This window comes from Tautonia rosea, from assembly GCF_012958305.1.
Lineage (GTDB): Bacteria > Planctomycetota > Planctomycetia > Isosphaerales > Isosphaeraceae > Tautonia > Tautonia rosea.
On the sequence record NZ_JABBYO010000021.1, the window covers coordinates 1 to 57,671 of the forward strand.

At 64.8% G+C, this 57,671-nt stretch carries 45 protein-coding genes; 26 read left to right on the forward strand and 19 right to left on the reverse strand.

Annotation, left to right across the window (positions count from 1 at the left end; all coding sequences use genetic code 11):
• A partial coding sequence (locus tag HG800_RS27055; RefSeq protein WP_206352442.1) for a hypothetical protein occupies nucleotides 1-329 on the reverse strand: 329 nt, incomplete at its 3' end.
• A 440-nt stretch (nucleotides 330-769) separates the two neighbouring features.
• Here HG800_RS27055 and HG800_RS24595 point away from each other — a divergent pair.
• The 4 genes from HG800_RS24595 to ygfZ all read left to right on the forward strand — a co-directional run bounded on the left by HG800_RS24595 (nucleotide 770) and on the right by ygfZ (nucleotide 5,408).
• Nucleotides 770-1,516: a sigma-70 family RNA polymerase sigma factor gene (locus HG800_RS24595; protein WP_235963943.1), complete on the forward strand. Its 747-nt coding sequence runs from the start codon at nucleotides 770-772 to the stop codon at nucleotides 1,514-1,516.
• Between the two features lie 137 nt (nucleotides 1,517-1,653).
• Nucleotides 1,654-2,748, forward strand: coding sequence for an anti-sigma factor family protein (locus HG800_RS24600; RefSeq protein ID WP_169980606.1), 1,095 nt, complete (start codon nucleotides 1,654-1,656; stop codon nucleotides 2,746-2,748).
• A gap of 250 nt (nucleotides 2,749-2,998) precedes the next feature.
• Entirely contained in the window at nucleotides 2,999-4,195 is a 1,197-nt protein-coding gene (locus tag HG800_RS24605) for a lactate racemase domain-containing protein (protein ID WP_169980608.1), read from the forward strand.
• Nucleotides 4,196-4,403: 208 nt separating this feature from the next.
• Nucleotides 4,404-5,408: a CAF17-like 4Fe-4S cluster assembly/insertion protein YgfZ gene (gene ygfZ / locus HG800_RS24610; RefSeq protein WP_169980610.1), complete on the forward strand. Its 1,005-nt coding sequence runs from the start codon at nucleotides 4,404-4,406 to the stop codon at nucleotides 5,406-5,408.
• Nucleotides 5,409-5,652: 244 nt separating this feature from the next.
• Here the strand turns inward: ygfZ and HG800_RS24615 are convergent, their stop codons facing one another.
• On the reverse strand, nucleotides 5,653-5,922 hold the full coding sequence (locus tag HG800_RS24615) for a hypothetical protein (RefSeq protein ID WP_169980612.1): 270 nt from the start codon (nucleotides 5,920-5,922) through the stop codon (nucleotides 5,653-5,655).
• Nucleotides 5,923-6,308: 386 nt separating this feature from the next.
• On the opposite strand from HG800_RS24615, the gene HG800_RS24620 reads away from it, so the two are divergent.
• The 8 genes from HG800_RS24620 to HG800_RS24655 all read left to right on the forward strand — a co-directional run bounded on the left by HG800_RS24620 (nucleotide 6,309) and on the right by HG800_RS24655 (nucleotide 15,320).
• Nucleotides 6,309-7,031, forward strand: coding sequence for a glycosyltransferase family 2 protein (locus HG800_RS24620; RefSeq protein ID WP_169980614.1), 723 nt, complete (start codon nucleotides 6,309-6,311; stop codon nucleotides 7,029-7,031).
• Nucleotides 7,028-8,659 (forward strand): hypothetical protein, encoded by a 1,632-nt coding sequence (locus HG800_RS24625; RefSeq protein WP_169980616.1) that lies wholly within the window; start codon nucleotides 7,028-7,030, stop codon nucleotides 8,657-8,659. The genes HG800_RS24620 and HG800_RS24625 overlap by 4 nt, the downstream gene beginning before the upstream one ends.
• 175 nt (nucleotides 8,660-8,834) lie before the next feature.
• Nucleotides 8,835-10,109 carry a GNAT family N-acetyltransferase gene (locus HG800_RS24630; RefSeq protein WP_169980618.1) on the forward strand — a complete coding sequence of 425 codons (1,275 nt, stop codon included), beginning with the start codon at nucleotides 8,835-8,837 and terminating at the stop codon, nucleotides 10,107-10,109.
• A 28-nt stretch (nucleotides 10,110-10,137) separates the two neighbouring features.
• Complete coding sequence (locus tag HG800_RS24635) at nucleotides 10,138-10,860, forward strand: hypothetical protein (RefSeq protein ID WP_169980620.1); 723 nt, start codon at nucleotides 10,138-10,140, stop codon at nucleotides 10,858-10,860.
• 194 nt (nucleotides 10,861-11,054) lie between these two features.
• Nucleotides 11,055-12,689, forward strand: coding sequence for a CTP synthase (locus HG800_RS24640; RefSeq protein WP_169980622.1), 1,635 nt, complete (start codon nucleotides 11,055-11,057; stop codon nucleotides 12,687-12,689).
• A gap of 54 nt (nucleotides 12,690-12,743) precedes the next feature.
• Nucleotides 12,744-13,334 (forward strand): Uma2 family endonuclease, encoded by a 591-nt coding sequence (locus tag HG800_RS24645; protein ID WP_169980624.1) that lies wholly within the window; start codon nucleotides 12,744-12,746, stop codon nucleotides 13,332-13,334.
• A 117-nt stretch (nucleotides 13,335-13,451) separates the two neighbouring features.
• Nucleotides 13,452-14,777 carry a sulfatase family protein gene (locus HG800_RS24650; RefSeq protein ID WP_206352443.1) on the forward strand — a complete coding sequence of 442 codons (1,326 nt, stop codon included), beginning with the start codon at nucleotides 13,452-13,454 and terminating at the stop codon, nucleotides 14,775-14,777.
• A 117-nt stretch (nucleotides 14,778-14,894) separates the two neighbouring features.
• Nucleotides 14,895-15,320: an FKBP-type peptidyl-prolyl cis-trans isomerase gene (locus HG800_RS24655; protein ID WP_169980626.1), complete on the forward strand. Its 426-nt coding sequence runs from the start codon at nucleotides 14,895-14,897 to the stop codon at nucleotides 15,318-15,320.
• 86 nt (nucleotides 15,321-15,406) lie between these two features.
• Here the strand turns inward: HG800_RS24655 and HG800_RS24660 are convergent, their stop codons facing one another.
• The 6 genes from HG800_RS24660 to HG800_RS24685 form a co-directional block, all read right to left on the reverse strand.
• A complete protein-coding gene (locus HG800_RS24660) occupies nucleotides 15,407-15,946 on the reverse strand; it encodes a YkgJ family cysteine cluster protein (RefSeq protein ID WP_169980628.1) in 540 nt (179 codons plus the stop codon).
• Between the two features lie 38 nt (nucleotides 15,947-15,984).
• Nucleotides 15,985-16,689 carry a metalloprotease gene (locus HG800_RS24665; protein ID WP_169980630.1) on the reverse strand — a complete coding sequence of 235 codons (705 nt, stop codon included), beginning with the start codon at nucleotides 16,687-16,689 and terminating at the stop codon, nucleotides 15,985-15,987.
• A gap of 38 nt (nucleotides 16,690-16,727) precedes the next feature.
• Complete coding sequence (locus HG800_RS24670; RefSeq protein ID WP_169980632.1) at nucleotides 16,728-17,912, reverse strand: N-acetylglucosamine-6-phosphate deacetylase; 1,185 nt, start codon at nucleotides 17,910-17,912, stop codon at nucleotides 16,728-16,730.
• A complete protein-coding gene (locus tag HG800_RS24675; protein ID WP_169980634.1) occupies nucleotides 17,912-18,610 on the reverse strand; it encodes a hypothetical protein in 699 nt (232 codons plus the stop codon). The genes HG800_RS24670 and HG800_RS24675 overlap by 1 nt, the downstream gene beginning before the upstream one ends.
• Nucleotides 18,611-19,129: 519 nt before the next feature.
• Nucleotides 19,130-20,479, reverse strand: coding sequence for a hypothetical protein (locus HG800_RS24680; protein WP_169980636.1), 1,350 nt, complete (start codon nucleotides 20,477-20,479; stop codon nucleotides 19,130-19,132).
• 292 nt (nucleotides 20,480-20,771) lie between these two features.
• Nucleotides 20,772-22,277, reverse strand: a complete 1,506-nt coding sequence (locus HG800_RS24685) for a type IV pilus twitching motility protein PilT (protein ID WP_169980638.1) — start codon at nucleotides 22,275-22,277, stop codon at nucleotides 20,772-20,774.
• Nucleotides 22,278-22,561: 284 nt separating this feature from the next.
• Here HG800_RS24685 and HG800_RS24690 point away from each other — a divergent pair, with 284 nt between their 5' ends.
• The 5 genes from HG800_RS24690 (at nucleotide 22,562) to HG800_RS24710 (ending at nucleotide 33,151) form a co-directional block, all read left to right on the forward strand.
• The gene (locus tag HG800_RS24690) at nucleotides 22,562-23,632 is read left to right on the forward strand and encodes an MBL fold metallo-hydrolase (protein ID WP_169980640.1); all 1,071 of its coding nucleotides are present in this window, start codon (nucleotides 22,562-22,564) and stop codon (nucleotides 23,630-23,632) included.
• 146 nt (nucleotides 23,633-23,778) lie between these two features.
• Entirely contained in the window at nucleotides 23,779-25,125 is a 1,347-nt protein-coding gene (locus HG800_RS24695; RefSeq protein ID WP_169980642.1) for a pentapeptide repeat-containing protein, read from the forward strand.
• A gap of 560 nt (nucleotides 25,126-25,685) precedes the next feature.
• Nucleotides 25,686-27,116, forward strand: coding sequence for an MATE family efflux transporter (locus HG800_RS24700; RefSeq protein ID WP_169980644.1), 1,431 nt, complete (start codon nucleotides 25,686-25,688; stop codon nucleotides 27,114-27,116).
• Nucleotides 27,117-27,745: 629 nt separating this feature from the next.
• Entirely contained in the window at nucleotides 27,746-29,293 is a 1,548-nt protein-coding gene (locus HG800_RS24705; RefSeq protein WP_169980646.1) for a hypothetical protein, read from the forward strand.
• 156 nt (nucleotides 29,294-29,449) lie between these two features.
• The gene (locus HG800_RS24710; RefSeq protein WP_169980648.1) at nucleotides 29,450-33,151 is read left to right on the forward strand and encodes a hypothetical protein; all 3,702 of its coding nucleotides are present in this window, start codon (nucleotides 29,450-29,452) and stop codon (nucleotides 33,149-33,151) included.
• 10 nt (nucleotides 33,152-33,161) lie between these two features.
• Here HG800_RS24710 and HG800_RS24715 read toward each other — a convergent pair whose 3' ends face one another.
• The 5 genes from HG800_RS24715 to HG800_RS24735 form a co-directional block, all read right to left on the reverse strand.
• Nucleotides 33,162-33,524, reverse strand: coding sequence for a DUF7670 domain-containing protein (locus HG800_RS24715; protein ID WP_169980650.1), 363 nt, complete (start codon nucleotides 33,522-33,524; stop codon nucleotides 33,162-33,164).
• A gap of 210 nt (nucleotides 33,525-33,734) precedes the next feature.
• Entirely contained in the window at nucleotides 33,735-35,162 is a 1,428-nt protein-coding gene (locus HG800_RS24720; RefSeq protein WP_169980652.1) for an arylsulfatase, read from the reverse strand.
• A 140-nt stretch (nucleotides 35,163-35,302) separates the two neighbouring features.
• Nucleotides 35,303-36,223, reverse strand: a complete 921-nt coding sequence (locus tag HG800_RS24725; protein ID WP_169980654.1) for a carbon-nitrogen hydrolase family protein — start codon at nucleotides 36,221-36,223, stop codon at nucleotides 35,303-35,305.
• A 64-nt stretch (nucleotides 36,224-36,287) separates the two neighbouring features.
• Nucleotides 36,288-37,496, reverse strand: coding sequence for a potassium channel family protein (locus tag HG800_RS24730; protein WP_315852102.1), 1,209 nt, complete (start codon nucleotides 37,494-37,496; stop codon nucleotides 36,288-36,290).
• The gene (locus HG800_RS24735) at nucleotides 37,493-37,948 is read right to left on the reverse strand and encodes a hypothetical protein (protein ID WP_169980656.1); all 456 of its coding nucleotides are present in this window, start codon (nucleotides 37,946-37,948) and stop codon (nucleotides 37,493-37,495) included. The genes HG800_RS24730 and HG800_RS24735 overlap by 4 nt, the downstream gene beginning before the upstream one ends.
• Nucleotides 37,949-38,094: 146 nt before the next feature.
• Between HG800_RS24735 and HG800_RS24740 the strand changes: the two genes are divergently transcribed.
• From HG800_RS24740 to HG800_RS24755, 4 genes are all read left to right on the forward strand, one after another.
• Complete coding sequence (locus HG800_RS24740) at nucleotides 38,095-39,078, forward strand: SGNH/GDSL hydrolase family protein (RefSeq protein ID WP_169980658.1); 984 nt, start codon at nucleotides 38,095-38,097, stop codon at nucleotides 39,076-39,078.
• Nucleotides 39,075-42,506, forward strand: coding sequence for a PVC-type heme-binding CxxCH protein (locus HG800_RS24745; RefSeq protein WP_169980660.1), 3,432 nt, complete (start codon nucleotides 39,075-39,077; stop codon nucleotides 42,504-42,506). The genes HG800_RS24740 and HG800_RS24745 overlap by 4 nt, the downstream gene beginning before the upstream one ends.
• Before the next feature lie 190 nt (nucleotides 42,507-42,696).
• Nucleotides 42,697-43,599 carry a glycosyltransferase family 2 protein gene (locus tag HG800_RS24750; RefSeq protein ID WP_169980662.1) on the forward strand — a complete coding sequence of 301 codons (903 nt, stop codon included), beginning with the start codon at nucleotides 42,697-42,699 and terminating at the stop codon, nucleotides 43,597-43,599.
• 3 nt (nucleotides 43,600-43,602) lie between these two features.
• Nucleotides 43,603-44,025 (forward strand): lipid-A-disaccharide synthase N-terminal domain-containing protein, encoded by a 423-nt coding sequence (locus HG800_RS24755; RefSeq protein ID WP_169980664.1) that lies wholly within the window; start codon nucleotides 43,603-43,605, stop codon nucleotides 44,023-44,025.
• Nucleotides 44,026-44,144: 119 nt separating this feature from the next.
• On the opposite strand, the gene msrB is transcribed toward HG800_RS24755, so the two are convergent.
• From msrB to HG800_RS24780, 5 genes are all read right to left on the reverse strand, one after another.
• Nucleotides 44,145-44,819: a peptide-methionine (R)-S-oxide reductase MsrB gene (gene msrB, locus HG800_RS24760; protein ID WP_235963944.1), complete on the reverse strand. Its 675-nt coding sequence runs from the start codon at nucleotides 44,817-44,819 to the stop codon at nucleotides 44,145-44,147.
• A 195-nt stretch (nucleotides 44,820-45,014) separates the two neighbouring features.
• Nucleotides 45,015-46,172: a WD40 repeat domain-containing protein gene (locus tag HG800_RS24765; RefSeq protein WP_169980666.1), complete on the reverse strand. Its 1,158-nt coding sequence runs from the start codon at nucleotides 46,170-46,172 to the stop codon at nucleotides 45,015-45,017.
• A gap of 144 nt (nucleotides 46,173-46,316) precedes the next feature.
• Nucleotides 46,317-46,643, reverse strand: coding sequence for a hypothetical protein (locus tag HG800_RS24770; RefSeq protein ID WP_169980668.1), 327 nt, complete (start codon nucleotides 46,641-46,643; stop codon nucleotides 46,317-46,319).
• Nucleotides 46,644-46,946: 303 nt separating this feature from the next.
• Nucleotides 46,947-49,688, reverse strand: a complete 2,742-nt coding sequence (locus HG800_RS24775) for a serine/threonine-protein kinase (protein ID WP_169980670.1) — start codon at nucleotides 49,686-49,688, stop codon at nucleotides 46,947-46,949.
• Nucleotides 49,689-49,759: 71 nt separating this feature from the next.
• Entirely contained in the window at nucleotides 49,760-50,356 is a 597-nt protein-coding gene (locus HG800_RS24780) for an ECF-type sigma factor (RefSeq protein WP_169980672.1), read from the reverse strand.
• Nucleotides 50,357-50,617: 261 nt separating this feature from the next.
• On the opposite strand from HG800_RS24780, the gene asnS reads away from it, so the two are divergent.
• Together asnS and HG800_RS24790 are read left to right on the forward strand one after the other, a co-directional pair.
• Nucleotides 50,618-52,033 (forward strand): asparagine--tRNA ligase, encoded by a 1,416-nt coding sequence (asnS, locus tag HG800_RS24785; RefSeq protein WP_169980701.1) that lies wholly within the window; start codon nucleotides 50,618-50,620, stop codon nucleotides 52,031-52,033.
• Nucleotides 52,034-52,090: 57 nt separating this feature from the next.
• Complete coding sequence (locus tag HG800_RS24790) at nucleotides 52,091-53,098, forward strand: Gfo/Idh/MocA family protein (protein ID WP_169980674.1); 1,008 nt, start codon at nucleotides 52,091-52,093, stop codon at nucleotides 53,096-53,098.
• 153 nt (nucleotides 53,099-53,251) lie between these two features.
• Here the strand turns inward: HG800_RS24790 and HG800_RS24795 are convergent, their stop codons facing one another.
• Entirely contained in the window at nucleotides 53,252-53,683 is a 432-nt protein-coding gene (locus HG800_RS24795) for a hypothetical protein (RefSeq protein ID WP_169980676.1), read from the reverse strand.
• 331 nt (nucleotides 53,684-54,014) lie between these two features.
• Here HG800_RS24795 and HG800_RS24800 point away from each other — a divergent pair, with 331 nt between their 5' ends.
• From HG800_RS24800 to HG800_RS24810, 3 genes are all read left to right on the forward strand, one after another.
• Nucleotides 54,015-55,289: a hypothetical protein gene (locus HG800_RS24800; protein WP_206352444.1), complete on the forward strand. Its 1,275-nt coding sequence runs from the start codon at nucleotides 54,015-54,017 to the stop codon at nucleotides 55,287-55,289.
• 672 nt (nucleotides 55,290-55,961) lie between these two features.
• Nucleotides 55,962-56,150, forward strand: a complete 189-nt coding sequence (locus HG800_RS24805; RefSeq protein ID WP_169980678.1) for a hypothetical protein — start codon at nucleotides 55,962-55,964, stop codon at nucleotides 56,148-56,150.
• A 260-nt stretch (nucleotides 56,151-56,410) separates the two neighbouring features.
• The gene (locus HG800_RS24810; protein ID WP_169980680.1) at nucleotides 56,411-57,481 is read left to right on the forward strand and encodes a DUF1559 family PulG-like putative transporter; all 1,071 of its coding nucleotides are present in this window, start codon (nucleotides 56,411-56,413) and stop codon (nucleotides 57,479-57,481) included.
• Nucleotides 57,482-57,671: the final 190 nt, after the last annotated feature.

A 57,671-nucleotide genomic window follows, 5' to 3' on the forward strand; every position in this document is an offset into this window, starting at 1 on the left:
GAGTCTCTTCTCGGAATAAACCCTCGAACACGCTCAGCATCTTTTCTTGGTCCATCATTGGAGTGAGGTATTTCGACCTCCACGAGACGCTCTGCACCACCGGGCTCGTCGTCCCGAAGGACAGATACATCCTCGTACCAGGTGAGGATCGAACTCCTTGGATCCTGCGATTCGATGGGAGAGATGCCATCGCTCGCGGTGAGCTGAACGGTGCGTTGGCCGTCGCTCGGCATCACTTGAACGCGCTGGCCGGAGATGAAGCGGCTGTCGTTTCGCTCGGGGGAACATCCGACAATGGCCAAGGCGGAGAGCAAAAGGAGCCGGCGCATGAAGATTGCTCCGCAGGAGGGTATCACCTTGGACGCCTGTCCTGAGCGTAGGACCGAGCGAACACGGGGAGAGGTGTCCTGACCGAATGGGGGCCATTTCCCCTTTCTGACACGGGCAACGATCGAGTGGACATCGTAAGGCCGAGGCTCTTTGCCGGAAATAGGGACAGGCACCTCGAAGACTCGGAGCCAGTCCCTATTTCCTGACACGCAACAAGGAAGAGGGAACCGCTCAAACACGCCGCTGCCGGAAATGGGGGACAGGCACCTCGAAGACTCGGAGCCAGTCCCCATTTCCTGACGTGCCAGTCGCGAGGGAGAACTGCTTCAAGAGTCATGGAACGGGGAGGGAAACCCTTCCATGAAATCCCGGGAATTCACGATCCGGTGGGCGTCGATGGCGCGGGCCTCGAATTCTGTCGCGAAGGACTGGCTGCACGATGAGGCGTCTGGGAGACGCGGGGTATCGGGAGGGGGCGGGATTGAGGATCATGGAGGGGGAGGGTTGGCAGGTCGGTCGATTGGGGGGGAGGGTTGGCGGGAACCTTTGGGGGGTGGGGGGCGTCGAAGGGGATACGATGACCGGGTTCGAGGATGACCAGGAGCTGGTCGAGGCGAGTCGGGCGGGTTCGGCGGAGGCCTTCGGGGAGCTGGTCAGGAGGCATCAGGATCGGCTCTATCCGACCCTGGTGAGATTGACCGGGTCGGCGGAGGACGCCCAGGACCTGCTGCAAGAGTCGTTTCTGCGCGCCTACCGGAAACTGGGGAGGTTTCGGGGGGGTAGCTCCTTTTATACGTGGCTGTACCGCCTGGCCGTGAACCTGGCGTTGAGTCATCGGAGGCGTCGGAAGGGGCCGGCGAGGCTCTCGGAGCTGTGGGTCGATCGGGAGACCGAGCTTGACCCGGCGGACCTTTCCGAGCGATCCGACCCCACCTTGCCGGCCGAACGGGCCGAGCGAGACGCGATGATCCAGGCCGCCCTGGACGCGCTGGCACCCGACCACCGGGCCGTGGTGGTCCTGAAGGAGTTCGACGGCCTGCGGTACGAGGAGATCGCCGCGATCCTGGACATTCCCGTCGGCACCGTCCGGAGCCGATTGCACCGGGCCCGCAAAGAGCTTCGCGATCAGCTTTCGGACTTCCTGGATGAATCGCCGGTTCGCCAGGGGCCGCTCGACTCGGACTGAACGACATGCTGTGGCGGAGGGATCGTTCCGTTTTCGAATTTTTTTCTGGTCCGACTCCGTTGCCGTCGTCGCCTTCAGTCATCTTCGTTTGCCTGAGCGTTTGCGTCTTCCTTATTCTTCCTTCCCCATCGTTCTCCATGCCCACAATTGACGACACCCTGATTCACGCCTACGTCGATGGCGAGCTTGACCCCGAGTCGCGCTTGCTCGTCGAACAGGCGGCTCAGGCCGATCCTCGGGTGGCTCGCGAACTTGGCGAGCTGGCCCGATTGCACGGCCTGATGAGTAATGTTCACCGACCGCCCGACCTGCCGGACGTTTCCGGAGAGGTGGTGGCGCATATCCAGCGGGCCGACGCTCGGCGACGGGCCTTGCAGCCGATTGCCTCGTCGACCATTTTGGCGCTGGCGGCCCTGTTGATGGTCACCCTGTTCTGGAACCGGCCGGTTCCGTGGGGGGGTCAGGGGCAACATGTGGTGGTGATGGTCCCGGCCAATGAACAGGGCGAAGCCGTGGACCCCGGCGCGATCGCGCCGGCCGAGCAGGAGGCCGCGCTCGTGGCGGAGTCCAACGGCGCGGCTTCGGAGCCGAGCGAGACCGAGGTGCCTTCCGAGGCCCCTGAGGTCGTGGTGGCCGAGGCTACCGAGGCGATCCCCGACGACCAGGCGGCGTTTCTGCTGGATCTGGTCGATCTGGACCGGTCGCGGACCATCGTCATCGAGCCGGTGGCCGGGGTTTCGGCTGAGGAGGTGGCCGAGGAGCTGAACCTGCTGCTCCGCGACACGCTCCGAACCGACCCCCGCTATGGTCATCTGACGGAGTCGGGTGACGCCCCGGCCGACCTGTTCCTGCTGGTCGCCAACCCGACCGAGCAAACCAATTTGATCAACCGGCTTGAGGAATCGCTGGGCGACCGCTGCCGGGTGGTCGAGCCGGCGGAGGCCGATGCGTCGCCGTCGCTGCTGTTCGGGGATGCCGGGAGGCTGGTCCTCAAGAGCGTGGAAGAGGCGGCCCCGTTGCGATCGAGTCAGGAGCGTCTTCTGGCCAATCGGGGGCACGATCATGATCCTGAGGCAACCGTGAGCGATCCGAGGGTGATGGTCCCTCCGCAACGCCACGGGGTGCCGAGTCTTCCGCCGATGCCGGGACGATCGCCCGAGGTCGTTCAGGAATCGGAAGGCGACGATGGACCTCCCGGGGTGATGGTGTTCTGGGTCCGGCCGTCGCGTTGAGCAAGGAGTGACCGACCGGGCAAGGCGGTTGGTGTTGCGTTTGTGTTCCGGGGTGCCGTCGTCTTTTGCCGCAACCGGCGAGGCGACGGCACTCTTTTTTTATCCAGGCGCGTTCGAGGGCAACGGACGAGGAGAGGCGTCGGTGATGGCCTTGCTTGAAGCGGGGATCGGCGGGGCCTAGGATGAGGGGGGCCGGGCGTGATTGGATCACGGCTCGGGAGGGCAGGGCACGGATTGAGGGATGATTCCGATGCGGGTTGCGGTCGCGTTTCAGGACGAGCAGGTGGCCTTTGATGTGAGCGACGATCGCCTTGTCGCCGCCTGGAACGGCCCAGAGGGGATGTCGCGTGATGCCTTGCGCGACCACTTCCGCCGCGACCTGGAGGAGCCGAGGGGCTACCCACCGCTGAGGCAGAATGTCGTGCCCGGCGACCGGGTCGCGCTGGCGATCGACCCGGACGTGCCGGACGTGGCCCGGCTGGTCGCGATTGTGAGCGAGGTGCTGACCGAGGCGGGGGTGGAGTCGATTGAAGCGGTGAGCCTGGGGCCGATTCCGCCTTCGCAGCGCGACGATTGGCCGGCCTCGATCCGGCTGGAAACGCACGCGCCCGCCTCCGAGAACACGCAAACGATGGCCTATCTGGCCAGCACCCAGGCCGGGCGTCGGATCTATTTGAACCGGACTCTGACCGAGGCCGACGTGGTGGTGCCGATCGGAGGGCTCGGGTTCGACGAGGTGCTTGGCTATCGCGGCCCCTGGAGCACGATTTTCCCGGGGCTGAGCAACGCCGAAACCCAGCAGAGTGAACGGGATGCGCCCGCCGGGGTCGGCCACCGAGGGCCGGTTCTGGAGGAGTCGGGCGAGGTGTCGTGGCTGCTCGGGAGCCTCTTTCATGTGGGGGTCTTGCCCGGTCGATCGGGAGCCGCCGGGTTGTTCGTCGGCGAGGCCGGCGAGGTGCGCGAGGCGGGCATTCAGGCCGTGGACGACGCCTGGACCTTCCGCCCCGAAAGCCGGGCCGAGCTGGTGATCGCCGGGATTGGCGCTCCCGGTCGGCCGACGAGCCTCGACGACCTGGCCAAGGGGCTGGCCACGGCCATGACGCTCGTTCATCGAGGGGGCAAGATCGCCGTGCTCTCGCGTGTTGCAGGAACACCCGGCCCGGCGTTGCAACGTCTGATGGCGCTGGATGACCCCTCTCGGGGGGGCGTCAAGGCGCTTCGGGAGGCCCGGAAGGAGCCCGATGCGCTGACCGCGCTGGCCATTGCCGAGGCATTGGCCTGGGCCGATCTGTATTTGCTCAGCGCGCTCGACGATCAGCTTGTGGACGACCTGGGGATGATTGCGCTCGGCTCGGCCGACGAGGCGCGCCGCCTGGCCGGGGGAGCGTCGTCGTGCGTGGTGCTCAGCCAGGCCGACCGGACCCGGGCGCAGGCGGTCGAGGATTAGCGCGGGCTGCGATGGGACCGGATCGTTCCGATCGACTGGAACGGGGAGACAGGTACCTCGGGAACGCCGAGCCAGTGCCCATTTCCTCACGCGACAGGCTCAAGCGTTGGGACGGCTGGGGTGTGGCGACCCTGGGTGTCTCCACCTGGAAAACGTGACAATTCCCCCACCTGGCAATTTTTGACGATCCAAGAACGAGACTCGACCGATGCCCAACTCTCCTACTCCTGCCGCGGTTGCCCTGGAGTCGAAGGTGGTGATGGCCGACTGGCCAGGACGGGCCAGAGTGCGGGTCGTCGGGCCCGATCGGGCGAAGTTCCTGCATAACCTGACGACCAACGACATCAACCGGAAAACCTCGGGATCGGGGTGCGAGGCGTTCGTGACGAGTCCGCAGGGGAAGACGCTGGGGTTCATCACGCTGGTGATCCTCGACGAGGAAATTCTGCTGCGGACCGAGGCTGAGGGGCTGCCGCCGATCTTGCCTCATTTGAGGAAGTACGGGGTGCTGGAAGAGGTCGAACTGGAGGAGGCGACCGCCTCGACCTTCGAACTGCATCTGGCCGGGCCGCTCGTGGGGGAGGTGATGGCGGCGGTCGGGGTCGCAACCTTGCCGGAAGGGGAGCTGGACCACCTCACGGCCGAAATTGCCGGGCGTCCGGTGCGGGTGGTCCGGGAACGGCCGATCGGGGCCGACGGGGTGACGGTGATCGGCGCGATCGAGGATGTCGAGGCGGTGCGATCGGCCCTGATCGCGGCAGGCGAGCCGATCGGCCTGGTGACGCTCTCGGCCGAGGCGTTCGATGCGTTTCGAATCGAGGCGGGAACGCCGGCCTCAGGCCGGGATGTGACCGAGAAGAACCTGCCGCAGGAACTCGACCGGAATGAGCGGGCGATCAGCTTCGTGAAGGGATGCTATCTTGGGCAGGAGACGGTGGCCCGACTCGATGCGCTCGGGCACGTCAACCGGTTGATTCGAGGGCTGGAGATCGACGCCGAGACGCCCCCGCCGGGCGGATCGAAGTTGTTCGCCGGAGAGAAAGAGGTGGGCTGGATCGGCTCGTCGGCGGTTTCGGAACGCTCGGGACGGCCGATTGCGCTGGCTTATGTGCGGACGTCTCATGTGAAGCCCGGCAGCGCGGTGAGCGTTCGGGAGGAGTCGGGGAATGAGGCCCCGGCGACGGTGCGGGGAGAAGTAGGCGGTAGGCAGTAGGCAGTAGGCAGTGGGGATCTTGCTCGTGGAACACGCGGAAGAGAGGGTCGCTAGCCGGGATGACACGCCTGGCGATCTGACGGAGAGCCCCCTCACCCGGCCTTGCGGCCATCCTCTCCCCCGAGGGGGGAGAGGGGTCTTCGTCCGGCTCGCAAGGCTTGGTGTTCTTCGGATCGGCCCCCCTACGCAGCCTTGCGGCTACTCTCGCCCCCGAGGGCGGAGGAGAGGGTGGGGAGATCAGGGATCAGTCGGGGTCGGTCAGGTCGTGGAGGTCGTGCGAGCGGAGCCGGTCGAGTTCGACGACGGTTTGAGAGGCTCGGCCACGGTGGAGGTCTTCGAGGACGAGGGCGCCTTGGGGAGCGATCGGGGCGGAGCGGTGCTCGGGATCGCTGTCGGACCGGGCGAGGCGGCCCTTAACGACCTGGCCGCCGCAGTCGATCCGAATCTTCGGGAAGCGGGTTCCCTGGCCGCGTCGGATCTGGACCAGCCGCTCGTGGCACTCGTCGAAGGTCATCGGAACTCCTTTTCCGTGACGACCGAGGGGTCGAATGAGCCGATTGCGGCAACCTGAGCGGTTGCCGAAGCTTTATCGAATGACGTCTTGGGTTCCCCATCGGCGCGGGAGGCGCGGCGAGTTGAGCAAAACCAAGGAGGAATCGGGCGAGAACCGCGACCGATCCTGGAGCACGCTCGGGTATGCGGGAATCCCCCGACGAGGCGGCCTTCCCTGGCCGGGATCATCGGGCGGGGGATGATGGCACGAGTTGTGCGGTCGGTCAAGTCGAGCCGAACGATCGGCTGCGTTGACTTCGGAGTCGCCCGGCCTAGAATGCGGGAATTGCGTGATTTCCAGAAGACGCCAGAGCGACGCACCCCGACCGGCCCCGAGTACCTACCGCCATGCGCCTGCTCACGGCCATTCCTGTTTATAATGAAGAAGCCCACCTGGAACCGGTTTTGGCCGAGGTTTTGCGGCACGCGCCGGGTCAGGTGCTGGTCGTCGATGACGGCTCGACCGACGGCACGCCGGAGCGACTGGCCCGGTTTCCGGAGGTACAGGTGATCCGCCACGAGCGGAACCAGGGTTATGGCGCCGGGCTTCGAAGCGCCTTCGAGGCGACCCTGGCCGGGGGTTACGACGGCCTGGTGACGCTCGACTGCGACGGTCAGCACGAGCCGGCCTTGATTCCTGAGATTGCCCGTCATCTGGACGAGGCTGATCTGGTTTCGGGCAGTCGGTATCTGAAGATCTTCGACCCGAGCCAGGTTCCTCCGGAACAGCGACGGAAGATCAATGTCGAGGTGACCCGGTGGCTGAACGAGTGCCTCGGGTTTGAGCTGACGGATGCGTTTTGCGGCTTCAAGGCGTATCGGGCCAGTGCGTTACGGCAATTTCGGATCACCGACGACGGCTACGCCATGCCGCTTCAGGTGTGGGTGCAGGCGGCCAAGCACGGAATGACGGTGGTTGAGGTGCCGGTGCCGTTGATCTACCTCGACGAATCGCGGGCCTTCGGCGGGGCGCTCGACGACGCCGAGTATCGCCTGAATCATTACCGATCGGTCTTTCAGGAGGCGCTCCGCGAGGCTCGCCTGGAAGTGGCCGGGGGGTGTTGCGGATGACGATGACCCCTCGTCGCCTTCGGGCTCCGGCGGTGGACGGCGGCGTTCTGGCCGACCCTCCGCTGGCCGAGGCTCCCGGTCTTTTCGACGCCAACCGAGCGCGGCTTGCCTCGTGGGATCATGACTTCCAGGGGCGTCGGGCCGGGCGTCTCCGGGCGATGGCACGGCATGAGATTCTGGAACAATCGCGACGGTTCCTGCGCCGCTTCGGGCTCGACGACCTGGACGGTTTGCCGGAGCCGGGGCGTGATCCGAATGTGCCGTTGATCGTGACCGGGCATCAGCCCGAGCTGTCGCATCCGGGGGTCTGGGTCAAGAACTTCGCCACGGCATCGATTGCCGGGGCGGTTGGGGGCTTGGGCCTGAACCTGATCGTCGATAACGACATTCCGAAGGCGGTGGCCGTTCGCGTGCCGTTTCGGGAAAACGGCCGGTTGCTCTCGCGTTATGTGGCGTTCGATGAGTGGTCGGGGGAGTTCCCGTACGAGGAGCTGCCCGTCAGGGACGAAGGTGCCTTTGCGAGCTTCGCCGATCGGACGCTCGCCCTGATGGGGGGCGTGATCGACGATCCGTTGCTTCGGCACGACTGGCCGAGGGCGATCGAGGCCGCCGGGACGACCGACCGCCTGGGGCTTCGCCTGGCCGCGATGCGGCGGGCGAGGGAAGCGGCATGGGGGGTGAGGAACGCTGAGATTCCGCTGAGTCGCGTTTGCGAGTCGGAGGCGTTTCTCTGGTTCACCTGCCATCTGCTGGCCCATTTGCCCCGATTTCGACGCGTGCACAACGCGGCGCTGGGGCGGTATCGCAAGGCGCACGGGATTCGGAGCCGGAACCATCCGGTGCCCGAGCTGACCCAGGACGGGGACTGGTACGAGGCTCCGTTCTGGATCTGGCGGCGCGAATCGCCTCGGCGTCATCCGTTGCTGGCCCGACAGGTCGATTCGACCCGGATGGAGCTTCGGATCGCCGGAGAGGATGAGCCGTTCTGCGAGCTGCCACTCGGTCCCGATCGGGATGCTTGTTGCGCGGTCGAACGGCTTCGGGAGCTGCCGGCCCAGGGCGTCCGCTTGCGGACTCGGGCTTTGACGACCACGATGTTCGCCCGGGCCTTGCTGGGGGACCTGTTCCTGCACGGGATTGGGGGGGCGAAGTACGACGAGCTGGGAGACGAGGTCTTCCGGGGCGTCTTCGGGATCGAGCCCCCCGGATTCCTGACCCTGTCGCTGACCCTCTGGCCGGGATTGCCCGATGATCCGGCCTCGGCCGAGGAGCTTCGGAGGGTCGAGGCCCAGATTCGTGATTTGACGTTCAATCCCGACCGCCACCTGACCGATCCGATGCCCGAGGCGGCCCGGTCGGCGGTTCTGGCGAAGCAATCGGCGGTGGACGGCCCGACCGGGTCGAGGCGTGATCGGATCGCGCGGTACTTCGCGATTCGAGAGGCCAACCGGGCACTTGAGCCGTTTGTGTCGGCCGAGCGGGGCGACCTGCAACGGCAGGCCGAGCGATTGCGGACGGGCCTGGCACGCAATGCGCTGGCCCGGAGTCGGGAGTATGCGGCGGTTCTCCACCCCTCGGATCGGCTCCGATCGGCCTTGAAAGGGGCCTCTCGGGTGGCTTCGACGTAAGGTCCGGCAGAATTGCCGGAAATTTTCGCCGCTCGCCCGAGGCGGAGGGCCGGTTGGTCCCCTACAATAGGGCATTCGGTCGTGCCGCGGCCTGCCGGATGATCGGCTCGGGCCGCGGGTCCGGACTGTTCAGCCCGAGCCGCCGCGAGCCGGCGGCCTTCTGGTGCGTTCGCTGATGAAAGAGTCCCCGTCCAGCTCGCGATTGCCCGTCCGTCGCGGCCCCGTGGAATTCTGCCAGGGGAGCGAGGCCGATCACGAGGCCATCTATCAAACCCTGTTGCATGTCTTTCACGGGCCGGACCGCGAGGCGTTCCTCGGCTCGCTCAGCGATCCGTCTTACAAGCCCGAGCAGCGCTTGCTGGCTCGGGTGGATGGGAAGGTGGCGAGTCATGCGCACCTGACCGAGCGGATTGTCCGCTACGGATCGGTCGCGCTGGCCATGAATGGCGTGATGTGGGTCGGCACCTTGCCGGAATACCGGGGGCAGGGCTACGCCCAGGAACTGCTCCGGCTGGCCGATACCCGCGCCAAAGCCTCGGGGGCGGTCTTGATGGCCCTGACGACGGCGATGCCCCGCTTCTACCGGCCGATCGGCTGGGGACTGTGCGGTAAGCAGACCCTGGCCAAGGCCCCCAGCCGGACCTTGCCGATCGGCGGGGACGCCGCGGCCGAAGGCCAGCCTGGTCCGTGGCACGTCCGGCCCTGGAGGCAGGTCGAGCTGGGGGACCTGATGGAGCTTTACGACCGCAACTACGGCCAGACGACGGGCTCGATCGTCCGGACCGAGGAATACTGGCGCTGGATCATCGGCCGAAAGTACGCCCATGTGATCTGGGTGGCCTGCCTCGGCGAGAAGGTTCACGGCTACGCCTTTGTAAAGGATCACAAGATTCTGGAGCTGGCCGTCGATCCCGATCGGCCGGAGGCGCTTCCGGCCTTGCTTGGGCGGGTTCGATCGGAGGCCCTGGAACGGGCCTATCCGGAGGTGGTGGTGCATGCGCCGCTGAACCATCCGGTCATCAGCACCTTCCGCCAGATCAAGGGGACGATCCTTGATGTGGACGAGCTGGAAGGGAACGCCTCGATGTACCACATTCCCGATCCCGAGCGCTTTCTGAGGACGATCTTGCCCGAACTGTCGAAGCGGGTGGCCGCCTCGAACGCCTCGCCGGTCGAGCTGGGCCTGACGGTCGACGACCGCCGCTACCTGCTGCACATTGAGCCGGCCAAATCGCGCACCTCAATCGATCCCGACCGCCTCGGCCGCCGCCACCTGACCCTGACCGGCGACGCCTTCGTGCGGCTGGTCATGGGCCACACCGATCCCGACAGCTTGCTCGCCGAAGACCCCGGCATGCAGGCCTCGACCGCCACGGCGCTCGACTCGGCCCGCATTCTGTTTCCTCGTCAGCCGATCTGGCGGAGCCCGCTGGATGCGGCGTCGGCGTGAAAAATCGGCCAAGGGAGGCAGAGCATACATGGGTCGTTGGCTAATCCAGCTTGTAGGAGAGCATAGGGATCTCGAGGAATTTCCTTATTGGTTCCCAGAAGGGGAAATTTACGCGTTCGAAGAAGATGACAAGGTTTTCCTTACAGGATCGAGGTTAGAACGTTGTAGCGAAGCGATTGAGGTACAGGAAACCGCGTTGCAAATCGTCGATGAATATTCAGCCGTCATTTCTCTGTTATGGCCTGCGCATAAACGGCCAGAAATCGTGGCAATCATTCGAGAAACGGACGACGGCAAACGAAATCAATTTATCTTCACTCCATTCATTGAAAGCCGAGCCAAATTACACCACTTGGCGGTTCGAGGGGTTGGTCAAGCCGAGGAAACGCTTACACAGACCAGGGGTCAACAACTTATCAATGCTGCCAGTTCGAACCATCATCTAAGAACTGGTCTGCATCTTTGGGGTGACCAGATACGAACTTGGCCAAGGCTCTATCGAATCCTTGAGGAACTTGAGACTTATCTGGGACAGAAGATGGACCATATCGGATTTTGTTCAAAACAAGAGCGATCTCGATTTACTCACTCTGCAAATTGCGCCGAGACCGCAGGTAAAGACGCTCGCCATGCTGGGGGTAAGTTCGATCCTCCTGAGAAACCGATGGCTCTTGGAGAGGCAACCGAATTCATTCGGGCTCTCTTGGAGCAAACGCTCTCAAATGCCGCATCGACGGATCGAATAGACTGATTGCGATTCCTAGGAGGATTCGCGAGTCTTCCGCAGTCTACGAGAAAGGCCGACACCAAGACGGTGCAATGGTCTTGCAAAACGTTCCGTGCCGTGCGGTCGAGGATCGGGCGGGGATGGTATACTGTTGGTTTTGAAGGCGTCAGGGGGCCATCGGGGCGCCGGGGAAGGCTCGGCGGGGAACGGGAAACGGAATGGCAAAGCATATTTTCGTGACGGGCGGCGTGGTGAGCTCGCTGGGCAAGGGGTTGACGTGCGCGTCGATCGGGATGCTGCTGGAGCATCGGGGGCTGAGGGTTCGGTTGCAGAAGTTCGACCCGTACATCAATGTCGATCCGGGGACGATGAGCCCGTATCAGCACGGCGAGGTGTATGTGCTCGACGACGGGTCGGAGTGCGACCTGGACCTGGGGCATTATGAGCGGTTTACCGATGCGCCGTTGACCAAGGATTGCAACTACACGACGGGGAAGATTTATCTGTCGGTGATCCAGAAGGAGCGCGAGGGGAAGCACTACGAGGGGAACACTGTGCAGGTGATCCCGCACATCACCGACGAGATCAAGGCGGCGGTGCTGAGGCTGGCGGATGACGACGTGGACGTGGTGATCACGGAGATCGGCGGCACGGTGGGCGACATCGAGGGGTTGCCGTTTTTGGAGGCGATCCGGCAGTTTCCGCTGGACGTGGGGAAGGAAAATTGCCTGTTCATTCATTTGACGCTTGTGCCGTATTTGAAGGCCGCCGGAGAGCTGAAGACGAAGCCGACGCAGCACTCGGTGACGGCATTGCGGCAGATCGGCATTCAGCCGGACGTGCTCATTTGCAGAACCGAGCATTCGATGAGCGAGGACATGAAGCAGAAGATCGCGCTCTTCTGCAACGTCGAGCCGAAGGCGGTGATCGAGGAGCGCGACCGGGAGTTCAGCATCTATGAGGTGCCGTTGAGCCTGGTGGGCAACGGGCTGGACGACCTGATCGTCAAGAAGCTGAACCTGAAGGCGAATCCGCTGGAAATCGATGACTGGCGCGACCTGGTTGAGCGGATCAAGCACCCGGACGCCGAGGTGACGATCGCGGTGGTAGGGAAGTACATCAAGCATCGGGATTCATACAAGTCGGTGTATGAATCGCTCGATCATGCGGGGATCGCGCATCGGGCGCGGGTGGTGGTGCGTCGGATCGAGTCGGAGGAACTGAGCCAGGGGGACCCGGGGGCCTTGCTGGCGGGGGTTGATGGGATTCTGATTCCGGGCGGGTTCGGGATGAGAGGAGTGGAAGGGAAGGTTGAGGCGATCAAGTACGCAAGGAGCAAGAAGATTCCGTTTTTTGGGATTTGCCTGGGGATGCAGTGCGCGACGATCGAGTTTGCCCGCAACGTGCTGGGCCTGGAAGGGGCCAACAGCACCGAGTTCGACAAGATGACCCCGCATCCGGTGATTGCCCTGATGGAAGGTCAGCGCGTGGTGCGCGAGCGGGGCGGCACGATGCGGCTCGGGACGCAGAAATGCGTCTTGCGACCGGGGAGCATTGCCCATCGAGCCTACGGCACGGATGAGGTCTGGGAGCGGCACCGGCACCGCTACGAGTTCAACAACGGTTATCGGATGCACATGGAAGACACCGGGTTGATTCCGACCGGGACCAGCCCGGACGGGTCGCTGGTGGAGATCATCGAGATTCCGGACCACCCGTGGTTCCTCGCCGTGCAGTTCCACCCCGAGTTCCGCTCGAAGCCGACGCGATCGCACCCGTTGTTCCACGACTTCATCGCCGCGGCGCTGGCCAGGCGGGAATCAGGACGGGCGGAGGTGGAGGCGAGGACCTGATCGGTCCGGGAGCAACCGTTCCACCCGTTTTTTTTCTCTTTGGAGGGACGAGCAATGGCGAGCATTACCCACGACGCGCCCACGATTCTCTCCGATGAGGAACTGCACACCCCGGAGATGACGCTGCCGGACCTGTTTGAGGTCATTGACGGAGTGGTGGTGGAGGTTCCGCCGATGGGTCTCGACGAAGGATTGCTTGCAAACGAGCTCAAGCGATTTCTTGATGCGTTCCTCGCTCAGCATCAGGTGGGTCGAGCACTCACGGAAATCCTCTTTGATCTGAGTCCGGCGGTGAATCGGAGTCGTCGGCCTGATGCGGCCTTCATCAGTTTTGATCGATGGCCGAGGGGCAAGCGACTCGGACGAGGGATCGCGATGCCTGCGACCCCCGAAATCGCCGCCGAGGTCGTCAGCCCCGGAGACGGGGCGGCCGATCTGATGGACAAGCTCCACGAGTACTTCGCCGCCGGGGCGCAGCTCGTCTGGATCGTGTATCCGAGCGTGGAACAGATTTACGTTTACGATTCGGTCTCATCTGTTCGGATTCTCGGCCGCGCCGACCGGCTGGACGGGGGCGCGGTCTTGCCAGGGTTTGTGCTGCCGTTGGCCGAGCTGTTCGGCCCAGCGGCCGAGCCGGGAGCCTGAGGCACCTCGGACGGGACGGTCTTCGGCTTCGGTGGGCTCTTGGGATTGGCGGAGGGGACCGTTAAGGTAAAGGCCACGCATCGCGTCGTGCCACTTCGTTCGAGAGAGGTCCCTCTGATGATGGTTGCGAAACTTCGAAGGCTCATCGTTCCTGGTGCGCTCATGGCGGCAGCCCTGACGCTGGGCCTCGGCCCGGCTCAGGCCGACGAACCGAACGCGAAGCCGCCGAATGTGGTGATGATTATCTCGGATGATCATGCCTGGACCGATTACGGCTTCATGGGGCACCCGTACGTGCGGACCCCCAACCTGGATCGGCTGGCGGGCGAGAGCCTGACCTTCAGCCGGGGGTATGTGCCGTCGAGCCTCTGCTGCCCGAGCCTGGCGAGCATCATCACCGGCCTCTTTCCCCATCAGAACAAGATCACGAGCAACGATCCGCCGGTGCCGGAAGGGATGACCAACGCCCAGTTCTACCGATCGTCCTTCTTCAATGAGGGTCGCGAGGTGATGAACCGGCACATGGAAGCCGTTCCCACACTGCCGAGGATGCTGGCCGAGCGGGATTACCTGAGCCTTCAAACGGGCAAGTGGTGGCAAGGGCATTACTCTCGGGGGGGATTCACCCACGGCATGACCCAGGGGCAGCGGCACGGGGATGACGGGCTGGTGATCGGCCGGGAAACGATGGAGCCGATCGAGTCGTTCCTCGCCGAGGCGAAGGAACAGGACCGCCCCTTTTTCGTCTGGTACGCCCCATTTTTGCCTCACTCGCCGCACAACCCGCCCGAGCGGTTCCTGCAGCGCTACACGAACATCGCCCCGAGTCCCTCAATCGCCCGCTACTGGGCCATGATTGAATGGTTTGATGAGACGTGCGGCACGCTGCTCGACCTAATCGACGAGGAAGGGCTGGCCGAGGATACGATTGTGCTCTACGTCACGGACAACGGCTGGACCCAGGACCCTGAGGGGCCCGGCTTTATTCGGTCGAAGCGGTCGCCGTACGACACCGGCCTGCGTACGCCGATCATGGTCCGATGGCCGGGCCGGGTCGAACCGCGATGCTCGCACGAGCTGGCCAGCTCGGTGGACCTGGCCCCGACGATTCTCAAGGCCGTCGGCCTGGAGCCGACCGAGGCGATGCCGGGGATCAACCTGCTCGATTCGGAGGCCGTTGGCCGTCGTCAGACGATTTTTGGCTCGAACTATGAACACAATGCCATCGACCTGGAGGAGCCGGCCGCGAACCTGCGCGAGCGGTGGGTGATCGACGGCTCGTGGAAGCTGATCGTCCCGACCGATCTGAGCGATCTTGACGGTCCCGAGCTGTATCAACTCGACGCCGATCCGGCCGAACTGCGGAACCTGGCCGACGGGCAAACCGACCGTGTCGGGCAGATGATGGAGACGCTCAACGGGTGGTGGACCCCCCAGCCGTGACGGCCGATCGGGGCAATTGGGGTTTGCAGCGGGGGTCGCAATCCGTTATCGGTGGAGGTTCGGCTCTGCGTCCCGAGGCGCAGGGTACTCCGCGACTCGAACCACGGGAGCTTTGTCATGGCCCAGGCCCAAACCGGCAACACGGTCCGCATCCACTACACCGGCCGGCTGGCCGATGGCACCGTTTTTGACAGCTCGGACGGCCGGCAGCCGCTCGAATTCACGATCGGCGAAAGCCAGGTGATTCCCGGCTTCGAGGAGGCCGTCACCGGCATGGAGCCAGGGCAGGAGACCACGGTGACGATCCCCTCCGATCGGGCCTACGGCGCCCATCGGGAGGAGCTGGTCTTTGACGTTCCCCGCACCCAGTTCCCAGACGACCTCGACCCGCAGATCGGCCAGCAATTGCAAATGACCAACGGCAGCCAGACGGCCGTCGTCACCGTGTCGAGCCTCTCGGACGGCTCGGTCACGCTCGACGCCAACCACCCGCTTGCGGGCAAGGATTTGACGTTCGACATCGCCCTGGTTGAGATCTGCTGAGAATTCGGGCGGTTCGCGTTTGCCTGTCGCGGCCCCCTCTCCCGAGCCGGGGGAGAGGGTGGCCGATCACGGTTGCGCGTGCGCGCTCAGCCGGCCGACGAACGGGCGAACAGGTCTCGGAGGCGGATGCGGACGCGGGCGGAAACCTCGCCGTGGGTTTGGTGCTGAAGGTGAGCGAGCTGCTCCTCGAACGGGCCGAGGGTCCAGCAGGCATCGGCAGGAAGGTCCTCGATGGGGGGGCCGGTGTCGTCGTTCAGGGGGCAGATGTCGCGGAGCTCGATGAGGGAATCGCCGTCGTCGGCCTCGTCGAGCCAGCGGAGGGGGTAGCCCTGGGTCCGGCAGACGTAGGGGCGATGGTCGTAGATGCGGCACGCCCCCTGATCGTCGAGGAAGGCGCAGGCCCCTTCGGGATGGGGGGCCTCGGTCGCGAGCAAGCGGGCATGATGCCGACGGATCCGATCGGCCTCGACCGGGAAGACGGTCAGGTCGTCGACGCAGCACGAGGCACAGCCGAGGCGGCATTGGAGCCGGTCGCGGTGCAGGGCGTCGAGCGGGGCCGTGGCGCGATCGACGGCGCGGTGCAGAGCGGCGATCGGGTCGTCGGCGTCGTCGGTCGGATCGGGCACGCCAGGGGGCTCCGGGGGATTCCCTCGAAGGGGATGGATTATCCTTCGCGTTCGGCCATGATCATGCGGTGATGATGGGAGAGCAGGACATAGTTCGTGAACGCGAGATAGCCGAGCAGGAGGGTGAGGATGAGCCACTGCGCCCAGATGGCCGCGAGGGCCGCGCCGGTGCCCGCGGCGAGGAACGAGACGATGTGCGCCCGGCGGGCTCCGTTGCGAGGACTGACGCGATCGAAGAGCGTCATCATGAGCTGCCCACCGTCGAGCGGCCAGATGGGAATCAGGTTGAAGACGCTGTAAAGGATGTTCAACAGTAACAGGGTGGAAAGCGCCAGCTCGGCCTCGGGGCCGAGGGAGACGCCGGAGGTGACGAGGATCGCCCAGAGGATGACGGCCGCGATGGCGAGGAGGAACCCGGCGACCGGCCCCATCAAGGTGACAAGCAGGCGGGCGCCAAAGCCGCGTTGCTCACGATCTGAGGCGCAGACACCGCCGAAGCCGTGCAAGACGATCCAGGGTTGCTCGCCGCCAAGCTTCGCTGTCAGGCCGTGGCCGAGTTCGTGGACCAGGACCGAGAGGAAGACGCAGGCGGCGATGATCAGGGTGTTTTCGGGAGCGGTTTCCCCGCCGAATCGCATGCCGATGATGGCCGCAATGAGCCAGAAGAACGGCGAGACGCGGATCGGGATGCCGAAGAGCCGGAAGTTCAGGTCGAATCGGGTCGGGCTCGGGATGCCGAACATGAAGGGTTCCCTTTGTCGCCGAGGAGGAGCCGATCCGGTCAGCCCCGGGCGTGATGGTCGTCGGTCGGGCAGGTTTCTGGAGCAGCCGGCGAGGACTGGCCGGCCACGAGGGTTTCGATCAACCGGAATCGGCCGCCGGGCAAGGTGAAGCGGATGAGATCGGCCGGGGCGCCGGGGGCGAGGACCGGTTCGGGATGGCCGATCAACCGGGCCGGTCGAGTCGAGGCGCAGGCGATCGCCTCGATCGCCGAGAGGCCGGCGGCCTGCATCAGGCGGTCGATGCCGATGGGTAAGGGTCGATTCGCTCCGGCCAGGTACGGTGTTCCGGCCACGACGACCCGGCCCGACGCCTCGACGGCCCAGCGGCCGTAGGTGCCCGGCGGCAGGCCGGCCAGGGGGCTGGCGTCGCTGACCAGGATGATCCGCTCGGGAGTCTTGGCGCGAACGAGGACGCGGATCACGTCGTCGTCGAGGTGGTGGCCGTCGGCGATGAGCGAGGCGCAGAGGCGGTCCTCGGCGGCCTGGGTCCAGATCGGGTTCGGATGCCTCGGGAGCTGGGCGACGATGCCGTTGCCCAGGTGGGTGCTGAGGCGAGCCCCGGCATCGGCGGCGCGGCGGATTGTTTCGGGATCGGCGGCGGAGTGGCCGAGGGCCACCGTGACTCCCGAATCGGCGACCCGTTTGATCAGGTCAAGCGCGCCCGGCCGCTCCGGGGCGAGGGTGAGGAGGGTGACGCGGCCGCCGCTGGCCTCCTGGAGCTGCTGGAACAGGGGCCAATCGGGGTCGCGGATGGCCTCGATCGGGTGGGCGCCGCGGTAGCCGTCGTCGGGGGAGAGGAAGGGGCCTTCGAGGTGGATGCCGGCGACGCGGTGGGCGACCTGGGGGTCGGCCTCGCAGGCTTCGGCGATGGTGGCGACGCCGTGCCGCATGTCGTCGGCGGGGGCCGTGATGAGGGTCGGGCAGATGCGGGATGAGCCGTCGGCATCCTGCGCGAGGACGATCTCGTGGACCTGCGCGACGGTCAGGGTCGGGTCGGAGAACGAGACGCCGAGGCGGCCGTTGGTCTGAATATCCCAGAGGGCGGGGGCGATCCAGGGGTCGTCGGGGCCGATCGCCTCGGGACCGTCAGCGGCTTCGACCGAGGCGATCTTCGGGCCGTCGCAGGTCAGACGAACCCATTGGCCATCGTTGAGGTGACGAGCAACGATTGCAGGCACGGTCATTACTTCCCGTTCTCGATCAAGACGACGTTGTCGACGCGGCAGACGACATCCTGAAAGTCGTCGTTGGTCGAGTATTCCCAGCCGATCAGATAGCTGTTGGGGACCTTTTCGCCGGTCTCGGGATCGACGTAGGGGTAGATCATGGCCTTGTACGGTTGCTCGGCCAGGCGATCGTTGATGGCGCGGACCTCGGCGGGCTGGGTAAAGACACCGCCGTCGTTAAGTCCGTCGTTGGAGAGCCAGAAGCCGAAGACGCGGTCGCCGGGGTCGATCGAAACGGTTGAGCCGTCGAGGAGGGGAGGGGGGATGTTCTCCCAGCGTTCCAGGTCGCGGCCTTCGTGCTTGTACTCGTAGGCCCAGAGTTCCCGCTTGGTCGGCTGGCCGGGCTCGGCGCCGGGAACGTAGATGCCGCCTCGGTTGACGGTGACGAGACCGAGGGCAAGGATCGGCGTGTAGGAAACCGGGCCGTCGCCGGCCTTGCGGAAGAGACCGGGGGTGGCGTCGGGGGTCGTCTCGACGGGGTTGAGCAGGTCGTCGAACATATCGAGCCCGTAGATCCCCTTGAGAATCGCGACCCAGTCCGGCTCGTTCGGGCCGGGGGTGATCCGCGGCTGGTTGGGCGTCTGGGCGGCAGCCGAGGTGGCCAGGGCAAGGAGGACGATCAGGGCGGGGAAGGATCGACAGTGTGGGAGAAGCATCGCGGTCCCTCGACTCGATGGGGCGGCTCGTCAGGTTGGACCTGGATTCCGAGAGAGCCTCATCGTAGCACGTCGAAGCGATGTCGGGAACGGGCGCGAGGCGATCGGCTGCGGGGGATGGGGCAGGACGGAGGACCTTCGCCCCGAGTTCGTCAGGCGATTTCGGGGATCGTTCATGGAATGACGAGGAGGCCCTCACCCCGACCCTCTCCCCGCCGGGCGGGGAGAGGGAGGAAGATCGTGAGCCCTCGACCCCGCGAGCGGGGAAGCCGGTGGCCGAAGGCCGGGTGAGGGGGAGGGCGGAGCGATCGCAAAGCTCGGAGAAAACGCGCCGGACCCCTCACCCCGGCCCTCTCCCCGCCGGGCGGGGAGAGGGAGTCGAACAGTCTTGAGCACCACGGGGAGTCGATGTAGGGTCCGAGGTGCAGGGTCCGAGGTACAGGCCTTCGGATTCGGCGAGGGTCAGCTCGGCGAATCCTGCATCGACGGCAGTGGGGCATGGCCGAGGGGAGACGTGGGTCAACCGTTCAGGAACGCGGCCCGAGGGAGCATGCGGGCGGGCAGTTGCGGGAAGACCGGGAGCCGCTCGGGCCGGGTGAACTCGCCTTGGGCCGGGAAGGCGGGGCGAGGCCGCTGCATGGCGAAGAGATTCGGCCGGGGGGTATTCAGCGCGGCGGGCCGCTGCCAGGCCGAGGCCAACCGGGTCGGCCGTTCGACGTTGGTCATGGCCACCGGGTTGATGGGCATTGGCAGGGGTCGGGCCCGCCGGTGCGACTGGTGAATGTAAATGGTGAGGGGGTCGGAGACGGCAAATTCATTGACGTCGAGCCGGATCGTTCCGGTGGTCGGAGCGATGATCGCCTCGCCGGTCTGGGTGAAGGTGCCGGTGGTGGGGAGGATCTGGCCGACGCCGTTGGAGAAGGTGCCGGTCCGGCTGCTTTCGTCGCCCGTGCCATTGGAGAAGGTGCCGGTCCGGCTGCTTTCGTCGCCCGTGCCGTTGGAGAGCGATCCGGTGCGGCTGCTCTCGTCGGCCGTGCCGTTGGAGAGCGATCCGGAGAGATCGGACGTTGAGACGGTGCCGGTTACCTCGGTTTCGAAGACGTTGAACTCGACCGGTCCGTCCGACTCGAACTCACCGGCACCGACGCCGACCACATCAATGTCGATTTCGAGGGTGCCGAAAATCTCGTCGGTAATCCCTTCGGTTTCGGCCACGGTGCCGTCGAGGTCGGACTCGAACCCGTTGATGGACACATCGCCTTGCAGGTTGGAGATGGTGCCGGCATTGATGCTCAGATCACCCTGAAGGTTGGAGATGGTGCCGGGGTTGATGCTCAGATCACCCTGCAGATTGGAGATGGTGCCGGGGTTGATGCTCAGGTCGCCTTGCAGATTCTCAAGGGTGGTGCCGTTGATCGCGAGGTCGCCGGTCAGGCCGGTCAAGGTGGTGGCGTCGATCGTCTGGGTTCCGTCGAGGAACCCGGTCGCCTGCTGACGGACGATGATCGAGTTCATGTCGGCGCGCATGGTCGACGGCAACTCGAAGGTGGCGCGATAGCGGCCGAGGATGTTGGTTGTGGTGGAGGTCAACGGCTGGCCGTTATTCAGGATATTCCCCTGGGCATCGAGGCCGAAGACTTCGACGACGGTGTCGAAGTTGCTCGAAGAGGGCTGCGCGGTGCCGACGACCGTGATCGGTGTCGGTTGCGTGATGACGACCCGCCCATGACCGACCCGGACGAAGGGGGAATCGGCCACGACCTCGACGGTGGGCTTGGCGTTGATCAGAACACTCATCAAGGCCCGCGTTTCAAGGAATTCCGGCAACCCTGACTCAAAGCGGCGAGACTGGCGCGATCGGCGCGGCATCGTGCAATCACTCCCTGACGTCAAAAGCAGTACGCCAACCTCCTCTGGCGTTGGTCAAGCGGAGTCTTCACCGAGAAAGACTTCGCGTCCTGATCGATCACAGCGTTGTATCGGAGTATCGGATCGAGTTCTGGACGCGATCGATCCCAAAAGGAATCCGAGCGTGGAATTCCCATTGACTGATCCGACCAGGACGCACAATCGGTCGGCCAGTCGGTAATGATGAGGCGATTGCTCCCGGAATCCAAGGGCCGAGACCAGAGTCCGGCCCTTGGATTCCGGGGGGGCCCAGTCAGCGGTGAAGCATGGAATCGAGGGAGGGGATGACGTAGGTTCCCAGCTTCATCTGATCGAAGATGGCGGGCTCGGAAGCGTAATCGCGGGCCGTTTCGAGGGAGATCAAATCCTTCTTGTAGAGGTCGAAGAGGTACTTCTCAAAGATGAACGAGGCCGAGGCATCTTGTTGCATGCCGATCTTAATGCCGATGGTGTTGCCTTCGAGGATGGCGTCGGTCACGGCCTTGGTGTCGTTGAAGAGGAATTCGAGCGCCGGGAGGCGTCCGCCGCCGGTTTTTGGTACGAGACGCTGGCAGATGACGCACTTCAGGGCGTCACGGAGTTGGAGCTTGACCAGGTCACGCTCGACCGGATCGAAGAAGCTGACGATCCGGTTGACGACCTCGTAGGCGGTTCCGGAGTGGAGGGTGCTGATGACGAGGTGGCCGGTGGCGGCGGCGTTGATGGCCGAGCGGATGGTGTCGGGATCGCGCATCTCGCCGATGACGATCACATCGGGGTCGTGGCGCAAGGCGCCGCGAACCGCGTCGTGGAAGGAGCCGATGTCTTCTCCGACGTCGCGCTGAGAGACGACCGACTTCTTGCTTTTGTGAACGTACTCGACGGGCTCCTCGATACAGAGGATATGCAAGGATTTGTTTGAATTGATCCAGTCGACGAGCGAGGCGACGCTGGTCGACTTGCCGCTCCCTGTCATTCCGGTCACGAGGACGAGGCCGAAGTGAAGGGCACCGAGGCGTTCCATGGCCGATCGGGGGATGTTCAAGTCCTCGAACGAAGGGATCGTCTCGGGCAGGAAGCGCATGGTGCAGTGGGGCACGCTGGCCTTAACGAAGGCGGAGACGCGAGCGTAGCCCAGCCCGACCTGGTGATAGATGAAGCTGCACTGCTGCCGCTCCAGAAATTCTCGGGCGTGCTTTTCGGGGGCGATGTCGTTGATGAAGGAATGGATCTGTTCGGAGGAGAGGGTGTCGAACGCCTGGACGCGTCGGAGGATGTTGTCGACGCGGAAGACGGGTGGTGCCCCCGGGTAAAGGTGTACGTCGCTGGACTTGAACTTGATCATCGCCTTGAAGATGTTTTCAGGGCTTAGCGGCGTGGTGCGGTACTCCTCGCCGTGAACGCGCCAGACCTCGGGCAGGGGGAAGGCGCGTGAGAGCAGGTCGCAGGCATCGTGCAGTTGCTGAACCTTCTCGTCGGAGGAGGCTGAGCAGTGGAGGATCAGGGCTTCTTCGAGCTCTGACAGCTCGCAGGCGACGGAGCACTCGCTGGCGAACCCGGCGAGTGCTCGTTTCAGATCAGCGCCGGGCTCGGGGAACCGGACGGTGAAGTCGTGGAAGTCACCTTCGAAGTTCGGCCTCCAGGCCGCGATCTCGACGCCTCGGGCGCGGACGACCATCCGCCTGGGGGGGCCGTGGATTGCCCGTAATTGCTCGTCGGCCATCTGGACGATCGACCAGAAACTTTTTTGATGGCCAATACCGAGCACAACCTCTTTCATGGCTGCACTCCTGAATACGTTGACGCGGTGGAGAGCGATTCCGAACCGGAAGGTAGCTCGCGAGGAGGTAGCCAGACGGCCCGGTCGTCATAAGCAAGCTGACGCCGACGTGTCATTCAAGGATACACGACGCGCGAGGCGGACGATATGGTTGGCCCGAACACCTCTGGAATTCAGAGGGGGTGTGCGTCGGGGTGTTGGGGCGGGGAGCGGGTTCGGATACGGTGGAGGGCTCGACCGAGCGACGAGCGAGCACTCGCCCCGAGGCCCCAGGACCCGCCGCCATGTCTCATGCTGCCCGCCGGACCGCAACCGAGATGCAACTGGTGAACGGCTCGACCGGCGACCCGCTGCTGTTCGTCGATTATCCGGGTCGTGACGACGCCTTGCTGTTCGATGCCGGAGAAAACGGCAACCTGAGCGCCGGGAGACTGACCGACCTGGCCGCCGTGTTTCTCAGTCATCATCACGTCGATCACCTGGTCGGGTTCGATCGGATCGTTCGGGCGAACCTTGACCGGGACAAGGATTTGCATGTGGTTGGGCCGGAGGGAACGATTGATCGGATCTCGGCGCGGGTGCGGACGTATGACTATCCGTTTTTTCCCTTCCAGAAACTCCGCCTACATCTGACCGAGGTGCGGGCCGATCAGTTGCGATCGGCGGTGCTGGAGTGGGGGGAGAAGTTGCCCGAGCCGATCGTTACGGAACGCGCGATTTCCCCGAAGGACCACACGCCCACGGTCTTTGAGAACGGGGTGCTGCGGGTCGAAGCCGCGCGGGTCGATCACACGGCGCCGTGCCTGGCCTTTGCGATTGTGGAGACGCCGGGCTTCCACGTTGATGGCCAGGCGCTCCGGGAGGGGCCGTTACGTCCGGGAGCCTGGGTGAGTCGGGCGATGGAGATGCTCCGGGAGGGGCAGGCCGAGGAGACTCCGGTGGAGATCGACGGGGGCCTGTTTCCGCTGGGAAGGCTGCGCGATCGGTATTTTCACAAGAGCCGAGGGGCCCGGATCGCCTACGTGGTCGATACGCTCTGGAGCGAGACGAGCCGCCCGACTCTGCTGGAACTATGCCGCCGCGCAACCCGGTTGTATTGCGATTCCTTCTACGCTCAGGCCGATCTGAAAAAGGCGAAAACGCACAAGCACATGACCGCGACTCAGGCGGCGGAACTGGCCCGAGACGCCCACGTTGAGGAGCTGACGCTCATTCATTTTTCGAATCGTTATGTTGGACGATATCATGATCTGGTTGCCGAGGCTGCCGCGATCTACCCCAATGTTTCGGCCGAGCTGAACGATTCGGCGAGCCAGCCCGCTCCCAACCCGGGCAGGAGGCGCCGCCGCGGTTGATCGCGCGAGCTTCGAGCCAACCGTCGGTGTCTTCAACGATTGCCGGGCGCTTTTCCGCAAGATCGGCCCCGCGAGGGCGAATGCTTCTCTCGACAGACAGGAATTGAATTGGATTGAATCGAAGGCGTGAACCCGAAGGAACTGTGATGGACGGCACCGAACCGATCGAACGCGAGGGGTCGAGCTTGAGTTCGTCCGAACCGGACGAGCCGATCGCCTATGACCGTGTCGCTCACGACGAACACCCCCGCAACGACGCTCGGCAGCAATTGCGCGCCGAGGAGGCCGAGCAGAAGATTCGGGACGGCGTGGCGATCAGCAATGCCGTCATCGTGGGTCGGCTTCGGCTGCGAGGAACGTTCGAGAAGGCGGTAAGGTTGCAGAATGTCGAGATCCCAAACCTGATCATTGACGGTGCGATCTTCGCCGACGAGGTCGTCTTCCGAAGCTGCCGCCTGAACCGGCCGATCATCCAGCGGAAGACACGGTTCGAGGGCGGGCTGTCGATGCAGGGGAGCGAGATCTCCCGGGCGAAGTTCGACGACGTGAAGATTCAGGGGAAGGCGAATTTCCAGAGCGTCCGATTCCGGAGCAAGCTGGATATTCTCCGCGTGCGATTCTTCGAGTCGGCGAACTTCTGGGAGGCACGGTTCGACGGCTGGGTCGATTTCAAGATGTGCCGGTTTGACGGGGTGGCCGACTTCCGGAGCATTTGCGCCGACGAGGGCTTCACCTTCCGGATCTGCGACTTCGCCGGCGACTTCCTTTTCCGGGGGGCCAGCGTGGCGAAGAAGTGCGAGTTCAACGAGTCCAAGTTCCAGGGGATGATCGACTTCTCGAAAGCGAAGCTGCACGACTATGTGTATCTGGAATTGATCACGCTGGGCGAGGGTGCGCGGTTCGCCTTCTGGAACGCCGTGGCCGAGCGGGTGCAGGTGCGCCCCGATCAACTGCAAGGGCGGATCGCCAGCGAGTGCGAGAAGGATCACGCGAAGGCCATGTGCGAATATGGCCTGTTGAAGCGAAACTTCGAGGCCTTGCATCGTCATGAAGAGGAAGACTGGGCCTTCTATCACTTCAAGGTGAACGAGCGGCGATCGAAGCCGAGGACCTGGGCTCGCCCGTGGTCGAAGATGAGCCAGGCGTTTGAGTGGCTGGTGCTCGACCTGGGTTGCCGATACGGCACCAGCCCGTTTCGGACGGTGGCCGCCGCGGCGGTGATGATCATTGCGTTCAGTCTTGTGTACATGATGGGAGTTACGTTGCTGCCGCTCGAAGCGGGGAAGGTTCCCTTCGACGGCGAGCCGACGACGCTGGCCAACCGGGTCGTGATCGGGCTGGTGACGAGTGTTTCGGCCTTCACCGACGGACTGGGGAGCCTCCGAGAGACGGCAAAGGGGTGGATGAACCTGTTCCTGGTGGCCGAATCGCTGCTGGGGACGCTCGTCTGGGGCCTGTTCATCGTGGCCTTCAGCCGGAAGGTGATTCGCTGAGCCAGGAGAGTCGGGAGGATGGGACGATCCTCCCGCTCTCGGCAGTTCGCTCGGATGAGGATAGAATCCGACGTGTCTCGATCTGCCATCGTTGGGGGAGCCTCATGGCCCCGATCACCTACCCCCACCTCATTAGAAACTCCCGAAGGAACTCCAATCATTGAGGGGACGCGCATCTAGGTCCTGTTCATCGCCCGCGAACGGTTCGCCGGGAAGGATACCGACACCATCCAGCGTCTCCTTCCCGACCTGACGCTGGGTCAAATTCATTCGGCCCTGGTGTATGATGACGACCATCAAACGGTGATGGACGAGGAGATTGCGCGGCGAGATCGGATGTTCGAGCAGCGGAAGGCCGAGGCGACCGAGTCTCCTCTGAAGCGGAAGCTCAAGGACCGAGGATTGATTCCGTGAACCTCCGGCTGTAGCTCGATCATCATGTCCCGTCTGCCGAGGCCGGGTTGATCAGGAACCTCCGAACCCGAGAACCGGGCGGTGTGTCTGGAGCGGATTGACGAATCGGCGAGCAAACGGGATCGGGGCAACGAGGAGGCAGGAAGATGGATCGGCTCGGGTCGAGGCGGGGAAGGACCCGAGGGGCCTTCGTTCAGAAGGTGCGCGACGGGCTGGCGGTGGAGCTGCCGCCGATGATCCGGCTGGCCGGGCCGGTGGTGCTGGCCGAGCTGGGATGGATGGGCATGGGACTGGTCGACACGATGTTCGTCGGCCGGCTCAGCGCCGAGGCGATCGGGGCGGTCGGCATCGGCCACGCGGTCTTCTTCGTGACGACGATCGCGGGCATGGGGTTGTTGCTCGGGCTTGATACCTTGATCTCGCACGCCTTCGGCGCGGGGCGGCTCGACGAGTGCCGGAAGTGGCTTCGGCACGGGATTTATCTGGCCCTGATCCTTTGTCCGCCCTTGATGCTGGTTTGCTGGCTCGCGGGGGGGCAACTGGAGCGGATCGGGATTGAAGCGGCCGTCCGTCCCGAGGCGGAAACGTACGTCCGGTTGGTGACGCTTAGCCTGCCGCCCTTGCTGCTCTACACGGCCTTTCGGCGGTACTTGCAGGCGCAGAACCGGACGGGGGCGATCGTCTTTGCGCTGGTGTCGGCCAATCTGGTGAATCTGGTCGTCAACTGGCTCCTGATCTTCGGCAACCTCGGCTTCCCGAAGCTCGGCGTGGCCGGGGCGGCCTGGGCAACGGTGATCTCGCGAGGGTGGATGGCCCTGGTCCTGCTGCTGGAAATCGTTCGGATCGATCGGAAGCTTGGCCCGGAGGCCTGGCGAGGCGGCTGGAGGCCCGAGCGGCGTCGGTTCCGGTCGCTGGTGACGCTCGGCTTGCCGGTGGCCGGTCAGTTGATCCTGGAGATGGGGGCGTTTGCGACGGCGACGTTCCTGATCGGCCGGCTTGATCCGGCGTCGCTGGCGGCGCATCAGATTGCCCTGAACGTGGCGAGCCTGACGTTCATGGTGCCGCTCGGGATCAGCTCGGCCGCAGCGGTGCGGGTGGGTCAGGCGATCGGCCGAAAAGACCCGCGCGGAGCGGGCCGCGCGGGGTGGTCGGCATTGGCGCTGGGGACGGCGTTCATGACGGTTGCGGCGGTCACGTTCGTGCTGGTGCCGAGGGGGATTCTCTCGATCTTCACCGATCAAGCCGGGGTGATCGCCGTTGGGGTGGTCCTGCTCTGGGTCGCGGCGGTGTTCCAGTTGTTCGACGGGGTGCAGGTGATCGCGACCGGAGCGCTCCGCGGCTCGGGAGACACCCGCACGCCGATGCTCGCCAACCTCGCCGCGCACTGGGCGATCGGCCTGCCGATCGGGGTCGGGCTGTGCTTCGGCCTGCGGGTGGGAGTGATCGGCATGTGGATTGGGCTGTCGGTCGGCCTGATCGTGGCGGGGGTGCTGTTGCTCTGGGCCTGGTCGCGGAGGGTGGCGGGAATGCTGCCCGAGTGTTCCGAGGTCCAGGAATCGCTGACGGTGGAAGTGTGAGCAGAAGGGGAAGGCGTCCATTCCGAATCGCTTCAGACGATTCCGAGACGGTGGCGAGATGGTCGTGTCACGGTTCAACTCCGTCCGGCTCATCGCGTCGCGACCGAACCGTGCCGCCATCGCTTGCCGCGGGCGTTCCAGGTTCTGGAGATCCGACTCAAGGGCCCGGATCGTCACCCGAGATGCTGGCACGCAACCGCAAAACCCTCGCGTGCCAATCTTTCAATAACACGAATGCCAACAAATAGAAAACTCGATCCTATTTTCGCATTTGATAACGGCATCGACCCTGTGAGGTCGTTTGCGGTTGAGGCCAATTGCCAGCGTCATGCTGAGATCGTCCTGGGCGTTGTCCCTCCTGCTCGACTCCGCACCGGGGAGGGTTCGGGCGGTTAGACGCGGGATCCAGGTCGCGGCACGGGGTATCATAGGAATCAATCGGACCAAGATCTCTACGTTAAGCGAATCGCACGATGTTCGTGCAAGCGCAAGAGGTCACGCGCTCGATCTTCACCGACGAAGCCGACTCGATTCCGCTACCCCCCCCGACGGAGGAACTCCTGGTCTGACCCATCCCCACCCCCGGCTGCACCGGAATTCCGTCGTCGAGTTACGATCGGAGGTGCGACGTGAGCACGCACGATCAGCAATCCATGGTGGCCCTCCGGCCTGGGCTGCTCGCAGACGCCGGAGGGATCTGTGACGCATCTGACGCCCTCCAGGAGTTGGTTGACTCGACCGCCCCGTATGGGACAGTGGAACTCCCCCCGGGGGTATATCTGCTGGGCCGGCCGCTTGTCATTTCCAGGCCCCTCACCCTGACGACCCGAGGCCGGGCCGATTCCAATGAGCCCATCGCCTCGGCCTTCTCTGCATCGTACAACCCGAGACACTTCGCCACCCTAAAGGCCGCCCCGACGCTGCTCTTTCGCGATCCCCGGCGGCTCCGCGACCAGCACGAGGGGCTGCTTTGCATCCGACCGTCGGAGCATGAAGACCTGCTTGCCGATGTCCAGATTCACCACCTGATCTTCGACGGTAATGCTCGGGCTCGGCGGGAGGCAGCGGGGGATTGTCGTACCTGCGACCAGTTCAACTGCGCCAACGTCAACGCCCAGCGCTGCCGGAACCTCGAGTTTCGTCATAACGTCTCGATCGACGGTTGTACGGGGGGCAACGATCCCTACGCGAACCTCTTCATCGATACTCCGGGCCTGTGGCTCTACGGCAACCTCTTTTCCAGGCATGGAGACGTGCCCATCGGCTGGCAGGCTCCGAGCTACCTGAGCAGCACCACGGTCCACCAGTTGGCGACCAACAGTCTGGAAATCCAGGCCAACTCCGGCGATGTCCCCGACCTCTGGATCGCCGACAACCTGGTGTTCGATCCTTCGAACCTCGGCATCGTGCTTCGACCGGGCACTGACAGAACAATCACCGGAGAGGTCACTCGCAACGAGATCAAACAACAGCGCAACATGAACTGGGGGGCGGCCCTCTTGCTCTACGGCCAAGGCTCGTTCGGCGACGGGACCCGTCAGGATTCGCGAAACACCTTGCTCGTCCACCACAATCGGATCGACGGCAACTCCGCCGGCGCGACGATCCCGGGGACGCGCACACGACTCCGCATGGCACCGTTCGGGATCCAGATCGGCACCCGTCCGTACGGCCCGGCCCCCGACGTCCTGGCATGGCGGGTGGAGGGGGGGCGGATCTTCGCGAATTTCATCGACAATACTCAGGTTGGCATTAATGTCGATGGCGCGGGAACGGTCAGTGCCCCGGTGGTCGTCGTTGATAATGAGACTGGCCCGGGGGTCGGGTTGGCCTTCAACAAGGCTCCCAGGCTCGACGGCCCGTGCTCCGGCAATGTGGTGCTCGCGAACGAATCGCTCGAGACCGAAGCGGGGTTCACCCGGCAAACCGGCCCGCTGGTCCTCTCTGCCGATGAGGATCGGCAGCTAGAAGGCTGGGGATCGGTCCCCACACACGAGCAATGCGCCTGGGGATGTTGTCCGGCCCTGATTGCAGTCGCTCCCAAACCGATCGGCCCCGTCGTCGCTGATCTCGGCGTCTTCGGATCAATGGCCATCGTCCGCAGACGACCCCTCGGACGGCTCTTCTCGCGGGGACGCAGGGCACTTCGGGCGCTGCTGCGTCGAGATCGCCGATGACCGGACGCCCGACCGCCGGAGCACAGGCCGGCTATCCCGGAATGTCCAATCCCGATCGATGGGAGGAGATGGGTCATCTGGTCAGGCCCGCCCAGCCGCGATAGCATGAAACCCTCGCGTCGTCAGGAGACGGCGGGCGGCAGGGGTGAGGAGACGATGGAGAGCAGGGCGGGCGGTGGTCGGGGGATGTCGCTGGACGAGCTGAAGCAGGCGATGCGGGCGGCCGACCCGAACGCCTTGCTCGTGCCCCCGCGCATTCTGAGACGGGTCATCAAGCACGATCGGAAGATGGCCTCGCTCGGGTTGCAGGTCCCGCACCGAAAGACGTACGTGCTCGACGCCAACACGGCCACCAGCATCCTGGAACGGGATGAGTTGGGGCTTGATGTCGAGGCCGAGGCCGCCCTGACCGGATCGGTGATCCTGCTGGCCGAGCCCCCTCCGGAACGCCTGGCGACCATGACGCGCGGCCAGGTCTTGCTGCGCTACTGGCGGATGCTCTTTCACGCCCGGATCGACGAGGAACTGGAGCACCAGCGCCGTTCGGGCTCCCTCTCCGACGCGGTCTTGCGGAGCCGGGTCGATCGGATCGGCCAGACCATCTTCGACGAGGCCCGGATGGTCCTCCGGCTCGAAGACTATCTGCTGCCACCGCGCGACCTGTGGGAAGTGTATCGAGAATTCGCGGCGGTTTACCTGGAGCTGCGCCACTTCGCGCCGCGATTGCTCGGCTCGTACTTCCCGGCGATCGAGGATCGTGAGGCGGTCGACGCCGTGCTGGCCGAGGATGTCAACGCACCGGCCTTGTTTGATCGGACCCGGCCTCCGGGAGCCCCCGAACCGGCTGCGCTGGGGGCCTTGATCGAGGCGGCGGCCGACGAGCCACCGCCGCCGGACGAGGCGGTCGGCACCTGTCCGCTGCCTGCCACGAAGCCGGCCCGGAGGCTGGCCGAGCAGCTTGTTCGGCGGTCGGAACGGTCGGAACGACGCGGGAATGTGGTGCGAGCAGCCATTCAGCTTGCCCGATCGTCGAAGTTCATCGACCCGCTTGGCCCCCCCTCGGCCTCTGATCCGTGGACCAGGGCCCGAGCCGCCCTGGGTGTGCTGGGAGAGCGACTGGTCGAGGCGTTGGGACTCGATCCGAACGAGGCCGACGACTGGCGGCGTGCCTTGCCTGCCCTGCTGGCTCCGGCGTCGGAGGGGATCTGGGCGGTCGAGGCTCGGCTCTTGTTCGACCTGCAAAAGCTTTGTGTCGATTATGAACGGCCGATCTACACGGTGGATCTGGTCGAGTGGTTTTTGACGTTTGGGCGTCGGCCGATCAAGCGATTGTTGCCGCATCAGCGCGAGCTGCTGGCGGTCAAGCACTTGCGGTCGGCTCACCGTCGCCTGCGGCACGCTCGAATTTCCGATCCCGACCGTCGACGGCTGGCTCACCTGATCTCGGGGGCCTTGCACCGCGCCGAGGTCACGCTGCGCGACCAGTGCCGCGAGCCCCTGGCCGACTCGCTCCGCCAGACCGGCTTGCACCCTCGGTCGGTGGCCGAACAGGTTTCGTTTGACAAGTCGGTGGAGGAGCTGCTCGACAAGGTGGTGGAGCAAGGGTTCTTGACCATGAGCGACCTGCGCGACGCGGTCGCGAGGAATCACGTCAAGCTGCCTGACCTGTCGGGAGCCCAGGAATTTTTCAAAGGGGACCGCCTCTTAAAAGCCAATCGCCGGATGGCCGTCTCGCTCGACGGGATTTACCGCCGGGGAGAGGTTTACCTGAGGTGGTTGCAGCGGTTCAGCTCGCTGGCGTTTGGCACGCCGGTCGGCCGGTTTCTGATGAATTACGTCGTCCTGCCCTTTGGCGGGGCGTTCGTGGTGCTGTTCTTCGTGGACCACCTGTTTGCGGTCGTGACCAAGCAGCTCGGGTACGGCGAGGACCCGGAGAAGGCGGCCGAGGCGGCCGAGCTGTTGGTAGCCGGGGCAGGGGGGCTGATCGAAGCGATTGAGACGACCGCTGCGACGGCCATGACCGGATCGGGCGCGGGCCTGGGAGCGGCTGTCGCACGGTTCAGTGAGACTGCCGCTGAGGAGACCTCGGTCTTCGCCGCCGAGGAGCTTCTGAGCCTTCGCCGAGAGGCCGAAGCCGCCGGCACGCTCGACGTGGGGGACCACTCCGGCGGCTTGCACCTGATTCCGCACGACCTGGAAGCCTGGGTCTGGGTGACGCTCGTCTCGGGCGCCTTCCTGATGGGCCTGATCCACTTGCCCTGGTTCCGCCGCCAGGTGGTCCGGCTCTTGCGAGCCTTTTACGAGGTGGCCAGGGGGGTGCTCTTTGATTTCCCCCGCTGGATCTTCCGCCAGCATTACATTCGGCTCTTGATCAGCACGAGGAGCTTTCAACTGCTCTGGCGGATGCTGGTCAAGCCGATCGGCCCGGCGTTGCTGCTCTGGCTGGTCCTGGGGCTGATCGGCGTGAACCCCGAACAGGCCCGCACGATGACCATTGGCATGTTCATCGCGTTCGGCCTGGTCTTGAATCTGAGGGTGGGGCGGGACATGGAGGAAATCACCTCCGATTACCTCGTCCGGACCTGGCGGGTGATTCGGGTGAACATTTTCGGCGACCTGTTCCGCTTCATCATGGACTTCTTCGCCAGGGTCCTCGAATACGTCGACCGCCTGCTCTACACGGTGGACGAGTGGCTCAGGTTCCGAGGGGGAGAGAGCCGTGTCTCGGCCGTGATCAAGGCGATTCTGGGGGTCTTCTGGTTCTGCATGACCTATGCCGTGCGGTTCATCATCAACCTGCTGGTCGAGCCGCAGGTGAACCCGATCAAGCACTTTCCGGTGGTGACCGTCTCGCATAAGATCATGGCCCCCTTGTTGATTCTGATGATTCCGCCGCTGGCCGAGGCGCTTGACGACAAGGAGCTGGCGACGACGATCTGGTTCTTCACGCAGTTGCTCTTGCCGGGAGTGTTCGGCTTCCTCGTCTGGGAGTTGAAGGAGAACTGGCGGCTGTACGACGCGAACCGACCGAGGTACGTGCCTCGGGTGCTCGTCGGCAGCCACGGCGAGTCGATGTCGCGCTTGCTTCGCCCTGGATTTCATTCGGGAACCCTGCCACGGACCTTCCGCCGGATGCGCCGGGCCGCTCGCAAACGGACCCGGTTGCCGGAGTTTGAGGTCCGGCTGGAACGGCTCCGCGAGCATCGCCACCACGTCGAGGAATCGGTCGCGCACTTCATCGAGCGCGAACTGGTGAACCTGCTCGCTCATACCCGGGCCTGGGAAGACCTGGAGATCGAGATTGCCGGGGTCGAATCGAGCTCGAACCGGATTCGGGTCTCTCTGCGGGTGACCGAGCTGGGAGACGAGCCGCTGGTCCTCATCTTCGAACATGCGTCGGGCTGGATCCTGACGAACGTGGCCGCGCCGGACTGGGTTGAGCAGCTTTCCGACGACCGCCGCCGGGTGCTTCAGGCCGCGCTGGCGGGGCTGAACCAGATGGCCGGCGTCGAGCTGTCGATCCCTCAGGTGCAGCACGTTTTGCCGCCCGAGGTCCGCTCGTTCAGCTTCTCCGACGAGGGGCTGGTCGTCTGGGTTGGCGACCGCTTTCAGACCGAGGCCACCTACGACCTGACCGCCGAGACGCGATTGCTCTACCCCTCGGTCACCGGCCCTCGGCCGGTCCCCCCTCTGCCGACGATCGAGGCCGATCGCCTCTTGCTCGACCACGACCCGATCACCTGGGCCCGCTGGGTCGAGACCTGGGAAGCCGAACGGGATGGCCAATCCCCTGCCGAACCCTTCCGCCGCGCCTTCCGCATGCTCGCTGATCCTGAACCGAGTCAGGCACCGGCCTGAGCGGTTACCTTCATCCTCGTCGGAGCGCCCAGGAGAGCAGGAAGAACACTGCCGGACTTGCAAAGAGCAAGAACCACGGCCCTCTCGGCCAATCTCCCGATCCGGCCAGGTGGACCAGGTCGAACGCCGCCACGCCCAAGACCGCGATCAAGGCCCCCAGCCCCTCGCGCCACCAGGCCACGATCAGGCCGGCGACCATCGTGATCGGGAAGCAGAGCAAGAGCAGCGCCTCGAATCCCGACATCCGCCACGGCCAGGGCGGATCGCTGATCACGAAGAGGCTGATCAAGCCGATCGACAGCAAACTCAAGATCCTCCCCGACCACCGCGCCACCCCGGCCATCGTGATCGGACCCATGACGATCGCGTCCATCGCAGCGTTCCTCCGCCCTTCGAGGCGACGCCTCCGGCGACGATCGCCCCGGAGTCACTCCTGATCGCCTTGTCCTCTTCCTTTCCCTGCGAATCGAGGAGGGGAATGTGCCAGCGAAGGATCGGAGCACGGCAGGAGACGGTAGTAGGGTCCACACTACGGACCCTACGAAGCGGGAGGATCGCCCTTCTGTCGTCAAGTCGTGCGCTGTCACTCCTCGGCGTACCGGAGCGGCCAGACCTCCGACTCGGTGCGCTCGGTGTCGAGATAATGGGTGATTGCCGAGACGATCTTCGGGTGATCGGCGGATACATCTGTCGTCTCGCCCAGGTCGTTCGCCAGGTCGTACAGCTCAAGCGGGCCGTCGGGGGCGAGGCGGACCCCTTTCCAGTCTCCCATGCGGGCGGCCTGTTTCGAGGCGCGGCCTTCGTGGAATTCCCAGTAGAGGAACTCGTGACGTTCCTGCTCGCGGCCGGCGGCTTCGGGTCCGAGGAGGGTGGGGACGAGGGAGATGCCGTCGAGGTCGTCGGGCAGTTCGGCGACGGCGCTCGACCCGGCCAGTTCGGCCAGGGTGGGAGGGACGTCCCAGAAGGTCCAGACCTGATCACTCACCTTTCCGGCGGGGACATGGCCGGGCCATCGGACGAGCATCGGCACGCGGATGCCCCCTTCGTAGAGGTCGCGCTTGATGCCACGGAGAGGGCCGTTGCTGTTGAAGAAGTCGGGGGAGTACTCGGGGCCTCCTTCGCGGTGCGGGCCGTTGTCGGAGGTGAAGAAGATGATGGTGTCGTCGTCGATCCCGAGGTCGTCGAGCGAGGCCAGCAATCGGCCGATGTCGCGGTCCATGCGGGCGATCATGGCTGCCTGACCCTTGAGGGGGTTCGGCCAGTCCTTTTCGGCAAACGAACCGTAATCGGGAACTTCCATGCCGTCGCCGGTCGCTCGGGAACCTTCGTTGTTCGCGTGAGGAATAGTCAAGGCGAGGTAGAGGAAGAAGGGCCCGTCGCGGTGCTGTGCGACCCAGTCGAGCGCCTCCTCGGCGAAGAGGTCGTGCGAGTAGGTGACGCGCTCGATGGCGACCCCTTCATCAGAGCCGATGACGTTCTCGGGAATCTCGACCCGCTCCTCCTGACGCCAGAGGTGATCGGGGTAGTAGTTGTGGGCATGCTTCTGGTTCAAGTATCCGAAGAAATCATCAAACCCTTGTTTATTCGGCACGCCAGTCGATTCCGGCTCGCCGAGGCCCCACTTGCCGATGAGGGCGGTCTGATAGCCGGCGGCCTTCAAGGCCTCGGCCACGGTCACATCCTCGGGCAGGAGGGGCACGCGGTCGTTCCCTCGGATGCGGGCATGCCCCGAATGATAGCCCGTCATCAAGACGCACCGCGACGGGGCACAAACGGTGCTGCCAGCGTAAACCTGGGTGAAGCGCGTCCCCTCGGCGGCCAGGCGATCGAGATTCGGCGTTGGGATGGTCTTCTGCCCGTAGCTTCCCAGGTCGCCGTAGCCGAGGTCGTCGGCCATGATGAAGATGATGTTCGGCGGTTTCGGATGCGTCCCCGCCTCCTCGGCGGCCCCGGCGAGCGTCGCGAGCGTCAGTGAGGCCATCAGGGCCAGTCCCAGCGCGATCCTCGGCATGACGGTTCGTCCTTCCGTTCAGTGCGTGGCGTGAAGCGAGGGGAAGGGGAGGCGGTCCCCTCCGCGACTCTTTCCCGACGATTTACCCTACCCCCCTCACGGCTGATTCGCCACGTCCTTGTGCATCGGCCTGTCGATGCTCAGGACCGCCGTCCACCGCTTGAGGAGTCATACCAACGCTGGAAGGTTCGATCGACTTCGGACACCTGGCGGCGGAGTTCCGGAAGCATGCGACGCCAGTGCTTTGCGAGGATGCGGGGGTGGTTCAAGCTGTCGATCGCATACTTGCGCGTGGCTTGCGAGAGGTCGAGGTCGTGGACCAGGATCATTGCGCGGCGATTGTCGGCCAGCTGAAGGAAGGTTGCGTCGGGGGCGACGATCTTCGAATCGCCGGCAGACCACTTGCCGCCGCCCTGGGGGCCGACGGAGTTGGCGAAGACGTAGTACACGGCGTTTTCGAAAGCTCGGACGGGGATGCCGTCTCGCCCCTTGCGTTTGGCGCGCGAGACCTCCTCGGCATCCATCCCAGCGTTCGGATGGAAGACGATCTGAGCCCCGGCCATCACGGGGAGTCGGACGAGTTCCGGATAGCGCCGCTCGTGACAGATGATCACCGTCGCAGGCACCCCATCGAGCGAGAAGAGGGAGATCCCGTTGCCGGGAGTAAACCACTGTCGATCCGATTCGGTGAGCTGGCACTTTGCATAAGTGTGGATCAATCGGCCCGTCCGATCAAAGACGAGCAGGCCGTTGAAGAGCCGACGCCCGGCGAAGATGGGGCTTCCGACCAGGAGGTTGACCCGGAGTCGAGCGGCGATGGCCGCCACGTCGTGCAAGCCGTTGCGGAGCGGGGCCGGTTTCAGCGTGCTGAAGTCGAAGGCATAGCCGGTGGTGGCACACTCGGGGAACAGGACGGCATCGGCACCGGCGTCGGCCGCCGTGATCGCCGCCTGCTCGATCTGTTCCAGATTACCGGCGATCGAATCGGCGAAGCGCATCTGGACGGCCGCCACACGTAAGCGAGGCGAGGCGGGGGATTCCGGGCGTGGCGGCGGACTCATCGGAAGCCTCGAAAAGGATCATGCCGGAGCATGAGCAAATGTCGTTCACAGGTGGTTCCATCGCTCAGAGTGCGTGTTCGGGCGGCGGCTCAGGCGGCGAGGGTGCCGGGGCCCCGTCCTCCCGAGGGCGGTTCATCCGTTCCAGATCGACGAGCCGAGCGATGGGGGCGATCACCAGCACCTCGTCTCCGGGGCCGAGCACCACGTCGTGATCCGGGTTGACGTTCGTGCCGTCTCGGCCATGATGCATGACGATATTAACCTGCCGGTCGTGCTGGATTTCGCCGATTGACCGGCCGACCAGTGCCCCCTCGGGAGCAATGGTCAGGTCGACCAGATGCACGTGACGCCCGGCGAGTTGGAAATCCTGGTAGATGCGCCGTCCGGTCGCCGCGGCCACGAAGGCCGGGGCGGCCACCCGGGCGGTGGAGACGGCCGGCAGGGCGAACGAGCCGGCGACCTTCTCGGCCAGCGACTCGTCGAACATGCGCATGACGATCTTTGCCTTCGGGTTCAGGTCGCGGGCGGTGAGGGCGGCATCGAGGTTTGCCAGGTCGTCCTGAGTGGCCAGCACCACGGCCTTGGCCCGGCGGACTCCGGCGGCTTCGAGGGTCTTGATCGTGCGGGCGTCGCCACGAATGACCGGCACCTCGCGATCGAGAATTTCCTCGATCAGCTCCGACTCGACATGAGGCCGCTCGATCACGACCACCAGCTCTCGAAGCTGGAGCATCTCCTTGACGATCTGATAGCCGACCGTTCCCAGGCCGACGACGATCACGTGTTGCCGATAGACCGATGCCACCATGCGATGCCACTCCGGCAGGTTTCCCTTGCGCGAGAAGACGAGATAGCCGAGCCGGATCAACGAATCGGCCACCGCCCCGAGGCCGATGATCGGCACCAGAAAAAAGGCGAGCTGCAAGTACCACTCATCGGGGAACTCCAGCGCCGCCTCGACGAAGATCAACAGGAAGATGCCGTGACAGGCCTCGGCAAAGTCGAGTGTCTCGCCGTCGTGGTGGTAGAAGCGGTGCAAGATCCACCCGCCCCCGAGCACCAACGTCCAGAAGACTAACAGCGGCCAGCGGAATTCATGGAGTAAAAACCGAGCATAGCTGGCATACACCCTGACCTTCAGCCAGATCTTCCCAAGACGATCCTTCGGCCTCGGCCCGACCGCCCAGGTCCAGACTGGCTCGACGAGGCTCGTCGGCGCTCGCGGCCCCTCGATGGGCGTTGGCTCCTCGATTAGACCGTTCTCCTCACTCACAGCCTCGCCTCGTCCCAGGCCTTGCCCAGCAAGTCGACCATACCCAGCTCGGCGGCCCAGTGATCCAGCGCGAGATCAGCATCGCGAGTCGCCCTTACGGCTCCATGCACTGCGCTGGCCAGGGAACCCCCGAGAGCATGTGCGATCCCAAGGCGATCCAACGCGCTGATCACATCTCGCAGCGTTTCCAGTTGCTCGATTGGCGCGTTCGCGAATGGCACCTCGGGAAGATCAAAGAGCGAGATCGGGCCGAGCAGTGCTTCGACCCATGCTCGGCGGATCTGGTCGGGAGTCGCTTCGGGATGCCGTCGAAGGTAGCCGAAGTCGTGGAGCAGGCGAATGCGGCGGAGTTCTTCCCGAACAATCCGCCACTTCCGCTCCGCCGGCATCCGTCGATAGGCCTCGGCCAGCACCCGCTCGGCCTCGGGGGTCGTGTCGCTCAGTCTCGGCATGGTGGGTTGCCCTCCCCTCGGCCTTGGATTGTAGCCGGTCGGTCGGATACAGTGCAGGGGTGCATCCGCCCGATCCCGCAACGGACCGGACCCAATCCAATCCCCGCCCGCGCCTTCCTGAAAACAAGACGATGGGGTCGATTCCGATGAGACACCTGGCGATTGCCCTCGGCCTGCTCGTGGCCGCGGCCTTCGCGGCGCCCTCGATTCGGGCCAATGCTCCCGACGACCAGGCGCCGCCGCTTGAACTGCAGGATGGAGACCGTGTCGTTCTGCTCGGCGACGCCCTGATCGAACGCATGCAGCAGTTCGGCAACCTCGAAACGCTGCTCACGCTGGCCGTTCCCGAGAAGACGATCCGCTTCCGCAACCTCGGCTGGAGCGGCGACACCGTCTTCGGCGAGGCTCGGGCCGGCTTCGGCACCCCGGAAGACGGTTTCAAGACGCTCGTCGAACAGGTCAAAGCTACCGAACCGACCGTGTTGATCGTCGGCTACGGCGCGAATGAATCGTGGGACGGCGAGGCGGGACTCCCGCGCTTCCGTCAGGGATACAACCGCCTGCTCGACGCCCTCGAAGCCAACGGGCCTCGCGCTATCGTCTTGATGTCTCCCATCGCCCGACGCCTGAGCACCGCTGCCTCAGGTGAAGACGAGGCCAACCTGGCCCACTATACCGAGGCGATCGAGCAGATCGCCCGCGAGCGCGGGCATCGCTTCGTCAATGTGCTCGCCCTCACCAAACCATTGGCCGACGACACCGCCTCCGACTCGCCCGACTGGTACGCCCCCCAGGGCCTCCACCTCTCCGAACAGGGAGACGCGCTGCTCGCCCGACTCGTGCTTCGCGCGTTGTTCGGCCTGAAAGCTCCCCAGTCCGACCCCGAGCAGTTTGAGATCCTCCGGCGCGCGATCTTCGACAAGAACCAGCTTTACTTCCACCGCTACCGCCCCCAGAACGAGACGTACCTGTTCGGCTTCCGCAAGCACGAGCAGGGGAACAACGCCGCCGAAGTCGAACGCTTCGAGGGCCTCGTGGCCGCGGCCGAAGCGGAGATTTCCATGCTGAAAATGCCCGAGCAGCCCGTCTTCGAACTCGACCGCTTCGATGAGGAGGTTTACGACCGATGAGCCGATTCTTGCTGCGTGGTCTTGGCCTCCTCCTGCTGATTTCTCCCGCCGCCATCGCCCAGCGCGACCTGACCGACCCGCCCGATCCCGACCCGAAGGCCGAGCTGGCCTCCTTCGAGGTGCTCAACGGCTTCGAGGTCAACCTCTGGGCCGCCGAGCCGGATGTCTTCAAACCGATCCAGATGAACTGGGATACCGAAGGCCGCCTCTGGGTCGCCTGCTCCTCCGTCTATCCACAGATCGCACCCGGCCAGGAAGCGAATGATCAGATCATCGTTCTGGAAGACACCGATGGAGACGGCACGGCCGATTCGTCGACCGTCTTTGCGGATGGCTTGCTCATCCCGACCGGCATCCTGCCTGGCGACGGCGGTTGCTACGTGGCCAACAGCACCGAAATCCTGCACCTGAGCGACACGAACGGCGACGGCAAGGCCGACACGCAACGCGTGGTCCTCTCGGGCTTCGGCACCGAGGACACCCACCACATGATCCACACGTTCCGGTGGGGGTTTGACGGCCTGTTCTATTTCAATCAATCGGTTTATATTCATAGCCATGTGGAAACACCCTTCGGTCCCCGACGTCTTGGAGGTGGGGGCATCTGGCAGTACCGCCCCGAGAATGGACGTCTGGAGGTCTTCGCCAGGGGGTTCGTCAACCCGTGGGGACACCATTACGACCGCTTCGGCCAGAACTTCGCCACCGACGGTGCCGGGTTTGAAGGGGTGGCCCATGTGGTTCCCGGAGCAAGTTATACCGCGATCAGCAATCCTGAACGGTTCCTGCACGGCCTGAACCCGGGTAGCCCGAAATACTGCGGAGCGGTGATCGCCAGCGGCCGACACTTGCCGGAGGAACTGGTCGGCAACCTCGTGACGAACGACTTCCGCGCCAACCGGGTGGTTCGCTTCGCGCTGGAAGCGGACGGCTCCAGCTACGTCTCCCGAGAACAAGCCCCGTTGATCCGGTCGTCTCACGTTGGCTTTCGACCGATTGACGTCTTGATGGGTCCTGATGGCGCGATCTATGTGGCCGACTGGTACAATCCGATCATCCAGCACGGTGAGGTTGATTTCCGAGACCCTCGCCGCGACCAAGAGCGCGGCCGCATCTGGCGGATCACCGCCAAAGGCCGCCCCCTCGTGGATCGGCCGAAGCTGGCCGACGCCCCGGTTCCGACCCTGCTCGACACGCTGACTGCGCCCGAAGGCTGGACCCGCGAGGCCACTCGCCAAGTGCTCAAGGAACGCGGCCCTGAGGCCGTCTTGCCGGCGCTCACGCAGTGGGCGGCAGCCCTCGACCCGACGGATGGCGAGGCCCAGCTCGAAGCCCTCTGGCTTCATCAATCGCTCGACCAGGCCGAGCCCGCCTTGCTCTCGTCGATGCTTGACGCGGACGATCCGAATCTTCGCGCCGCCGCCGTGCGGGTGGCCGGAGCCTGGCACGATCGCCTCTCCGACCCGGTCGCGACCCTCGCTCCGCTCGTCGTCGATGAGCACCCTCGCGTTCGCCTCGAAGCGATCCGAGCGCTGGCCGTCGTACCCGATCCGAACGCGGCCGAGGTCGCCCTGCGAGCATTGACCTTGCCCGTCGATCCAACCCTCGATTACGCGCTGTACCTGACCGCCGTCGAGACGGCCCCGCTTTGGCTTCCCTCGGTGACCGAGGGTGAGTCCGACCTTGGCGGTGCCGAGCCGCTGGCCTTTGCCCTGCTTGCGGTTGGATCGTCGGAGGTGATGGACCCGTTGATGCGCCTTGTTCGATCGGGCGAGCTGCCCGAGCGGTTCGAGCCCGATGCGCTGGCGCTGATTGGCCGCCTCGGCCAGCCCGACGACCTGCGGCGCGTGTTGGATGCGTCGCTCGATCCGACTGCCCCCAACGATCGGCGTGCCCGGTTGCTCGACGCCCTGGCCGGGGCGGCTCGGGAACGATCGGTCCGGCCGTCGGGGGCGCTCGATGCGGTTGCTGAGCTCCTCGGGAATGCCGATTCTCCCGCTCCCGTTCGCGCCGCTGCCGCCCGAGCCGCCGGGGCCTGGGGACTCGATCCCCGCGCGTTCGGTCTACTGGATCTGGCCTCCGAGGCTGATGCGCCGGTCGAGGCCCGCCGATCGGCCTTGCTCGCGCTTGCCGAGTCGGGCAACGACGAGGCTCGTCGCCTCGTCGCCGAGCTGGCCGCCTCGGCCACTCCTTCGGCCGTCCGGACCGGAGCGATTGATGCGCTTGCGTCCTTCGATCTGAACGCCGCGGCCGCGCAGGCCGTGGCCAGCCTGAAGGAGGCCGAGGCCAATCCCTCCGCGATCGTCGCCGCCCTGGCCAATCGGCGAGGAGGCCCCGAGGCGCTCGTCGCCGCCCTCGACGGCGCACGCCTGCCACCCGATACCGCCAAGCTCGCCGCACGAGCGGCTCGATCGGTCCGTCGAGATGATTCCTCACTTGCCGATGCCTTGAATCGTTCCGGCGGCCTCGATGCCGACCCGAAACCGGCCACTCCCGAAGACGTGGCCTCGCTGGTTGCCGACCTGCGCATGCAGGGCGACCCCCAACGGGGCGAACGCATCTATCGACGCGAGGAGATGCAGTGCATCAAGTGCCACGCCATCGCCGGGGCAGGGGGCAAGGTGGGGCCAGGCCTGGAGAGCATCGGCGCGAGTGCGCCGGATGATTACCTGGTTGAGTCCCTGTTGCTTCCGAACTCCGCCATCAAGGAAGGCTATCACGCGATCGTCGTCGCCACCGACGACGGCCGCATCCTCAACGGGATCCCGATCCGAGAGACGGCCGATCAACTGGTCCTCCGCGATGCCGAAGGGGCCGAGATTGCCATTCCGGTCTCGTCGATCGAGGAGCGAGCCCTCGGGGGATCGCTCATGCCGACTGGGCTGGTTGACCCGCTGACCCGCGCCGAGCTGCTCGACCTGACCGCCTTCATCTCGGCAATGGGAGAACCCGGTCCCTTTGCGATCGGCACCGAGGTGGTCGCCCGGTCGTGGGACGTGGTCGTTCCCGACGGACCAAGCGGCGAGGCGATCCGCCGGATCGGACTGGAAGAGGCGGTGGCCAACGACGACCCGCGGTTCTCCTGGCAATCCGTCACCTCGCTCGTCTCCGGCAGCCTGCCGATCGACGAATTGCCGAGCCTGACCCCTTACCACCAGGCCCCGCCCTTGACGATCGCCCGCCTCTGGTTCGATACCTCGGCGGAAGGCCCGGTCCGGCTTCGCCTGGATTCGGCCGAAGGGCTGCTGGTCTGGCTCGACGGCTCTCCGCTCGATCCGAGCGAGGTCATGGAGCCGACCGTTTCGGCCGGGCGTCACTGGCTGACCGTGGTGATCGACCGTTCCGAACGATCGGAGCAAGGGCTCCGGGTCGCGTTCGAAGATGTTCCCGGCTCCTCCGCTCGTGCCCAGCCGGTTACGAGGGAGTGACCCCAGACCTCCCAGACCTCCTAAATTTCCATGCGTGGCCCCCGCGGTTGAGGTGATTCACATCTGGTCTGGACGCGTCCGGGAATTCGTGCCATAACGCCGGACCAGACCGGGCCAGGAGGGCCCGTTTCGGGGTCCGGGCGGCGCGTCCGCCCCTGGTCTTGACCCACCTGGCAGGGAGGCCCGTCCCATGTCGCCGATCCGGCCCGACCCGTCGCACCGCCCCGGGGGTTCCACGCACCTGCCGACCGTCTCGGCCGGCGCTGCGGGGCCGGGGCCTTCGGGAACGATCAGCCTCTCGATCGTCGTCCCGGCCCGGAATGAGGCCGAGGCCCTCCCGACCTTGCTTAACGAGATTGCCCAGGCCTTCCGGCCGCTCGTCGAGCGATCGCCCGACGACGGCCACCGGCTCGAGGGGTTCGAGGTCGTTCTGGTCGACGACGCCTCGACCGACGAAACGCCCGAAGTTCTGACCCAGCTTTCCGTTCGGTATCCGGAGCTGCGGTCGATCCGGATGGCCTGGAATGTCGGCCAGTCGGCGGCCATCGTCGCCGGCTTCCGCGAGGCAAGGGGGGCCTACGTGGCCACGCTCGACGCCGACCTCCAGAATGATCCAGGGGACCTGGCGCGGTTCTGGGATCTGTTGCCCGGATTCGATGCCGTGCTCGGCTGGCGTCGCAAGCGGGAAGATGTCTGGACGAAGCGCCAGATCAGCCGATGGGCCAATCGGGTCCGGAACGCGGTGCTCGGCCAGTCAATTCGCGATACCGGCTGCTCGGTCCGGATTTTTCCCCGAGCCGTCGCCCTCCGTCTGCCGATGTTTCAGGGGTCGCACCGATTTTTCGGCCCGCTCTTGCTTCGAGAGGGGTGCGCGATCCGGCAAGAACCGGTCGGGCACCGTCCGAGGCCGCATGGCCAGTCGCATTATTCCTTGCGCAATCGGTCGATTCGCGTGATTGTCGACCTGTTCGGAGTGGCCTGGCTGATGCGTCGGCCGGTGCGGTTTGAGGTGGCCTCGACGTCGACGGTGTCGTCGCAGCCCTCGCAGCACGCTGCCCCGTCACAGGCGAACCTGGCCAGGCAGGAGGCTTGAGGCATGTCGTGGTTCGGGGGCTACAGCTCGACCGAGGCAATCTGGCTCGGGGTTGGCTTCGCCGGCCAGCTTGCCTTTACCTCGCGGTTTCTGGTGCAGTGGGTCGCCTCCGAGCGCCGGAGAGACTCGGTCGTGCCGATCGCCTTCTGGTGGTTTAGCCTCGCCGGAGGCCTGACCCTGCTCTCTTACGCCATTCACAAGAGAGATCCGGTGATTGTCGTCGGCCAGGCCGTGGGCGTCTTGATCTACACCCGGAACCTGTTCTTGATTTCGCAGGCCCGACGCGATCGGGGTCGCGATTCCTCCTCAGCACTTGCGACCGAGGCGAACCGCTCGGCCGATCTTCGCCCGCATCCGGCCGATCCCCCTCCTGTTCCCAACGCAACTCGGATCGAGTCCTCGGTTTCGGTGGATCGAGCCGCCTGAATAGAGGCTGGACGGCGCACGAAGATCACAATTACCGAGCGAGATTGGCCAAGATGGGCAATCTCGCTCGGCTCTGTTCCAGCTCCGGAAGAGTGCCGGAGAGATTTTGTGTGTGGACCTCAGGATCTCGGTCTCGGAGCGTTCGAGCTCGGCGCGGGCTCTGATTCCCGACTCGGTTCGTCGGTCGATTCGGCGGAGGGGTCGGGCTGCGGCTCTGATTCGAGGACGGCCTTGGCAGCGGCTTCGGCTTCGGCCTGGGCACGATCCTGGAACTTGAGCGAGGCGGAGTTCATGCAGAACCGCAGGCCGGTCGGCCTGGGGCCGTCCTTGAAGACGTGGCCGAGGTGAGCATCACAGACCCGGCACAACACCTCGGTGCGGATCATGAAGTTGCTGCGGTCGGTCTCGGTCTTGACCACGGCCTTGCTGACCGGAGCAAAGAAGCTCGGCCAGCCGGTGCCGGAGTCGAACTTGGTTTTCGAGTCGAAGAGGACCGTGTTGCAGCAGACGCATCGGTAGTAGCCGTCGCCGTGATGGTTCCAGTAGCGGTTCGAGAAGGCCGGCTCGGTGCCCTTGCGTCGGGTGACGTAAAATTCCTGATCGGTCAGAATCTGTCGCCACTCGGCATCGGTTTTCATGACCCTGGTTCCTTTGGTCGGAGTCGTCTTGGATTTCGGGGCGGATTGGCCTGGGGCCTGAGAACCCTTCGGCTCGTCCCCTCCAGCCTGGACGGCCGCCAGCGCGGCAATCGCCAGCACGGCGGCCCCGACAGCCAGGAATCGCGTCGTCATCATGATCCTCCGTTGCGGGATGAGACAGTTTTCTCGGGGTGATCTCCCCTCTCTTGTATTCTAATGACCCCGCAACGGCCAATCGACCGAAACTCGCAAGTCTCCTTCTCCCTCGCAGACTCAACGCCCCGGATCGGGTATCCAAAATGAGCCAGAGCCGGATCGCCGCGGCTGATCTGGACCCGCTCGTTCGGCAACTCAATCCGCAGGGTGTCCCGCTCGAGGTCCCAGGGGATCTGGTTTTCTCCCAGACTGCTCGCGGCGGAAGGCCTTCGACTCTTCGCCTCCCGATCCACCGGCAACGAGATCGACGCGGCAAACCTCCACGGTGCTTAATCCTCCCAGGGCGAGGCGACTCCCGTCATTCGAGATGGCCATGGCACAGAAGCTGCGCCCAGGGAAATCAGACCGGTGCTCGACGCGGAGCGTCTCGGCATCAAGCTGCCAGAGCTCCTCCTGATCGACCCGAGCCAGGAGCGATCGGCCATCGGGCGTGGGGACCATGACCTCGAACGGGCAACGCTCCGTCCGCACGCCCCCGTCGGGGCCGAGGTCCCACCTCTGGACGGACCACTCGTAAAGGCTCGCCCAGTTGAGTGCCATGCTATCGGCCGAGAAGACCAAGGGCTTGAGGCAGCCAGGCTTGCAAAAGGTTGAGGCCACGAGAACGCCTGTCTCCGCGTCCCAGAGATTCACCACGCCGTCGGCCCCAGCCGAGGCGAGCCATCGGCTGTCGGGCGAGAAGGCCAGGGCAGTGACCGCGCCCCGGTGGTCGTCGAGGTCCAGCAGCGGCCTGCCGGTCTCCGTCTCCCAGAGGGTGAGACGGCCCTTCGATTGGGCCGAGGCGAGCCATCGGCCGTCGGGCGAGAAGGCCAGGGCCTGGACGGAGGTGCCACTCCCCTCGAAACGACCAAAGTCCCGGCCGGTCCGCCAGTCCTTGAACCGGATCGAGCCGTCGAGGCATCCCAGGGCGACCGTGTCGCCCTGCGGGTCGAAGGCGAAGCACCGGATGTTCAGATCGTCGCCTCCCATAATGGCCCTGAGGCCTCCGCCCTCGGCTTTCCAGAACGTCAGGCAGCCTGTTGCTCCTAGCGTGGCCACCTGCGAGTCGTCCGGCGTGAAGGCGATGGTGGAGATTGGCTGTTTGCACCGGCCGATAACCCGGGCGCCCTGGCCCGCTTCCCCCGGCCAGTCGAAGGCCTCCCCGAACCCGATCACAGCCGCGACGACGCCCACCACGGTCAGGCACCATCCCGGGGTCAGGATGCTCACATGGGCGCAGTGGCCCGCCCGAGATGGGCCGTGCGGGTCGAATCCGCCGCGACCTTCCGCTCGATCGATCTTCTGGAGAAACATCAATGTTCACCCTTTCACTCATTGCAAAAAAATCACACTCGCACACTCACGGAAGAGTCGGTGTCAATTCTCGAGGGCGTACGCATGGACCTCGGGATGAGCCCGCGTCCTCGACCGGCGGGTCCCGGCCCAGCGCATCTCAGGTCACTCGTGGGACGCAGTGGCCTTTGGGTACCGTGCCGTGTCGTACGCGGTGAGGACCGTGCCACGATCGCGGTGGATCGTGAACGTCTCGCGGTAGAGCTCTCGGCCACTCCGCGTCATGGTTAGCTCGTGTTCGCCCGGGGGGAGTTTGCAGACGATCGGGCTGAGATCGTGCGGCTGCGAGACCACGAACACCCGGCCCCCGACGCTCACCTCAACCGCCGATTCCGTCACATGGACGATCGCCGTGCCATGCGGAGGGCCGATAAGCTCAACAATCCATCCCAGACACGACACACCGAGAACGCATGCAACAACACTTCTCATAAAAATGATTCTCAACGAAACAGGCATCACATCATCCTCTTTTCACACGGTTAGCCCGACGCGCAGGCCTTGACGACTGCGGCGAGGACGATCGGCCGGTGCTGTTCCTGGGTGTCGCCCGGCGCACTGCGCCCCCCAACCCGCAAGGCCTCCGCGACACAACGCGGAGCCCTCCGACCAGAAGTGCTTCAAGCCTCTACCGCACGAATCTCGCGGCGACGGAGATTCACAGCGTGATTTGCCGGTTCACTCGGGCTTCGACACAACTTCGGACACATGGCTCGCCCTCTCGAATTCCGGTGCTTACGATTCCTCCACCAAGGACTCAGCCTGGGTGCGGAAGAATTTCACGATGTCTGACCAGGTGTCGCGTTTCGTCTCCGGGTCTCGTGCGTGCTCAAGACATTCGGCGGCCCGAGCCAGGTCGCCGAGACGGGCGTGGGTCTCGGCCAGAGCGAACCAGTGGAGGTCTTTGCCACCCTCCCAGTCCGGCTGCTGCTCCGAGGTCCGAAATGCTTGCAGTGCCTCATCGAGCCGGCCGGTGCGGCAGAGGAACGCGCCTTTCACGGACCAGCTGTACCAACCCTCGTTAATTTCGACAGCCTCCTCAATCGACTGATCGGCCAGTGCCGAGTCGAAGGCGACCGGGATGGTGGTCAGGATCAGCGTCAATTTCTCAAGCGTGATCGCGCGTCGCGAACGTTGGTAGGGGTCGAGGTCGATCGGGGTCGCCAGGATCTCGCGGAGCCATCGCTCGCAGAAGTCCCGGATCGCGGCTGAGTTCCCGATCTGCTGGTACAGGTGCAGCTGATGACCGAGCGCGCTCGAGGTCTGAATGTGGGTCGCTCCGAAGGTCTGCCGATGCCCCTCCGCGACCTCATGGTACAGCCGGGTCGCCTCCTCCGTCCGTCCCATTTGTCGCATGAGACTGCTGAGGTGCTTCAGGCTTTGCAGCGTGCTGGGGTGCATCGGGCCGAGTGTAAGCCGTCGGCCCTCCGCCGCCTGACGCAACGCACGCTCGGCGCCCTGGAAATCGCCCCGAGCGTAATAGGCCAGCCCGAGCTCATTGAGCGTGTCGAGCGTGTCGGTATGTAGTGGGCCGAGTCGACGGACCTGCCCGGCACGTGCCGAATTGAGCAGTGCCAGGGGTTCGACCGTCCGGGGAGTCCCCAAACTTCTGATCAGATGATGCGGGAGAGTCTTCGACGGGTACCGGCTTGCCTTGGCGACCAATTCTCGGGTCAACTCGCCCCTGATCACATAGGCCAGCGCGGTCATTGAGGCCAGTGACTGGGGATGCTCCGGACCGAGAACGCGGAGGCGGGCCTCCAGCACCCGGCGTGCGATCGGCTCGGCGTCGTCGTACTTCTCAGAGCCGATGGCCACCGGGCAGAGGGCGTAGACCAGAAGTGCCTCGGCCGAAAGCGTCTCGGGATGGTCGGGGCCCAGAAAGCTCGTTCGCAACGCGGCGACGCGGCGAAGATGACCGGCGGCCTCGTCATAACGGCCGAGATCGGAATAGGCCCGCCCCAGGGCCTCTCGCGCCGCCGCCTCGACCAGCGGCTGGTGACCGAACCGGGCGGGGATCGCCTCCTCACCGGCTGCGAGCAGGTCGTGGATGGTGGGAGTCCGGCCCTGGGTCTTCGCGGGGGCCGCGGCGCCGAAGACGTCGTTGACGAGATAATCGATCACGAGCCGCGATTCCTCCAGCGCCGCCGTCGCCTGGCGCTCGGCCCGCAACGCCCGAGCCGCCTGCCAGGTGCTGGCGGCCGTGCCCAGCAGCAGGGCCAGCATCACCAGTGCGGCGGTCGTCAGCGCGGCCCGATTTCGCCGGGCGAACTTGCCGAAGCGGTAGACTGCTGACGGCGGGCAGGCCGCGACGGCCTCGCCGTCGAGGTGGCGCCTCACGTCGGCCGCGAACGCCCCGGCCGACTCGTAACGCCACCGGCGGTCCTTCTCCAGCGCCTTCAACGTGATCCAGTCCAGCTCTCCGCGCACGAGTCCCCCCAGCCGCCGCAGGTCGCTGCCGCGATCGACCCCGACCGCCGTCTGGATCTTGCTCATCGTGCTGATCCGCGAGCTGGGCGTCGTCGGCTCGTGCTCGCGGATGAGCCGACGGATCTCGTCCGGCCCCGCCGATCGGAGGCTCTCACGGTCGAACGGCGTCGAGCCGGTCAGCAACTCGTAGAGCAGCACGCCGAGGCTGTAGACGTCGCTCCGGGTATCGACGTCGAGGCCGCTCAGCTCGGCCTGCTCGGGGCTCATGTAGAGCGGCGTGCCGAGCAGCTGCCCGAAGCTGGTGAACATCGTCTTGTCGGTGAGGCGCTGGTCGGTGGCCTTGGCGATGCCGAAGTCGATGACCTTGGGCACCGGCACACCGTCGTGCAACGTGACCAGGATGTTCGAGGGCTTCAGGTCGCGATGGATGACCCCCTTCTGGTGGGCGTGCTGGACGGCGCGGCAGACCAGAACGAACAGCTCCAGCCGATCGGGGATCGACAGCCGCGCCCGGTCGCAATAGTCGGTGATCGGAATCCCCTTGACCAGCTCCATGACGAAGTAGGGGCGGCCATCGGCGGTGGTGCTTGCGTCGAGAACGTGGGCGATGTTGGGGTGATCCATCAGGGCGAGGGCCTGACGCTCGACCTCGAAGCGGGCGATGATCTGCTTCGAGTCCATGCCTGGCTTGACCACTTTCAGGGCGACCCGGCGCCGGACCGGCTTGGTCTGCTCGGCCAAGTAGACGGTGCCCATGCCCCCCTCGCCGATGCCTTCGAGCAGCGTGTAGGGGCCAATGACCGTGCCGGGGCCGTCGAGCGGCGGCGAGGTTGGGAAGGTCGCGGCGAGCGTCGTGTCCAACCCGTTGGCAGGGGATTCGAGGAAGCTCCCAGCCTCGGGATGAGCGGCGAGCAGCCGATCGACGCGGCGGCGCAACTCCGTGTCCAGGCCGCAGACGGAGTCGAGGTAGACGGCACGGTCCTCGGGTGACTCACGCTCCAGAGCGGCGAAGAAAATCTCGTCGATGTTCAGCGTATGCGAGATCATCGAGGGCCTCCCTCGCCTTGCGGTTGCGATGGCGCTCTATCTCATCATGCGAAGAACAGGGCCGGCGCGCCTCATGAGCCGGACGATTTTTTCGGCGATTCGGGGTGGGCCAGGTCGTTCTTCAGCTCGCTGTAAAGCCAGGCCTTGGCGTAAGCCCATTGGCGCACGGCGGTTGCGCGGGAAACACCCAGGGCCTCGGCGGCCTCGTCGAGTGAGAGTCCGGCGAAGTAGCGGAGCTTGACCAGGGCGGCCTTGGGCGGGTCTTCGGCCTCGAAGCGAGAGAGGGCCTCGTCGAGGGCGAGCAGGTCGTCGATGGGGGACGGTGTGGTCACGTCGGCCTTGTCCAGGTCGACCCGAGCGAGGGCTCCGCCATGCTTCTCGGATTGCTTCCGGCGGACATTCTCGATCAGGATGCGGCGCATGGCCTCGGCCGCCGCGGCGAAGAAGTGGGCCCGGCTGTCCCAGCACGCGGAGTCCTCGTCGCCGACCAGGCGGAGGTAGGCCTCGTGCACGAGGGCCGTCGCCTGGAGCGTCTGACCGGGTTTCTCCTGAGTCAGTTTTCGGGCCGCCAGTTTGCGCAGCTCGTCGTAGACCAGTGGCAAGAGCCGCCCAGCCGCTTGCGGATCGCCATGCTCGATGTCTGAGAGGATGCGCGTGACGTCACTCATGGACGTTCGCTCGCAGACTGTATGGGGGGGAGAGGTCCGCCGCCGCGGACCGGGCCTTGTCCGGATCGCTTGGGGTCGGCAGTCATCCAGCTTAGTCATGATCCAGCCAGGGTCATAGAGGGTCGGCGGCGCAGGCAGAGCCCGCCGATGGACAGTCGGGCGTCTCGGGACAATAATGGCGCCTTCAATCCCCGACCCGAGCCCCCTCGACGCCCCGAGGGGACGACGACCGCTCTGGACGCCGACCCGACGCGACCCATCATGCGCACCTCCTCGACTGCGATTCGAAGCCTGCTGGCCGGTGATGTGCCGACCGGCTCGCATGTGACCCTTGCCGGCTGGATTCGGACCCGGCGCGACTCGAAAGCGGGCTTGTCGTTCCTTCAGGTGCACGACGGCTCAAGCTTCGACCCGGTGCAGGTCGTGGCCGAGGCCACCTTGCCCAACTATGCCGACGAAATCGCCCACCTGACCACCGGATGCGCCGTGGTGGTCGAAGGGACGCTCGTCCCTTCGCAAGGGAAGGGGCAGACGGTCGAGGTGAAGGCCGATCGGGTCGAGGTGGTCGGTACGGTGGACGACCCGGACACCTACCCGGTCTCGGCCAAGCGGCACACGTTCGAGTTCCTCCGCACGGTCGCCCACCTGAGACCGAGGACGAACACGTTCGGCGCGATTGCCCGGGTCCGGCACACGCTGTCGATGGCTGTGCATCGTTATTTTCATGAGCACGGGTTTTTCTGGATCCATACGCCGATCATCACGGCCAGCGACGCCGAAGGGGCCGGGGCGATGTTCCGCGTCTCGACGCTGGATCTGGCCAATTTGCCCCGAGCCGAAGGAGGGGGGATCGACTTTGGCGAGGACTTCTTCGGTAAGCCGAGCTTTTTGACCGTCTCGGGGCAGCTTAATGTCGAGGCGTATTGCCTGGCCTTGAGCAAGGTCTACACGTTCGGCCCGACCTTCCGCGCCGAGAACTCGAACACGACGAGGCACCTGGCCGAGTTCTGGATGATCGAGCCGGAGATCGCCTTCGCTGACCTGGCCGCCAATGCCGACCTGGCCGAGGACTTCCTCAAGTCGATCTTCCGGACCCTGCTCGACGAGCGGGCCGACGACATGCGCTTCTTTGCGGAACGGATCGACAAGGATTGCATCAATCGGGTCGAGGCGTTCATCAACTCCAGTTTTGAGCGCATGGATTACACCGATGCAATCACCGCGCTGGAAGCGGCCATTGCCAAGGGGAAGAAATTCGAGTTTCCGGTCCGTTGGGGGATTGACCTCCAGTCGGAGCACGAGCGCTACCTGACCGAAGATCTGGTCGGCCGCCCGGTGGTGGTAATGAATTATCCGAAAGACATCAAAGCCTTCTACATGCGATTGAACGATGACGACCGTACCGTGGCCGCGATGGACGTGCTCGCACCGGGAATCGGCGAGATCATCGGCGGCAGCCAGCGCGAGGAGCGGCTGGAGGTGCTCGATGCCCGGCTGGCCGAGCATCATCTCGACCCCGCCGCTTATTCCTGGTATCGCGACCTTCGGCGATACGGCACTGTCCCGCATGCAGGGTTTGGCCTCGGCTTCGAGCGGACCATTCAGTACGTGACGGGCATGGCCAACATCCGGGATGTCATCCCCTTCCCCCGGACACCCGGGAACGCCGACTTCTGAAACCAACGACAACCGCACACACTTCGATTTTCTGACCTCTCCGGAGCCTGCTCGCCGATGTCCACGACCCCCGATCGTCCCGCCCGGCCGCTTCGCTGGGGCATTCTCGGTTGTGCCCGGATCACCCGCCAGGGGCTGGTGCCGGGCATCAACGCCTCGCAGTTCGGCACCGTGCAGGCGCTCGGCAGTCGGAATGAGGGGCTGGCACGATCCTGGGCCGAGGAGTTCGGGATTCCGGCCTCGTACGGATCGTATCAAGGTGTGCTCGATGACCCGAACGTCGATGCCGTGTACATCCCCCTGCCCAACGAGCTGCACCTGCCCTGGGTCTTGCTCGCGGCCGAGGCCGGCAAGCACGTCCTCTGCGAGAAGCCGATGGCCGTCAACGCGGACGAGGCCGCGCAGATGGTCGAGCATTGCCGATCGCACAAGGTCATGCTCATGGAAGCCTTCATGTGGCGACACCAGCCCCGCACAAAGGCCCTGCTCGACCTGGTCCGCAAGGGAGAGCTTGGCACCCTACGGTTCGTCCGGTCGTCGTTCTCGTTCTCGATCGACCCGGCCGACTGGCGGACCGATCCGACGAGGGGAGGGGGGGCGCTCTGGGATGTCGGCTGCTACGGAGTGAGCACCTGTCGGCTGTATGCTGGGGCCGAACCGGTCGCCATCCAGTCGGTCAAGCGGATCGGTCCGTCGGGCGTCGATCTCAGCCTGGCCGCGCAGCTGGTTTTCCCGAACGGAGTGATCGGCCTGGTCGATTGCAGCTTCGAGGCCCCGTTCCGTTGCGAATATGAACTGGTGGGCACGAAGGGATCGATCAAGGTTCCCGAGGCCTATCTCCCCCCCGCGCACCCGATCGCCTTGCGGTTCGATTCCGGCTCGAACATTCACGGCACTGCGCCCGAAACCCTCACCTTCGAGGGGACGGATCAATACGCCTGCATGGTCGATTCGTTCGCCCGGTCGGTCGAGGCCGGAATGCTCCAAGGTCCTTCGGAGGACGGATTGCTCCAGATGCAAACGCTTGACCGCATTCAGTCGGCCGCAATGCTCGTCACCGGCTGAGGCGATTCCTGGGTGTTTGCGGCGGTACGACCTGACTGAGGCCCCCCTCCCTCGGCCTCCGGCCACCCTCTCCCCCCGACGGCGGGGGAGAGGGTTGAGCGTGGCCTTGCGATGATGGGCGAGGCAGAGGCCGGCGTAATCGCTGCTCAGACATCAGGGCAGGATGTAGACCGTCGGCTCCAGGACGCGGACGGTCGTCGGCACATACGAGCGGACGACCGGCGACGAGGTGATGACCCCGGTGGAGACCACCGGATACGAGCGGCTCACGTAAGTCGTCGGCACCACACCCGGATCGTAGGTGACGTACCTCGAGGCGATGACCGAGCCGGTCGGCACGGTTTCGATGTAGCGGGTGGCGACCACCGGCTCGCTAATGATCGTGCCCGAGGACACGACGGTGGTGGTCGGAACCACGCTGACGGTCGGAACCAGTCGGGTTTCGATCGACCTCGGCCGACCAAACAGCCCGTAACGAACGGTGGAGACCTCGGCCCACTGGCCGTTCGCCGTGTTGGTGTCGGTCGCCACCATGCCGAAGGCCAGCAACGCCAGCCCTGCTGTCATCCACGATGCCCGTTTCATTGATCCCCTCTCTTTCCTCGATCGAGGCCACTCGGATCGGGAACGCGTTGCCTGGCCGGGCCGTCGAAAACGTCCGGCAACCGATCAGGGCCAGCCCCCCGGAAACGGAACAACCCCGCCCACGCTGCGCGGCGATCGTGCAACATGGCCGGGGCTCCCATGGCCGGATCGGCCTCGCCCTTCGCGAGCAGAGACACGTCCCTTCATTTTCATCGTATCCCGGGCCGAGCTCGGCCGCCAGTGCTCACCGCGACACGGCATGGCCCCGGCGACTCGGCCCGGCTAGGATAAGCGATCGACAAACGAGGCCAGGAAAGGAACGAGGTCGCACATGATGACTTCAGAGAACCATCTGACGCGTCGATCGGCGCTGCGAAGCCTGGGAATGTCGGCCGGGGTGGCGATCGGCTCGGCGCTTTGTCCGGAATCGGCCGTGGCGCGGCAGGTGGGTTCCGATCCGAAGCCGGTGGCGGGGGTGGTCACACGCTACAACAACGGCTTGCATGCGGACGTCTTGCTCAGCCGAATTCTTCAAGGTTGGCGGAACGACGGAGGCCCCGGCCCGGCCCTGAGCCTTTCTGCGATTTATCTCGATCAGGTTGAACCCGGCGACCTCGGGCCGAAACTGGCAGCCAAGTACGGCGTGCCGATCGTGCCGACGATCGAGGAGGCCCTGACGCTCGGCACCGGCCAGATCGCGGTCGATGGGGTCATCAGCATCGGCGAGCACGGCTCGTATCCGTACAACGAGAAGGGGCAGCACCTTTATCCCCGGAGGCGGTTCTTCGAGGGGATCGCCCAGATCTTCGAGCGGTACGGGCGGGTCGTTCCGGTCTTCAGCGACAAGCATCTGGGCCCAACCTGGGACGATGCGCTCTGGATGTACGAGACGGCCCAGCGGCTCGGTATTCCGCTGATGGCCGGCTCGTCGTTGCCGCTCAGCTACCGATCGCCCGACCTGACCTTGCCGATGGCCTGCGACCTTGAAGCCGCCGTTGGGGTGGGATACTCGGGCCTGGATATCTATGGAATTCATACGCTGGAGCTGTATCAATCCCTCGTTGAGCGTCGCACAGGGGGCGAGACGGGGGTCAATTCGGTCACCTGCCTGAGCGGCGAGGCGATCGGCGAGGCGATTGCTCAGGGTCGCGTGCGCCGGGAGCTGCTCGATGCGGCCTTGCGGGTCGCCCCCGAGGCGTCGAGCTTCGACCCGCAATCGTTCCAAACCGAAGGCTCGGCCCTCTTTCTGTTCGACTATCGCGACGGATTTCAGGGGGCGGTCCTGATGCTCGAAGGGGTGGTGACCGGATGCCGGGTGGCGGTGCAGCTTCGGGGAGAGAGTGAGGCCCTCGCGACCCGAGCCGAGGAGCGGACCGAACCGCATTACCCTCACTTCGCCTTTTTGTTGCACGCCATCGAGCAGATGATCCATACCGGCCGACCGACCTATCCGGTCGAGCGGACCCTGCTGACCGCCGGAATCCTCGACCGGGCCCTGACCTCGCGCGCCGAACAGGGCCGAATCCTCGAAACCCCTGAACTCGCGATCTCCTACACTCCCGCCAACTACCCCCACGCCCCCAACCCGCCCTTACCCGTCTCGTGATCTGGTCAGGGAAGGAGAACGGTCTGGTCTTCGGGCGTGTTCTCCCCCGGCACCCGGGGTGAATCTGGGCGGAGAAGAATCGGAAGCGCTGGCGGAAGAGGGGGATGATTGGTGGTTGGAGGCGGGTTCCTTCTGTTCGTTCCGCGCGAAGTGAACGCTCAGATGTTGAATTTTTTTCACCCGCTGTTTCGCTCCACGCGGGGCACCCCAACCAGGGAGGAACGATCGACCTCTCACTGAGCGCGGTGGGGCGAACAGGGAGAATTAAGCACGCAGAACGAGTCTAGGAAGAACAGAACCAACACAACAATTCCCAAAATTTTCCTGAAAAATCCAGGGAATCGTGATCTCAGCGATTCAACTCCGGGGCATCGGCATGCCGCTATACCTGGCGAAACATGGATGAGTGCGATGCAAATACGATGACCTCAAGATGTTCTGCAAGCGATTGCGATCTGCTTCCCGAAATCGGGGTGGAATTCACGAATCGTTCTGAGAAAATCCTTGAAGGTGAAATCAGAAGGTGCTAGGGTTTCCAATTGGTTTGGGCGCAAACAACGCCCGACCGGCCAAAGAACCCAGGGTTTTCTTACCCAAAAAACTGGGTTCAACCTGTTACAACTCCCCGGCGATTCGGGGTTGAGATGAGCCTCTCACGGTAGAGGAGCGATAATGCACCGATTGATGTCCCGTCTTTTTGCTGGTCTTTCGCTGGCGGCTCTGATGAGCCTGACCCTGTCGGGCTGTGGTGGCGGGGCCACCCAGACCGGAACAGCTCCCGAACCGCACTCGGCAACCGTGGGTGGCGGCCATGGTGAGGTTGGCGGTGCCGCCGGTCCGGACGCCCCTGGCGGCCAGTAACGCGTGACGACACGTCATGCGAAGTGATGACCGGCCGGAGGACCTTCACCTGGACTCCGGTCGCAGAACCCAGCTGCCGGTTGAATTTCGTGGCCGGCAGGCGTTCTCGCAATCATCCTCGAAGTCGATTTTCGATCCTCTCGTTCTGTTCTTCCTGATCTGATCGATTTCAAAGGACGATTCTCAGGTCGTTTCTTCCTCTCCTTTCTTTCGTTCCGCCTGTCTTCCAGACGGTCTTTTCCATATCGGAGACTCATTTAATGACAAAGCGTTCGCACAACCGCGGCTTCACGCTCATCGAGCTGCTGGTGGTCATCGCGATCATCGGCGTGCTTATCGCCCTCTTACTTCCGGCCGTTCAGGCGGCGCGTGAGGCGGCTCGTCGGGCCCAGTGCTCGAACAATCTGAAGCAAATCGGCCTGGCGATGCACAACTACGAGAGCACCCACGGGTGCTTCGCACCGTGGTCGATCAACCCGTCGCCGATTGATAGCTGGGGCTGGACGCCGAGCGGCCACCTGTCGCTGCTCCAGTTTATCGAGCAGGGCAACATGTTCGCGGCTTACAACGCCGGAGCGGTGCACCCGAATGCCCAGGGTAGCCTGTTCTATGCGATGAACACGACCGTGTTCAACACGCAGCTCGGCACGTTCGCTTGCCCGTCCGACGGCCGCCTGGTGAATGTTTCGCAGTCGAACTACGTGGGGAACCTCGGCGGCCCGCACGCGGTTCGCGGATACAACGGCGTGTTCGGACCGACCCGTCAGTCATGGCCGGAAGCCGCGCGGGGTGCGGGCATCGTCACGATCTCGAAGATCGTTGACGGCACCAGCAACACCGCCGCCTTCAGCGAGAAGCTGACGGCCCACTCGGGCGTCGGCAGCGTCAATGCCGGCAACAACAACCCGAACGACTTCCTCCGCGTCTGGTTCCGGACCGGCCTGAGCCAGGGCCGCGGCACGGGCGTGCAGAATCCTGACGCCGTGCTGGCGATGATCAATGCGTGCAACAGCCTGCCCATCACCACGGTGGCGACCGGCAATGCCCACGAGCCCTCGGGCTGGTTCCGGGTCTACCCGGCCTACTCGAACTACGGCGGCTACCAGCACACCGGCCCGCCGAACTCGCGGAACTGCGGCAACAACGACTGGGTTCCCTGGGGCCAGGACATGTGGGGCACGTCGAACGCCTCCAGCCTGCACCCGGGCGGCGTGAACGTCTGCATGGCAGACGGCTCGGTCCGCTTCATCAAGGAAACGGTCAACCTGCCGACCTGGTGGGCCCTCGGGACCATCAACGGCGGCGAAGTGGTCAGCGCCGACCAGTATTGATGCGTGAGCGATCACCCCTCTGGGCGTGATCGGCGAGCATGCTTCAAATGGGGTCATCGGTGGCCGAGGTGCCACCGGTGGCCCTTTTTTTTGTGTCGATTTGCTGGTTCGTGGAAATGATGTGGGTGAGCGGGCCGCTTCTTGAGGCCGCTGCGGCGCAGGCCTGCGACATCCTGGAAGCCGAAACGAA

What these genes read in the sequence shown, in the direction of transcription:
- HG800_RS24650 (WP_206352443.1), top strand. Translation starts at nt 13,452, where the DNA reads ATGATGGTTGCGAAACTTCGAAGGCTCATCGTTCCTGGTGCGCTCATG.
- HG800_RS24745 (WP_169980660.1), top strand. Translation starts at nt 39,075, where the DNA reads ATGAGCCGATTCTTGCTGCGTGGTCTTGGCCTCCTCCTGCTGATTTCT.
- HG800_RS24755 (WP_169980664.1), top strand. Translation starts at nt 43,603, where the DNA reads ATGTCGTGGTTCGGGGGCTACAGCTCGACCGAGGCAATCTGGCTCGGG.
- msrB (WP_235963944.1), bottom strand. Translation starts at nt 44,819, where the DNA reads ATGATGACGACGCGATTCCTGGCTGTCGGGGCCGCCGTGCTGGCGATT.
- asnS (WP_169980701.1), top strand. Translation starts at nt 50,618, where the DNA reads ATGCGCACCTCCTCGACTGCGATTCGAAGCCTGCTGGCCGGTGATGTG.
- HG800_RS24665 (WP_169980630.1), bottom strand. Translation starts at nt 16,689, where the DNA reads ATGTTCGGCATCCCGAGCCCGACCCGATTCGACCTGAACTTCCGGCTC.
- HG800_RS24800 (WP_206352444.1), top strand. Translation starts at nt 54,015, where the DNA reads ATGATGACTTCAGAGAACCATCTGACGCGTCGATCGGCGCTGCGAAGC.
- HG800_RS24710 (WP_169980648.1), top strand. Translation starts at nt 29,450, where the DNA reads ATGGAGAGCAGGGCGGGCGGTGGTCGGGGGATGTCGCTGGACGAGCTG.
- HG800_RS24750 (WP_169980662.1), top strand. Translation starts at nt 42,697, where the DNA reads ATGTCGCCGATCCGGCCCGACCCGTCGCACCGCCCCGGGGGTTCCACG.
- HG800_RS24735 (WP_169980656.1), bottom strand. Translation starts at nt 37,948, where the DNA reads ATGCCGAGACTGAGCGACACGACCCCCGAGGCCGAGCGGGTGCTGGCC.
- HG800_RS24740 (WP_169980658.1), top strand. Translation starts at nt 38,095, where the DNA reads ATGAGACACCTGGCGATTGCCCTCGGCCTGCTCGTGGCCGCGGCCTTC.
- HG800_RS24645 (WP_169980624.1), top strand. Translation starts at nt 12,744, where the DNA reads ATGGCGAGCATTACCCACGACGCGCCCACGATTCTCTCCGATGAGGAA.
- HG800_RS24765 (WP_169980666.1), bottom strand. Translation starts at nt 46,172, where the DNA reads ATGTTTCTCCAGAAGATCGATCGAGCGGAAGGTCGCGGCGGATTCGAC.
- HG800_RS24615 (WP_169980612.1), bottom strand. Translation starts at nt 5,922, where the DNA reads ATGACCTTCGACGAGTGCCACGAGCGGCTGGTCCAGATCCGACGCGGC.
- HG800_RS24655 (WP_169980626.1), top strand. Translation starts at nt 14,895, where the DNA reads ATGGCCCAGGCCCAAACCGGCAACACGGTCCGCATCCACTACACCGGC.
- HG800_RS24725 (WP_169980654.1), bottom strand. Translation starts at nt 36,223, where the DNA reads ATGAGTCCGCCGCCACGCCCGGAATCCCCCGCCTCGCCTCGCTTACGT.
- HG800_RS24640 (WP_169980622.1), top strand. Translation starts at nt 11,055, where the DNA reads ATGGCAAAGCATATTTTCGTGACGGGCGGCGTGGTGAGCTCGCTGGGC.
- ygfZ (WP_169980610.1), top strand. Translation starts at nt 4,404, where the DNA reads ATGCCCAACTCTCCTACTCCTGCCGCGGTTGCCCTGGAGTCGAAGGTG.
- HG800_RS24680 (WP_169980636.1), bottom strand. Translation starts at nt 20,479, where the DNA reads ATGCCGCGCCGATCGCGCCAGTCTCGCCGCTTTGAGTCAGGGTTGCCG.
- HG800_RS24675 (WP_169980634.1), bottom strand. Translation starts at nt 18,610, where the DNA reads ATGCTTCTCCCACACTGTCGATCCTTCCCCGCCCTGATCGTCCTCCTT.
- HG800_RS24625 (WP_169980616.1), top strand. Translation starts at nt 7,028, where the DNA reads ATGACGATGACCCCTCGTCGCCTTCGGGCTCCGGCGGTGGACGGCGGC.
- HG800_RS24635 (WP_169980620.1), top strand. Translation starts at nt 10,138, where the DNA reads ATGGGTCGTTGGCTAATCCAGCTTGTAGGAGAGCATAGGGATCTCGAG.
- HG800_RS24770 (WP_169980668.1), bottom strand. Translation starts at nt 46,643, where the DNA reads ATGAGAAGTGTTGTTGCATGCGTTCTCGGTGTGTCGTGTCTGGGATGG.
- HG800_RS24630 (WP_169980618.1), top strand. Translation starts at nt 8,835, where the DNA reads ATGAAAGAGTCCCCGTCCAGCTCGCGATTGCCCGTCCGTCGCGGCCCC.
- HG800_RS24670 (WP_169980632.1), bottom strand. Translation starts at nt 17,912, where the DNA reads ATGACCGTGCCTGCAATCGTTGCTCGTCACCTCAACGATGGCCAATGG.
- HG800_RS24720 (WP_169980652.1), bottom strand. Translation starts at nt 35,162, where the DNA reads ATGCCGAGGATCGCGCTGGGACTGGCCCTGATGGCCTCACTGACGCTC.
- HG800_RS24605 (WP_169980608.1), top strand. Translation starts at nt 2,999, where the DNA reads ATGCGGGTTGCGGTCGCGTTTCAGGACGAGCAGGTGGCCTTTGATGTG.
- HG800_RS24695 (WP_169980642.1), top strand. Translation starts at nt 23,779, where the DNA reads ATGGACGGCACCGAACCGATCGAACGCGAGGGGTCGAGCTTGAGTTCG.
- HG800_RS24595 (WP_235963943.1), top strand. Translation starts at nt 770, where the DNA reads ATGAGGCGTCTGGGAGACGCGGGGTATCGGGAGGGGGCGGGATTGAGG.
- HG800_RS24600 (WP_169980606.1), top strand. Translation starts at nt 1,654, where the DNA reads ATGCCCACAATTGACGACACCCTGATTCACGCCTACGTCGATGGCGAG.
- HG800_RS24700 (WP_169980644.1), top strand. Translation starts at nt 25,686, where the DNA reads ATGGATCGGCTCGGGTCGAGGCGGGGAAGGACCCGAGGGGCCTTCGTT.
- HG800_RS24715 (WP_169980650.1), bottom strand. Translation starts at nt 33,524, where the DNA reads ATGGACGCGATCGTCATGGGTCCGATCACGATGGCCGGGGTGGCGCGG.
- HG800_RS24795 (WP_169980676.1), bottom strand. Translation starts at nt 53,683, where the DNA reads ATGAAACGGGCATCGTGGATGACAGCAGGGCTGGCGTTGCTGGCCTTC.
- HG800_RS24620 (WP_169980614.1), top strand. Translation starts at nt 6,309, where the DNA reads ATGCGCCTGCTCACGGCCATTCCTGTTTATAATGAAGAAGCCCACCTG.
- HG800_RS24780 (WP_169980672.1), bottom strand. Translation starts at nt 50,356, where the DNA reads ATGAGTGACGTCACGCGCATCCTCTCAGACATCGAGCATGGCGATCCG.
- HG800_RS24810 (WP_169980680.1), top strand. Translation starts at nt 56,411, where the DNA reads ATGACAAAGCGTTCGCACAACCGCGGCTTCACGCTCATCGAGCTGCTG.
- HG800_RS24805 (WP_169980678.1), top strand. Translation starts at nt 55,962, where the DNA reads ATGCACCGATTGATGTCCCGTCTTTTTGCTGGTCTTTCGCTGGCGGCT.
- HG800_RS24790 (WP_169980674.1), top strand. Translation starts at nt 52,091, where the DNA reads ATGTCCACGACCCCCGATCGTCCCGCCCGGCCGCTTCGCTGGGGCATT.
- HG800_RS24775 (WP_169980670.1), bottom strand. Translation starts at nt 49,688, where the DNA reads ATGATCTCGCATACGCTGAACATCGACGAGATTTTCTTCGCCGCTCTG.
- HG800_RS24685 (WP_169980638.1), bottom strand. Translation starts at nt 22,277, where the DNA reads ATGAAAGAGGTTGTGCTCGGTATTGGCCATCAAAAAAGTTTCTGGTCG.
- HG800_RS24690 (WP_169980640.1), top strand. Translation starts at nt 22,562, where the DNA reads ATGTCTCATGCTGCCCGCCGGACCGCAACCGAGATGCAACTGGTGAAC.